Raw genomic sequence first — 56,410 nt, 5'->3', positions numbered from 1 at the left:
GTCCGGCCGCGCGTCGGTGGCTGGTGCCGCTTGTGCTCGGCGCCATTCGGCGCGGGCGTCGCGGAGGGCGCCAAGGGTGGTGGAGTAGCGGCGGGACTTGGTGGAGAAGTGGCCGCGGAAGCCGAGCATGTGGGCCCAGGCGCGCAGGCGTAGGTGTTCGAGGTCCTTGCGGGCGCCGAGGGTCCAGGCGGTTCGGATGAGTTGGCGGGCGTGGTCGCTGATGTCGAGCTGGGCGAGTTCGGCGGCGAACTTCAGCGGGCGGTCGAGGGCCCCCGTTGCTGTCTCGGCGCCCTTGGTGGCGTACTTGGCGATGTAGGCGGCGACGGCTCGTTCGGTCAGCTCCTGGCCGTCGTTGAAGTCAGCGGAGCGAATCGTGCGGACGTCGAGTTGGCGGCCGAAGGTGAAGATGTGGGTGCGGCCGTCGAGGGTTGGGCCATCTACGCGGGCCTTGGTGGCAGCGGCGCGGATGGCGTCGGTGAGGAGTTCGGCGGTGGCCCAGGCCGGGGGCAGGGTGTCGCCGCCGTGCGGGCCGTCGAGGCGGATGACCGCGTGGAAGTGGACGGCGCCGCGCTTTTGGTATTCGGCGACCTTGGCGAAGGAGACGCGGGCGTGGTCGCGGAGGCGGCGCTGGGAGAGGCCCGCGCGCTTGGCGACCTCCCGGCGGAGATAGATCGAGAAGCGCCGCCAGAGGGCGCCAGCGTGGGCGTTCCAGAGCACGGCCGCGTCGTAGTCGTAGGTGTCGGGATCGAGCGGGGTGCCAAGGGCGTCGTCGTCCTGGTCGTGGTGGGTGCCGCAGCGGCAGGGGCGGTTGTCGGTGCGGCGGTTGTGGACGGGGCCGAAGCCGGGGGCGGTGAAGGTGGCGAAGACGCGGGGGTGGGCGGCGACCTCTTCCGGGGTGCCCTTGCCGCCACGGAGTCCGGCGGTGATCAGGTGGAAGGTGTCGCGGCGGTAGACCTCGGCGCAGGCCGCACAGCGGGTGGTGCGGCGGTTGTTGCAACGGACGAGGAGTTGGCCGGCGGGCAGGTCGGTCGAGTCGAGGTGCTGGAGAACACGGCCGATCTCGCCGGTCGTGGTGTCGACGTCGTACTCGGTGCGGTGGCCGTCGAGGCGGATCGGGTTGGTGCAGCCGCCGAGGCCGGAGAGCTGTTGGACGATGCCCGGCAGGGTGCCGTGCTGGGCCAGCTTGACGAGGTCCGGGAGCGGGGGCGCGGTGGTGCGGGTGAAGATGGCTGTCTCCTTCTGACTGGATCGGTCAGGAGCGATGGGCCCCGGGGCGGCCGGATGCTTGGCGGTGTCGTGGCCGCCCCAGGGGTCGGGCAGGTTCAGCGGCGGTTGTGTTCGCGCAGCAGGGAGCGCAGGACCACGGCGGCGATGGCCACGGAGATGGCCGACACGGCGACGGCGGCCAGGAGCGCGGTGAGGACCACACCGCCGGTGAGCACGGCGACGACGACGCCGGTACTGACGGAGACGGCCGGGAGCGCGGAGCGCCGGGCGGGGGCCAGGTCGGTCGGGGTGTGAGTGTGCGCGGGTGGCGGGGTGGGGCTGTCCGGGTACTTGGGCAGGAACACGGCGAGCTTCTCCTTATCTACTCGTCTAGTCATGTGAGCCGCTTATGACGTCCACGCCGGAACGCGTACCGGACTCGATGGCGGGGGCCATGAAGGTGTGGGAGAGCCAGAAGCCGAAGAGGGCGATCAGGACGACGATCCAGGTGCGGACGCCGAGGAACTTGACGGCACCCCAGGCGAAGAAGCCGAGTACGACAACGAGCGGCAGACTGACGGTCACGGTTTTCGGGGTCCCTTCAGCGGACGGGGCAGCGGTGGGTGCGGGCGGCGAGTTCGGCGGCGGCGCGGCTGTCGTAGTCGGCGGAGAAACCGCAGCGCGGGGCGGTGCAGGCGGCGGTGTGCTTCTCGCGGCCCCGATCGTCGTAGGCGGTGCCGACCTGTACGGGGCCGATGCGGGTGACGCTGCGGAAGCGGCGGTTGGCGGTCATGTGGATCTCCTTTCGTTGTTCGCTCGCCTGAGGAGCGCGAGGGCGTGTAGACAAGCGGCATGTCACGAGGAACACGGGGGCTGATCGCCTTCGGCGGGATCGCATTGATACTTGGGCTCGCGTCCGCTGCGGGACGGTGGTGGGTGGGCGAATCCTGGGCCACTGTGAGCACCATGTGCTGCTTTTCGGTGCTGCTCCTGTTGGCCACCGCGGGAATTCAGCGAGTGCGGCGGAAGCGATAACGCCTCCCGCTGAAATCCGCCTTCACAGCTGCGCGGCGACGGCTTCCGCCATCGGCGCCGGCACACCGAGCCGTGCGCGGAGGGTTGGGGTGTCGATCGGGGTTCCGGTGCGGGTGTGGTGTTCGGCGGCGACCTTGCGGGCGTGGTCGACCAGGGCGGCCGGGACGGGGACGGTGGGGCGGACAGGTGTGGCCTCGGTGGCCGGGGCGGGTGGCTCGGGGGCAGGTTTGGGTGCGTCCTCCTGGTCCTTGATGACCTCGACGTCGGCGTCTGTCGCCGTCGAGGCCGAGTGGGCGAGGAGCGTTCCGCCGAGAAAGGCGACCGCGGGCCAGCCCGCGACGAGGATGCGCAGCCAGGCCGGCACGTGGTGCATGTCGAGCAGTCCGGCAGTGGCGACGTTGGCGCCGAGGGATGCGGCGAGGGCGATGACGAACCAGCACCATGCGGCACCCTTCGCGTTGCCGGAGCGCAGTCGACGCCAGGAGGCGACGAGCAGCAGGTCGACGCTGATCGGGTAGGCCCACGCTTTCCACCCGCCTTGTCCGGCCGCCGAGGCGATGTCGTGCAGGTGGGCGAAGGACAGCGCGGCGGCGATGAGCGCCTGGACGAGCACCGCGTCGACGCGGGCCAGGTGGGCGCGCATGTTGCGGCTCCTTCCGGGTTCAGGCATGGGAGGGGTAGGGACGTGGCGCGAGGCGGTCACGCCAACCGGGGTGTGGGGTACGTCAGTTGGTCACCGGGCGCGGCTTGATGTGCGGAGCCGGGGCCTCGACCGGTCGTACGGCGACGTCGGGGCGGAAGGGCTTGGACGCGGGCAGGTCGGGGACCAGGTGCGCGGAGTCGCGGCAGATTTCGGCAGCGTCGCCGAGGGAGAGGTACGGGGTGCGGATACGGGACCAGCCGCCCGAGGTGTCGCCCGCGACGGCGAGACCCGGCATCTCAGGAGCGATGGAGCATGCGGCGAGGACCGCTTCGGGAGCGATGTCGCCGAGGGCCATCTTGGCGGAGGCTTCGTCGTTGACTCGGTGGCACACGCGGCCGGTCAGCTGGGCGCGGAGCATGGTGGCACCCTTGCCGAGTTCGGCGCCGAAGCGCTGGCCGCAGACTTCCAGGTAGATGCCGGCGGCGCGGCCGAGCTGGGCGAGGCGGATGAGCTGGGTGACCATCTCGTCCCGGCGTTCCTCGTCCTTGCGGGTGGCGGTGAGGAAGAGTTCGGCCACCTCGTCTACGAACAGCACGACGGGTACGGGACGTTGGTGGTCGGGCAGGCCCCAGATGTCGGAGGTGATCTCCTCGTCCGGGGTGCCGGGCGCGATGCCCTGCCTTTCCTTGATCAGGTCGTAGCGGTCCTCCATTTCCCTGACGAGGACGGGCAGGAGTTCGGCGGCTTCGTCCGGGTCGGTGGCGAGTGCCGAGAGCCGGGCTGCGAACGGCGCCAGTTCCACGCCCCGCTTGCAGTCGATACCGACGAGGGCGACGGGCTGAGAGGCGAGTCCGGCAATGAGGTGCCGGAGATACATGGACTTACCCGACAGCGTGGCGCCGAGGGTGAGTTGGTGAGGAACGGTTCGGTAGTCGCGTACGAATGGAGTGGCGTCCTCCCGCAGGGCGACCGGGACCTTGAGTAACCCGGTGTCGACCTTGCGAGGCATGCGTACCCGTCGCAGGACGTCGTAGCCAACGAGCCGCAGTTCGACTACGCCGGGCTTGACTGTGGTGACGTAGACGGCGTGCACTCCCCAGGCATGCCGCAGCCGTTCGGCCGAGGCGGCGACGTCAGCGGGTTCCTGCCCTGGTGCGAGCCGGAGGCGAAGCCGCAGACCGGTCGAGGTGGGACGGATGATGCCCCGGCGGGGCGGGACCGCCCGGACCTCCCGCCGGGTGGTGGCCTTGACGGCGAGAATGCGCAGCCGGGAGGGCGCGACGGTCAGGCCGCAGGCTTCCATGACGGAGCCGTACGAGCTGAGCAGGCGGACCGTGGATATCGGGCCGCCGACTGCGGACCAGTAGGCCGCCGGATGCTTGGCCCGGGTGTAGGCGGCCCCGCCGCCGAGCGCGGCTACAGGACCACCCACCTCCAGGAGCGTTGTCAGGTCGGTCATCAGGCGGTGGCCCCCATGGCGGCCGGGAACGCAGCCGGAGTGACGGCGGCGGCCCGGTAGGCGATGCCGTGGCGCTGCTGCCCGTTGAACACGGACTCCCACGGCCGGGCGACGAGCCCGGGGAGCGAGACCGGCGCACCGAGGTTCAGCCCCTCGGAGACACCGCCCTCCGGCACGGTGACCTTGATCAGGGAGGACTCCCCGTCCTCGATGTAGACGACGCCGATGGTCATCAGCGCCTCACCGCTCGTGGCGTCCTTGGCGATCTCGCCGGTCTGGCGGTCGCGGACCTTGGGCTCAGGAGCCTCGGTGAGGAGGATCGTGGCGGCGGAGGTCTCAACACGGATGGTGCGCAAGGCACACACTCCTATCTACTCGTCTATACATGTAGCGATCTGCGAACCCGATCTCTCGGGCTCACGACGATCACCCTGCCACACAACTTGCCCACTCGTCTATACGAGTATGTGTGTCGGGGTGTACGAGTTCGGAGAGCTGTGCCCGCGGACCACCGCAAACTGTGACGATCAGGTCGCCGGAAGCTGGTACGACAGGACGTAGGCGTCCGCCGCCATGACCGTGTCGCAGACTTCGACGGGCCGCCCCTCCGTGTCGAAGGCGGTACGGATCAGGTGAATGACCGGCACACCGGAAGCCAGCCGGAGCGTCTTCACCTCGTCGGGCGAGGGCATCCGGGCGCGGATCTCCTCCTCGAAGTGGTCGAGGCGGTGGCCCAGCTCTTCGAGCCGGGCGTAGATGCCACCAGGCCCGGGGTTGGGTTCGGCGATCTGGGTGCCGCGGGCGATGTCGAGAGGGAGGTAGGAGGTGGCGAACTCGACCGGCCGGCCGTCGAGGAGATATCGGCGCCGCCGGGCGAGCACGCGCCGCACCGACCCGAGCCGCGTGGAGATGTCCTGACTGGCTTTCTCTTCCTTGACCTCAAGGCTGTCGACCTGGGGGTGACTGCCGGCCGCGTCCGCCTCCACGATGAACGCGGACTTGCCCTGCTCGCGATGCCGCCGGGCGAACCGGTCGGAGGCGAGCCGCCGCACGGGAGGCCGGGGCCGGACGAACACACCCTTGCCGTGCTCGGCATGGACGAGACCTTCCCCCTGGAGGATGGAGAAGGAGTTCCGGACCGTCATCCGGGACACTCCGTAGTGCTCGACCAGCTCAGCCTCTGAGGGCAGCTTCTCGCCCTCTCTGAACCGCCCACGGTCGATGGCTTCGCGCAGCTGGTCGGCGATCTGCCGGAAGACCGCACGATCGCTCGTGGGGTCGAGATCACCGAGGAGGCCCGAAGGAAGAGCAGGGCTCACGTGTGTACTCCTTTAGGTATCTAGACGAGTGGGTGAGTGTTGTTGCTACGGTGGAGAGCCTAGCCAGCCGAGAGGGCCGAGGAACGTGAGCACAGAACGCCCGCACTCCGTGAGCGTCGCCGGGGTCGTCATAGACACCCGCGGCCGGGCCCTCCTGATCCAGCGCCGGGACAACGGCAAGTGGGAGCCGCCGGGCGGTGTCCTCGAACGCGAGGAGACCATCCCCGAGGCCCTGCAACGCGAAGTCCTCGAAGAGACCGGCATCAAGATCGCCCTTCCGGCGACTCTGACGGGCGTCTACAAGAACATGACGGGCCTGATCGTCTCCCTGGTCTTCCGCTGCCAGGCCGCCGACGGCACGCCCACGACCGGCGACGAGACCCGCGCTCTGCGCTGGGCCACCCGCGAGGAAGTCTCCGAGCTTGCCGACGAGGCGTACGCCATCCGCGTCCTGGACGCGATGGACGCGGCGTCTCCACCGGCGATCCGCGCCCACGACGGCGTGAAACTCATCTAGCCCGAACCCGCTGCACATGGCGGCCTACCAGCATGAAGGAACTTGTATGCACGAGTATACGAGTACAACCCGGGTCTGGGGGCTCAGTTGCCCAGGTTTCCCGGAAGAGGTCAGCCGGGCCCGCCGCTGGACCCGCGACATCCTGCGAGGCTCCCCTTTAGCCGAAGACGCCGAGCTGATCGTGAGCGAGCTGAGCGCGAACGCGATCCTCCACACGGCCAGCGGTAAGGAGTCGGGCAGCTTCCATCTGGCCCTTGCGGTGTCAGCGCAGGTCATCGCGTTGTCGGTCACGGACGACGGGGCCGTCGGCACAGCACCGAAGATCGAGTGCCAGGACCAGGAGGCCGAGCACGGCCGGGGGCTGGGCATGGTCAGCGCCATCGCTCATCGTGTCGTCGTCCACGAGAGCGATGGCGGCTACACGGTCACCGCCGAGTTGTTCGCCGGCCCACGGACCGGAGGTCACCCGTGCTGATGGACAAGCCGCAGCGGGGCTACTGGTGCGAGTGCTGGACCGAGGACATCACCGAGGGGTCGGGGTGGCCGGCGCTCCGGGCATCCTTCGACGCCTACTCCGCGCCCCAGGCCGACAGATGGGTAGCCATCGCACTCCGCACAATCTCACCGGCACTCGACCCCGACGCGTCTCAGGAAGCGTGGGAGTGGCTGTACGACGGCCGCATTGCCACGAGGAGAGCCCTCCTGCGCGCCGAGCCCTGCACAGTGACAGTCACACAGGCCAGCACCCGCATCACATGGACGATCCGGCCCGTCATCTTCCTGCCACTGGCACACCGCCAAGGCGCCGAACTCCCGCCCTGCACACACGACTTCAAACCACACACAGCGCCCCAGACGCCCCACACACCCGACTGAGTTACAACCTTCTTTACAGGTTCAAGGCGGCTCGCTCCGCTCACCGCGCGCGGCCCGGCCCCCGGCCGGGCCTGCGCTCCTGCCTTCGTCCCGCTCCAGCCCGGCCGGCGCCCGTGCCGCGCTCACGGCAATCAGTCGCCTGATGCCAGAGAAGGGGTGCGCCGTGGCTGGGGCGGTCGGCTCCACGGCTTTACGGAGCCACTTTGGCGCGAGCCTCGAAGATCATGGCCCCAACGTCGTGCTTTACCGGGCAGGTCCACAGACTGCCCGACGCGCCGCAAGCTTACGGGGCCATGATCACTCACGCCAAAGCAGCGCCACCCCAAAGCCGCTCCGCCGACCTCACACTGCGATTAGCGGAATCGTAGGCCGAACAAGCCCCCATCGTCATACTTGTCCGTAAGGCGTACCGGCAATATAACGGCGTCAAGATTCACGCCCTCGACATCTGGCAAGTTGTCACTGTTCAGGGTAATTAGATGTTGATATCCATGCTCATCGCACTCTTCCTTACCGGTCCTAATGGCAGCTGCGATTTGCCTACTGTCAACCCCATCAAAGATGTGGCTATCATGAGCCACAAATGAAGGAGCCCTACCCTGAGACAATGCGATACGGATCAGAGTGAGGTCAAAGCAGTAGGTGAGCATATTTGTAATTCCCTTGCTTCGCTCACCATCGATACTCACATTGAACTTTGGCCCGTTGTCCGTGTTGGAAATTGCCAGCAGCCCTCCTCTATCGCCATAAATGGAGTGTGACAAATCTTGGAACACTACCGCAGCTCGGTCTACGCTATCTGATCGCTCGCGAAAATCGCGCTGCAAACGCTCTTGAAGTTGCTGCCGCTCTAGTCCCAAAGTCACCTGCTGCGACTCGAGCGCCTCGGCAGCTTGATACTGCTTGGTCAAGCGCTCGACTTCGTTTTCCCGCCGGCCAAGCTCCTTCTGCATTTCCAAGAATGTCTCAAGAGCACCGCCCGCACTCAGCAAAGCCATGATTTCGGCACGCCGACGATCGAGGGAGCCAATCTCCTTCTCACGTGCTGCGATCCGGGCCTCAGTAGCCACTATCTCTTCACGCAGGTACGTGCGCCGATTCGCAACGACGGATTCATGAAAGCGCTGAACATCTGCGTAGGCAGCCAGAGCAACGCCGGGAAGCTCAACCCCAGCAAGCTCATACAAGAGCCTTAGGTTCTCTGGGTCGGGAACTGGTTCTGTTTTCGAATCATTGCTCAGCCGATCCAGATAGCGGCGATCCAAGGTATTCTCGTCGTTGAACTCAGCGATTTTTCTACTGAGTTGAGTGGCTTCACTTTGCAACTCTGAGTACTCTTCGACTACACGGAAGCTCTTCAGCTGCTCACTCAGCCGCGTAACACCTGCTTGAGCGATGGCAAGCGAGGCTCGAAGTTCGGCTGTTTTACCAACAGGGTCACCTAGAGCTCCATCTTTCGCCGCTTTTTTCAGCTCTCGCAGAGATTTCTCACGCTGCCGAACTTTTTCCCAGTCTCGGGGAATTGACCAGTCTAGCCCTAGCAGGTAGGAGATGCTCACTTGTTGATCAACAGTTGACTGCTGACTTGTATGCTTTGCCGTCTCCTGAAACCCGCCACTTGCCTGACGCCTAATCAGGTATGACAGCAGAGACCGTGCAGATGGTCCAGAGTTTCCAGCGTTCTCTAGATCGGAAATGCCGAAGAAGTGTTTCGCAATCAGGGACTTCCAAATGGAATTGGAGACGGTCATGCTGGAGCTACCCAGCACGCTTTCCCAACCATCAATGTGAATCTTCGACGGCTGAATTCCAGAGCGGCGTACGGTGATATAAGAGGGCCCTGCTGAGGGGTCGCGCTGTGGAGCGAGCATTTCTAGGCCGAACTCGAAGTTCACAAGGGCTTCGTTGCGGAACAGACTACTCGGATCTGCGTTGCCACCCATGAGGAAGTGAAGCAACTCAATCAAACTGCTCTTGCCAACGCCGTTCCTAGTGTCAACTTCCTTCGATTCCGGCCTAACATCTGCGAGAAGAATATTCAGCCCGGCATGAAGGTGAATTTCTTTGAAGGAAGGCATCGTGCTGAAGATTCGCTTAATCACGTTGCCCGCCTAAGTGTGTTTGCTGGCCCCGTTCGAATTGCTCCCATCGCGAACAGGAGATCGAGTGCCAACACAAACCAGTCAAACGTGAGGGGAGTAGCATTTTCATCTTTGGCCCGCTTGACTCGCACCAAGTGCCACAGTCCGCTCACAGTGCTCGGCTCGTCCAATTCACGTATGATTTGAGCACCCACGGTCAACAGGGCCCTATCGGCAGAAACTCCCTTAGTCGGCAAGATCATTCTTCCTGGCCTTCCTCTGGCCGCAAGAATATATCGCACTCCTCGAAGAAGTACGTGAGCACGCCGTAAACGGCCACTTCGCGAGCAGGACTCGATGGGCCGATACCGCCCACCCACTTGCGGAGCTCCCAGTAGATCTCATCCGGGCTCTGACCAGTACTGCGCAGTTCCTGATACTTCTCGGAGAAGGCTTGAGCCGTTTGGTCCCTGAGAAGCTCATCACTCACGCGCCTGTAGTAATTTCTTACTAGATGCGCTGGCTGCATGCCCATAGTAATGAGGAAGCGTGTCGCTTCTGACAGAAGGTTGTACTCGATCTTATCCTCAGGCACCGGACGCCTATCAGGACGACCAGGTACGCGAGCTCGCTCCAAATGATCGAGGACGGGCTGAATTTGCTCCATTCCCGTCTCAACGAAGTCTGCCATCGAAGGAACACTGGGGAAGAGCGCCCGCAAATCGATTATGCCGAGGTCCATCACACGCTTGCATAGGGCTTCCCGCCCCCACGGGGCGGCCACCTTGTCGCCATGCGCTCTATTCAGCTCGAGGATTGTCTTTAGCGCATCCGGCCCGAGTCCCTCACGATCATTGTGAACGAATACCCACTGGTCAAGATACTCGTCCCAAAAAGGGAGGCATCCACTGAAGTCGCTCTCAATTTTCGCTCGAATGCCTGAAGCCGTGGGTTTCCGTGGGGCGTATACGGCGAAAACTGTACGCTGAGATATCAGGTATCCATCATTCTTTTCGTCTCCGGAGTTTCCCCAGGGCCGGACACGAACAAAGTCCCCGTCGGGATAGGCCCGCTCCATTATCTCGGAGAAGAACTCCTGGAACTCATCTTCGAAAGATTCCTGGTAGCGGTCCCGAAACGCCATTTCGTATAATGCCAGGATGCGCTCATTCATACGTCCCCCCTGCAGGTGCTCAAAGACTTTAGAGTTGCATAGCTTCCCGTGTACCTCAATACCCCGAAGGTGTCAAAGTGATGTCAGCCTAAGCCAAGCGGCAGGATGCCCGCGGTCGAGGGGGGTGAACCAGGCAACCGGCGAGCGACGGAGTCAGCGCCAGATCGGACCACGAGTCAGGCGCACTGAACGAGCCAGACGCCGATAGCCGCAGGTAAGCGCCCCAGCTCTCATCAACACAGTTGGAAAGCGTGTCGGCATCGGAGTTGGGCAACGACCCGCGGAGGACGGCGATGCATGATCAGCTTGGTATGTGGAGACCATCATCGCCAGCGGCATAGCCGTCCTGGGGACGCTGCTTGGTTCGGGGATCACCCTGGCGTTCCAGCAGCGCACCGCCAACAGGAGCCACCAGTTCACGCGCCGCGAGAAGCTCCGGCAGGAGCGACTCGATGCCTACTCCGCCTACGCCGGCGCGTTAGTCAACTACCGGCGCTGCCTGGTTCACCTCTGGTTCTGCGAGCACGAACAGCCCCCACCGGAGGACCCCGACATGGTGCGGATCCGCGCCTACGACCTACGCTCCAGCGCCCAAGAGGCACTGTTCCGGGTACAGATGCTCACCGATGACGAGACGCTGAGCCGGGCCGCGGAGGACGTGCTCGCAGACGTTACTGCACTGTCCAAGACAGACAGCAGAACCGAACTCAACGATGCCAGGGTACGGACCCGTGACGACATCAGCCAACTGGTCCGAGCAGCCAAGCAACACCTCTGAGGCACTTGCAGACGCGCCGGCTCGTAGAAACCCACGCCGACAGTGACTGCACCACAAGCGCACCGGATCGAGCGAGAACAGCGGAGAATCACGGTGAAAACAGCCGCGCCCTCAGAGGCCGCGAACCGGCCGTTCGAGCAGGCCAGCGCCTACAAGGAGCCCTCGATGTCCGCAGCTTTCCAGGTGATGTCATGTGGCTCCGCAGACCAGGGACCTTCTGTCAGCGTCGACCAGTAGCCTGCGACGATCAGCCATGGCATGTGGGGAGGGTTCGTGCAAGCTACCGCTCTGGTCAGTCCCGATCGGTTGTGGTCGTCGCAGGAAGTCTTGGTGCGTGCGAGCCCTGTCCCGGCGGCGGCGGGAGTCTACGGGTGGCACTTCAAGCAGCCGCCCCACCAGGACCTGGACGCCGGGCGCTTGCTCTACGTCGGGATAGCCTCGCGGTACATGGCGAACCGAACCAGCACGCAGGACCTGCGCAAGCGGGTGCGCTACCACTACCGGGGCAACGCGGCCGGCTCGACGCTGCGGCTCACCCTCGGGTGTCTGCTCGGACTTGAGCTGCGCCGCGTGGGCAGCGGTAAGCGGATGACCTTCGGCAAGTCCGGCGAAGCCAGCCTAAGCCAGTGGATGGCGGACAACGCGCGAGTGTGCTGGAGCGAGCAGAGCGAACCATGGGACCTGGAGTCGCAGCTCATCTCTCAGCTCGACCTGCCGTTGAACCTCGACCAGAACCGCCACAACGCATTTCACAGTCACCTGAAGGAGCTACGGGCCCAAGCACGCCATCGAGCCCGAGAGTTGCCAATCAGCGCGTAGGCCGCCGAACGGGCCGCCGCGCCCTTGTCTGGGCCGTCTCTGGGCCGTCCGAGGTCGCTCAACAGTGGCCAACGACGACGAACGACGACCACCAGGCGCACGAGCCCACTGCCCCTGACCAGCAAAAATCCAGCTCACCAAGATCCCCGGCAAGACCCAGGCCAAGAAGACAGGTCTTAACTCGTCCCATTAAGAGTCCCCGACCTCTCCGACCAGCTCCATCGGGATTCGTTTGCTGGGAGGCAAGCAATGAACACTCCCATGATGCCGAGGAGTCGTGAACAAGCAGGCTCTTCTGAGCATCTCACTACGTGACGCCGCCGACGTCATCGGCGAGCAAGCGCGGACGCCTGCGCACGATCCAGAGAACGGACGCCTTAGCTTGGCGTTTAAGGTCGCCGGGTCACCCGACTTGCTGATCTTGTCCTCTTCAGGGGACAGCAGGACGGCCGTTCTTCACGCTTCGAGGTGTCGAGCAACGTCGCGTGAAGGAACGGCCGCTGGTGAAGAGTCTCGCCCCTGAAGAGTCCGCTGATGCCGCGCTGGGCATCCTGTCCCACTTTCGTGTCCAGTTCTACGACTGCCTTTACAGCCGGGCTGATGCGCTCTTCGAGCTCACCGACGCGGTGCTGTGCTCGGACGGTCCGGTGACGTCGCTGGTCGAGCTGACGCTCACGGCCGAGCACCGGCGGGGGCACGGGGCGATGTACGACGCGGTCAACCACGGCTGGCTGGAGCCGCGCCGCCTGCGCAGGCTGCTGGCCTCCACGCCGCTGCCGCGGGCGGCCGACGGGCGGATCGTGCTCGCGGTCGATGTGAGCAACTGGTTGCGGCCCGACGCCCCCACCAGCCCGGAGCTGCTGTTCTGCCACGTCTACGGCCGGGGCCGCAGCGCGGATCAGTTCATCCCCGGCTGGCCCTACTCCTTCGTCGCCGCCCTGGAGACGGGACGCACGTCGTGGACGGCCGTGCTGGACGCGATCCGGCTGGGCCCGGCCGACGACGCCACCGCGGTGACCGCCGCCCAGCTCCGCGATGTCGTCACCCGGCTCGTGCACGCCGGGCAGTGGCGGCCGGGCGACGCGGACATCCTCATCGTCATGGACTCCGGCTACGACGTTACCCGCCTCGCCCACGTCCTGGCCGATCTGCCCGTCGAGCTGGTCGGACGGCTGCGCTCGGACCGGGTCATGCTCCGGGACGCCGGCCCGCGCCGCTCCACCCCGCGCGGCGGGCAGCCCCGCAAGCACGGCGGCGTCCTCGCCTTCTCCAAACCGGACTCCTGGCACACCCCCGACCAGGCCACCACCTGTGACACCACCCGCTACGGCCGGGCCGAAGCCCTCGCCTGGGACCGGATGCACCCCCGCCTGACCGCCCGTGGCCCCTGGCTCGACCACTGCGGTGAACTCCCTTTAATCCACGGCACGTTGATCCGGCTGAAGGTGGACCATCTGCCTGGCGACCGCGACCCGAAGCCGGTGTGGCTGTGGTCCTCGCGCACCGGCTTGACCACCGCCGACGTCGATGTGCGCTGGCAGGCGTTCCTCCGCAGATTCGATCTTGAACACACCTTCCGGCTGTTCAAACAGACCCTGGGCTGGACCGTGCCGAAGGTCCGTGACCCCGCGACCGCCGACCTGTGGACGTGGCTGATCATCGCCGCGCACACCCAACTCCGCCTGGCCCGCCCCCTCGCCGAGGACCTCCGCCGGCCCTGGGAGCCGCCCAGCGAGCCCCGCCGGCTCACCCCTGCCCGGGTCCGCCGCGGGTTCCGGCACCTCCGCGCGAAGACCACCCGTCCCGCAGGTGTGCCGAAACCCTCCCGACCAGGTCCCGGACGTCCCACGGGCTCACAAAACCGCAGGCCAGCCCCACGCTATGAGCCTGGGAAGACCGTGAAACGAGCCGAAACCCTCACCGAACACGTCCGCCTGAAACAGCAGCGAGGATAAACGCCAAGCTTAGAGCCCGTTGCTCAACCGAACATAGCCGTTGGCCTGGTCTCGTTCGGGTGGTGTGATGTCAATGCGCGCATGAAGACAGGGCCTTCTGTGTAGCTCGTGGGTGTCTAGTCCGTGAGCGCCAGGAGGCCTTGTACCTCTATGGGCAGTACATCTAGCTCGACATCTAGTGTTCTGAGTCGGGAATTCTGTTCAGATAACTGGCGAGGCGTTCGAGGATCTCGTCCGCGGTCTTCGTCCAGACGTAGGGCTTCGGGTCGGTGTTCCAGGCGGCGATCCAGCTGCGGATGTCCTTCTCCAGGGCTTGGACGGACCTGTGGACGCCTCGCCGTATCTGCTTGTTGGTCAGTTCGGCGAACCATCGCTCGACGAGGTTCAGCCAGGACGAGCCGGTCGGTGTGAAGTGCAGATGGAACCGGGGGTGGGCCAGCAGCCACTTCTTGATGGCGGGGGTCTTGTGGGTGGCGTAATTGTCGCAGATGAGGTGAACATCCAGCGTGGCAGGCACCTCTTTGTCGAGCTTGATCAGGAACTTCTTGAACTCCTCAGCTCGATGTCTGCGGTGCAGGGAGCCGATCACTTTGCCGGTGGCGACCTCGAGCGCGGCGAACAGGGTGGTGGTGCCGGCGCGGACGTAGTCGTGGGTCGCCCGCTCGGGAACCCCGGGCATCATCGGCAGCACGGGCTGGGACCGGTCCAGAGCCTGGATCTGCGACTTCTCATCCACGCAGAACACCAGGGCCCGCTCGGGCGGATCGAGATAGAGGCCGACGACGTCGTGGACCTTGTCGACGAAGTACGGATCGGTCGACAGCTTGAAGGTCTCCGCCCGGTGCGGCTGCAGGCCGAACGCCCGCCAGATCCGTGACACCGACGACTGCGAGAGGCCCATCTCCTTCGCCATCGACCGCGTCGACCAGTGCGTCGCGTTCTTCGGAGTGGATTCCAGCGTCTTGGTGACCACCGCGGCGACCTGTTCGTCCGTCACGGTCCTGGGGCCGCCCGAACGTGGCATGTCACCCAGACCGGCGATCCGGTACTGCACGAACCGGGCCCGCCAGCGGCCCACCGCATGAGGTGTCGAACCCACCTGCTCCGCAACGTCCTTGTTCGACGCGCCGGTTGCGCAGGCCAGGATGATCCGACACCGCAAGGCCCACGCCTGCGGCGTGGAACGACGCCGCACCCATTCCTCGAGTCCGGCTCGTTCCTCGTCCGACAGTGTCAACTCGGCCTTCGGCCGCCCCGTCCGCACCATAGAGCAAGCCTATACATCTGAACAGAATTCCCGACTCAGAACACTAGCTCGCGACCGCCCCGGCCGCGATGAAGCTCACGTCGTGCGGTGGCAGGGCCGCCCCGTCGCCGTCGACGAACGCGACCTGGACGGGGCTGCCCGAGTGGGACCGGCGCAGCATTGAGGGACCCGTGCTGGGCGGGTCGTGCAGGTCGCCCCACTGCTGCAGGGCCGCAAGAGGGACCGCAAGGTCGCGGCCCGCGGGCGTGAGGTGGTAGCTGCGCCGGGTGCGCGACCCGGGCTCCTGGTAAGAGCGCTTGGTCAGCACGCCCGCCTTGACCAGGTGTTCGAGCCGGTCCGTGAGCACGTTGGGGGCGATGCCGAGCGCGCGCTGGAAGTCGGCGAACCGCTCGACGCCGGCCATCAGCGCCTCGCGGATGATGAGGAACGACCACCGATCGGCGAGGACGCCGAGGCAGCGCTCAATCGAGCACACCGGCTCAGGCCGGCGAATCTCCGTTGCAGGCGACATCCGTACAGCATACCTCAGTTATCAGCGGCAAGTCAGATCCACCAAGAGGACCGCATGGGAAGGACGTCTAGAGCAGTTGAACTGGGGCACTGCGGCTGAACGCTAACTTGCTTGTAGCAATTCAGCCTGGTACGGTTTTCACATGGCGACCCAAGACCCGTTTACACCTTCGCGTTTTCGTCTGACCCGCCACTCGGATACGTTCTGGCGAGTCACCTTCGACAACGGCCCGCTCAACCTCATCGACGGCGTGATGAACCTCGAGCTGCACCAGCTCCTCGACCAGGTTGAGCAGGACGGACACGTCGCCGTTGTGCTGTTCGACAGCGCGAACCCCGATTACTTCCTCGCCCACTACGCCGTGCCTACGGACATGAGCCCGCTCGAGGTGCTGCAGCCGCCCGCCGCGCAGCCGTTTCTGCACTGGGCCAGCCTGCTCATCCGGCTGAGCAAGGCGCCGGCCGTCACGATCAGCGCGCTCCGCGGTCGCGCACGCGGGGCCGGCAGCGAGTTCGCCCTCGCGACCGACATCCGCTTCGCCAGCCGCGAACGGGCCGTGCTCGGACAGTTCGAGGTCGCGCTCGCGGCGATCCCCGGCGGCGCCCCCACGACCCGCCTGCCCGGCATCGTCGGCCGGGGCCGGACGTTCGAAATCCTCCTCGGCGGCGAGGACTTCGACGGCGAGCTGGCGGAACGCTACGGATACGTCAACCGAGCCGTCCCCGACGATGGGTTTGTCTCGTTCGTCGATGCCTATGCCGAGCGCGTCTCCCGCTTCGACCGCCGCACGCTGATCGACATCAAGGACTCCATCAACGCCGCATCGCTGCCCGACGACGTGCAGCTGTCGGCGGCAATGCGCGCATTCGGCGATGCGGTCGCCAGGGAGCCCGCGACCTCGCTCATTCCCGCGGCCATCGCGGCGGGCTGGGGACAACCGGGCGAGTTCGAACGGAACATGGGTGCCCGCATCGCCGAACTGACGGCAGACAAGTCCAACTAACCGCAGGATCGTGGGCCGGATCGCCGGCCCGTGAATGAAAGGAACCGAAGATCATGGGAACCGCATTTGTCACCGGAGCATCCTCCGGTATCGGCGCTGTGTACGCCGACCGGTTGGCGCGCCGCGGCTTCGACCTCGTGCTGGTCGCGCGCAACCGTGCTCGGCTGGAAGCGCTGGCCTCGACGCTGCGCGCCGAGACTGACCGGACCGTCGAGGTACTGCAGGCCGATCTGGGCCAGTCTGCTGACCTGGCGACCGTGGAGCACGCTCTCCGCACCCGGGAGGACATCACGCTGCTGGTCAACAACGCCGGCGTCGGTGCCGCGAGTGTGCTGTTGGATTCCGACGTCGACGCCGTGCAGCGCATGATCGAGCTGAACGTCACGGCATTGACACGACTTACCTACGCCTACGTACCCGGAGCTGTCCGGCGCGGCAACGGTGCTTTGATCAACATCGGCTCCGTGGTCGGCGTGGCGCCGGAGTACCTCAACGGCGTCTACGCAGCGACGAAGGCTTACGTGCTCGCGCTGACTCAGTCGCTGCACCACGAGCTGTCCGGTCAGGGCATCCAGGTGCAAGCCGTATTGCCCAACACTACGGCGACTGAATTCTGGGATGCCGCGGGCAGCCCGCTGCCGGACCCGTCGGGTGTGATGTCGGCCGCGGACGTGGTGGATGCGGCACTGATCGACCTGGATCGGGGCGAGCTCGTCAGCATCCCAGCGCTGCACGATCTAAGCCACTGGCAAGCCTACGAGTCCGCGCGCCAGGTGCTCATGGCGAACTTCGGCGCTGGTACACCGGCGCCCCGCTATATCCACGCCCGCTCATAGCGGGCACAACAGCGGGGCCTTGCTGCATCATCTCTCGGGAGCTAAGAGCCCGCTGCTCAATCGAACATAGCCGTTGGCCTGGTCTCGTTCGGGTGATGTGAGAAGCCGTATTCATACCGATCATCGAGCTTGCGACTCGAACAAGAGTCCTGATCGGATGATGTCGGGATGGTTCGTGCATGAAGACAGGGCCTCGTGGCGATTCGGAAGGTGTTGATTCTCACCGAGTGCCAGGAGGCCCTGCTTGTCGCAGTTGTACGCGGTTGGGGGGCCTTCCCCCGTGAAGGTGGGCACGCGGTCATTGATCACGCGGCAAGCGTGAGCTTAGCGGTGTGGTGTCGGTGTTCGTATTCGTTGGGGCTGAGCTGGCCGTTGGCGGAGTGCCGGCGGCGCGTGTTGTAGCGGGTCAGCCAGGCGAAGACGGTCCTGCGGCAGGTGTCGGCGTCGCCGTAGTCGTGGGCGCCCTGGAGGGTCTCGCGTTTCAGGGAGGCGTGGAAGCTTTCGCAGGCCGCATTGTCCGCGCTGGTGCCGACCGCGCCCATCGACCGGGTGACCTCGAGTTGGTCGCAGAGGTCGGCGAAGGCCCGGGAGCCGTATTGCGCTCCGTGGTCGGAGTGGAACACGGCGCCGTCCAGGCGGCCGCGGGTCGCGGCTGCCATCCGCAGTGCGTCGGCGACCAGGCTGGTGCGCATGTGGTCGGCGATGGACCAGCCGACGGCCTTGCGGCTGAAGCAGTCCAGCACGGTCGCGAGATAGAGGAACTCCCCGTTTTCCAGGGGAAGATACGTGATGTCGCCCATGTATTTGCGTCCGGGATCGGTGGCGGTGAAGTCCCGCAGGAACAGGTCCGGGACCGGTGAGGCTGCCGGGTCCGGGACGGTGGTGCGCACGCGTCTGCGCAGGCGGATGCCGGTGATGGAGAACGTCCGCATGATCCGGGCGACCCGTTTTTCGTTGACCCGTCGCCCTTTGTCGCGGAGCTCGGCCGTTACTCGCGGGGAGCCGTAAGCGCCGCCGGACTCGCCGTGAACTCCGCGGATCTCCTCGGCCAGGATCCGGTCCTCCCGCTGCCGGGTGGCCCGGGCCTCGGCGCCGGCGAGCCACTTGTAGTAGCTGGACCGGTTCACGTCCAGGACCTCGCAGAGCCGCTTCACCTCGTAGGTGTCCCGGTGGTCGTCAACGAACTGGAAGCGGCTCCTCACCAGTTCGTCTCTCCGGCGAAATACTTGGCCGCCTTGCGGAGGATGTCCCGCTCGGTGGCGAGCTTGCGCTCACTTGCCTCAAGCTCGGCCACCCGGGCCTCCAGCTGCCGTACCCGCTCGTCCGGATCAGCGGACGGCACCGCCTCCCGAGGCCGGGCGCCCGGCTTCGCAGCCGCGGCGGTGGTCCCACGGCGTTCGCGGTCCCGCAGCACCCACTCACGCAGGGTCGCCCGGTTGACGCCCAGGTCAGCGGCGATGCTCTTGTAGATCGCCCCGGGCGTGGACTCGTACAGGGCCACGGCATCGGCCTTGAACTCGTCCGAATAGTCCTTCATCGCCATCGGCGGTCTTCTCGCTTCCTCCGGATCAAGCAGATCCAGTATCAGCGTGTCCACCCCTCAGGGGGAGGCCCCGGGGTCCCGGAGTCCAACTCGGCTGACCTGGCGTGTGATTGCCTCGCGCACGTGTACGGCAACGCCGCGGACCAGCCGGACAGGGTGCGGCACTATCCATCTGACATGACCGACGCGGAGTGGAGGCAGGTCCGGCCGCTGCTGCCGGTGCCGGCCTGGCTGGAGGGCCGGGGTGGCAAGCCGGAAGGTTATTGCCACCGGCAGATACTCGACGCGGTCCGCTACCTCGTTGACAACGGCATCAAGTGGCGCTCGATGCCTGCCGACTTCCCGGCTTGGGACCGTGTCTACGCTTTCTTCCGGCGCTGGCACCGCCAGGGCCTGTCCGTGGAATTCCACGACCGGCTGCGGGGCCGGGTCCGTGAGATCGAGGGCCGGCGGGCCGAGCCGACCGCAGGGATCATCGACTCCCAGTCCGTGCGGGCCGCAGCCACGGTGCCGGCCGCCACGCGGGGCTACGACGGGGGGAAGAAGGTCCCGGGCCGCAAGCGGCACATGGTCACCGACTGCCTCGGCCTGCTCCTGGTCGTCGCGGTCACCGCCGCGAACACCGGCGACCGCGAAGCCGCCGTGCCCCTGCTGGAACGGCTGCGGGCCGCGCACCGCACGATCAGCCTGGTCTGGGCCGACGGCGGATACACCGGCATCCTTACCGACTGGGCCCGCGACGCACTCCGCCTCACTGTGGAGATCGTCAAACGCAGCGACGAACCCCGCTTCGTGGTCCTACCCCGCCGGTGGGTCGTGGAGCGGAGCTGGGCCTGGCTGATGCGCTCACGCCGCCTGGTCCGCGACTACGAAACCCTGCCCGCCACCAGCGAAACCATGATCCTGTGGTCCATGACCATGCTCATGAGCCGCCGCCTCGCCCGCGCTCGAACCCGCGCAACCACGCCGACAACGGTCCTCGCAGCGGCGTGAACCACACCGTCACAACGTCACGGTGCTGAACACCCCGGGCTGGTGCTGAGCGATCCACCCCCGCTCGGCCAGGCGCCTCGCCTTCGACCGCACCCCTTCGATCTTCGCCGGCACTGTCTCCAGACCGAGCACCGCCGTCAAGGCCCTGGCACGGATGCCGCCCCGCCCAGCCGCTGCCTCGTCGTCCAGGACAGACATGATCCGCCGGTAGTCAGGCGCGAGCACCGTGCTGGTCAGCTTCACGCCAGTGCGGAACCGTCGAACGCGGCACCGCACCGACCACTGACACGTCCGGTTCCGCACCGTCCCCCACCAAGACGCCAGCCCGCGCGGCCGGTTCGGACAGCACCTCCACCACCGCTTCGCGGGCGATGACCAGCCGTTCGACCACCTGCTCGGCCTCGGCCAGGACCGCTTTGACCCGCGCGACCTCCTCACGCGCCCGGTCCACACGCTCCCGAGCTGCCGTTTCCTTCGCTTCGAGCAGACCCAGCACTGACGGCACCGGCAACCTCCACCGATCAAGGACTGACACAACGCCCCATCACTGCCTCGCCGAAGCCGAACTCACTCCCCACCAGCAGAAACTCAACACCCGTGATCAGTAAGACAACGGCTTCTTAGGCTTCGGCGTGTTACTGCCATACTGACGAGACGCTGGACTGAGCCCAGCACTGCTGGGTTCCGGACTGTGTGCACTCATGGCACTTGTATGCCGTCGCGCCACTCGCTCCAACCGTGAGGCAACGTCTCAGACTGTGTGCGAGAGGATGATGGCTATGGTGACTTCCTTGCTAGTTGCTGGCCGTCAGATGGTGGCTGGCGTCTGCGAAGGCATCGTTGGCGGAGCCTGCTTCGCCTTGATGACGGGTGCAGCAGTGCCGGGCTGAGTCCAGCGTTTTCATGTCGTCCTCTGACATCCACCGCTGACATCAACGAGGACGGACATAGAGGCACTCGCGTGACCTTGGACGTACGCCGCATCGGCTCGGGTCCATGGCTGAGTCGAAGACGGATCGAACTCCTAAAGCGGGTGTCGCAGGTTCGAATCCTGCCGGGGGCACCAGGCAAAAGGCCCCGGACCGATCATGGATGCTGTTGGTTAATCCGGGGCCTTGATCACTTTGCCCCGTCGATCGTTTGGTCGGCGGGGCGAAGTGCTGCGAAGTGGCTGGTGCGGGTGCGGGTGCGGGCCCGTGGTGTGCCGGTGAGGTGGGCGTCGATGCGGGCCAGGTTGATCGCGGCGCCGGTGAGCTGGTGCTGGAGACTGGTCTTCGCCAGGCCGCGGTAGCGGGATCTGCGCAGGCCGCAGCGCCCGACGGCCTGGGAGATGGTGCCCTCGACGCCTGCCCGGATCTTGTATCGCTCTTTCCAGGCGTCGGTTTGCTGCTCGGCCCGGGCCGTCCGGACGGTCTCGTGTTCGTCGCGGTCCTGACGGAGGTTGAGCTCGCGGCGCTGGGCCGTGGGCGAGTTGACACAGGCACGCAGGTGGGGGCAGGGGCGGCAGCCGGCGGGGCTGAAGCGGACCCGGATGACGGCCAGGTTCTGCTGCGAGCGGCGATGGTGCCGACCTAGAGTCTCGATCAAACCCGGAACGGTTCACGGCGAGGTGACGATCCGGACGGCCACCCCACAGAACATCACGGCCCGCACGACCAGCGGCAGCCTCACGATCACGGCCCCGCCCGCCAAGTACCAGATCTCAGCGAACGACTCCCATGGCGACAAGAATGTAGCGTTCAAGAACGACCCGTCGGGCAAGTACCGCTTGGATCTGTCGACAACGAATGGTGACTTGACCGTGGAGTCGGCGGGCTAGTGGCCTTCTTCAGAGCGGCCACTGATCACGCCCTTCAAAAGACAAGTCATCCGTGAAGGTAAGTTGAGCTACGGATCAGAAGGTGCCCGTGCCCCATCCGTGCCCGACCGCGCCTGAGACATGCGCGCAGGGCAGCTCCGACAAGCAGCACAACCAGTCGACCAGCTGAAGAGTCGTACGCGGCGTGATCAACATGCGCGCACGGCACGCCCTCGGCACCTCCACGCTCGTCGTGACCCTGGCGTCATCCTTGCTCTCCTGCTCCGGCAACCCCGGCACTTCGAGCGATGGGGAGTCGCCCGCCCGCGTCCGCAACGCGGTATCGGCCCCCGCGACTGAGGAGCCGCCCGCCCCGAGCACGGCTGAGCCAGCACCGAGAGCCGAGAAGGTCCGCGATGTGTTCGCTCGGCTTCAGGCAACCTACAACGACGGGTGCACGACCCCGGGGAACTGCGAGTACTTCCTGGGGCGGGTGCTCGATGAGCTCAGCAGCCTCAACGTGGCGATGAAGGCAGACCCCCAGGGTCCTGATCACTTCAAGGAACCCCTCGCATGGATCGCGGAACTGCGAGCCGAACTGGGCGAGGACAGCTCCTTCGCGAACCTCAAGAAGCACCAGGACCTGCTCACCGGAACGCGCGACAAGATCAATACATGGATGCAGAGCCATCCAGAGGACTACCGGTGAGACCAAGGCGGAGCACAGGCGTCACGAGCTCACCGGTCAGACTCCGGCTCGACGAGTGGCGAACGGCATACGGCTGACTACGGTGGTCCCGTGTTGGAAGACGATGGTGGTCTGGCCGCTTGGCTGGAGTCGAAGCGGCTACTCACCAGCCCTGAGCGCCACATCGACACTTTGCGATGCCTGCTTGCCGAGGACGACGACGCGCTCCTGATGCACGACTACGACCTAATCAGTGATCCGCAGACAGTCGCCATCGTGAAAGCTCAGCAGCGCGCAGCGGGACAGCGCCGCCGTAGGCTGCGGCGACTGGCAAGGCGCCGGCGCTCCGCGAAGTGACATCAGCAGATGACATCAACGTCGCCGGACAGCAGCGGACCGGAACAGCCACAGCAGCACCGGCAACTGTCAACGTCATGAGTACGGAGCAGGCCGCACGGCCCGATGATCGAACTCCTAAAGCGGGTGTCGCAGGTTCGAATCCTGCCGGGGGCACAACGCACCACCGCTCTGACCTGGGGTTTCTCTCCCAGGGAGGGGTCCTACTCGGCCTCGGACGCCTCGTCCGGGGCCGTTTGCGTGAGCGGTGCGTGAGCGGTGCGTGAGCGGACGGGTCGCCAGACTCCGATATTTCTCCCGACGGACCAGCACCATCCGGCACGGACTCCGCCTGCGCCTCATCGGCCTCGTCGGGCTCGGGCTCCGCTTCGGGGGCGGTGTTCTCGGAGGTGACACGGGCGCGCGGGACGAGCCGGGCAGCGGCCTCGGCGATGGCGAGGTCGGCCTCGGGGAGCAGGCTCGTGTACGTGTCGGCCGTGATGGTGATCGAGGAGTGGCCGAGCATCTCCTGGATGTTCTTCAGGTCGGCCCCGGCCGCGTGGGCCAGAGTCGCCGCGCCGTGGCGCAGATCGTGGAGCCGGACCGGTGGGAGGCCGGTCTCCTCGTACAGTTCAATGAACCGCCGTGTGACGTTGGCGGGGTGGAGCAGTTCGCCGTTCTCGCGCGTGAAGACCCGTCCTGTCTCTACCCAGGCGCTCTCCCACTCCTCGCGGTCCTTGTCCTGCTGGGCGCGGTGCCGCTTGAGGGCCTGGACCGTGTCGGAGTCCAGCGCGATGGTGCGCGCGCCGGCGTCCGTCTCGGGGTCGTCCTCGTACACCTCCCAGCCATCCACGACGAGTTGCTTGGCAACCGTGATGAGACCGGCGTCCAGATTGGTGTCGGTCCACTTCTGCCCGCACGCCTCGCCCCGTCGCAGTCCGCGGAACGCGATCAGGTGGAACAGCGCGTACAGGCGGTCCTCCGCGACGTGGTCGAGGAAGAGGCCGGTGTGCTCCGGCGTCCAGACCATCACCGGAGAGGGCTTCTCGCCGGTGCGCTTCCAGTGGAGGATGCGTTCCTCGGTCCACACGAGGGCCTTCGGCCGCCTGCCGGCCTCCAACTCGACGTGGGCGGCCGGGTTGAAGGTGATCAGCTGCTGCGCGATCGCGGCGTTCAGCGCGGCCCGCAGGGTGGAGCGGACACGCTGCCGCGTGCGATGGCCGCGCACCCCCACTGACTGTCGATGCTCACCATGTCCAGCCGTGACCACCGCTGTTGTGGGACAGGGCGAGGACGGCGGTGGTCACGGTGAGGTACGGGGTGAAGCGGTCCTGGCGGATCAGGGCCGCCAGGGCGCAGGCCAGTCCCGTGTACCAGGGCATCGACCATGGAGCCGTGAGGACCCAGGCGAAGGCCAGTGCGAACGGGACGGCGACGACGGCTGGGGTGTCCTGCGGGACGCGGCGGCGAAGTACCCATGCCAGCGAGAGCATCAGGACGGGCCACAGGACGCTCATGGTCGCGGCGGCCGCCCGAGGGCCCAGCAAGGTGGTGCCGACGTGGTCGAACACCGCCCAGAGCGAAGGCTTGGACACCAGCTGTGAGGCGGCGGAGAGCGGGGCGAGAGCGTGCGCGCCGTGGACACCGTAGAGGACCGCGAGCACCAGCGCGGCCGTGCCTGTCTGGTGGACAGCCGAGCGCCACCTGCCCGAGCGCAGGAGCGGCCAGGCCAGTCCCACGCAGAGCAGCGCTGCGCTGATCTTGACTCCGCAGGCCAGGCCGACGAGCCCTCCGACGGCGACGTCGTGGTGCCACCTGGTGGATCTGCGAGCGAGGTGGACCGCGCAGACGGCCAGGCAGGCGATGAAGGTGTCCAGGTGCCCGCCCGCGACGAGCACGCCGATCAGGAGCGGGTTGGCGATCCACAGCAGGCCGGCGCGGACCGGGTCTTCGGCGGTGCGTATCAACAGGCTGCCGGTGGCCACGAAGGCGGCCGCGTTCGCGAGCATCAGCGCCCATACCGTCACCCACGGCCGCTCCCCGCCGACGAACGCTGCGCCGGCCTGCCACCACGTAGCCACCGGCCCGTACACGGACGGCGTGTTCCGCCACGACTCGCTCACCAGACGGGCGTAGGCACCGCCGAGGTGGGCGGGTGTCGTCACATACGGGTCACCGCCGAGCGCGGCGATCCGGCCGTACGCGGCGTAACTGGCCGTGTCCGATGAACCGACCGGAGTGAGGTTCGCGACGACGAGTACGGCGATCACGCCGACCCGGAACACGACGCGGACGTCCGGTCTCCAGCCCCGACTGTGGGCGTGGAACATGCCGAGTGTGCCGAGGCAGGACAGCACGATGGCTCCCCAGGTGACCACCTCGGAGAGGGTCCCGGGCATGGCCGGCAGCCGGAACCACGGGATCGGTGCCCGTAGGGTGTTGTGATTGGGTGCGCTCGCTCCGACCAGCGCGAACAGGGCGACGCCCACCGCCGACATCGCTACGGCCAGGTGCGGCCGGGGCCGGGTGCCGGCGCTCAGTGCAGCCGAGAGAGCTGTCTGGATCCAGTGCGCTGAACGCCCGGCATACTCATCGTTGCTGATCGTCAAGGTCGCTCTCTGACCGCTCGTTACTCGTTGCTTCACCTCACGGCGTGGACAGCCGTGACGATCTTGCCCGCAAACGTAGTCCGCCCTGCCGACAAGCACCAAGGCCACCGCCACAACACTGCCGCGATGGGCGATGAACCAACTGTTGGGCTTCTTGCCGCCGTCCACCTTCGCGGTACGGGTCTTCGCACCGGTGCCACCGCTCAGACCACCCGTGGTCGGCGCCGCCGTGTGCCGGCGCGCAGTCCGTGTCATCAGATCGCGCGCAGGGACTCGTCGGCGGCCGAGGCACTCGTCCGCCGACGCCTGGGTGATCTGCCGGCAGGGCGGGAAGCAGCGACACCGCGGCCTGGCGTCTCAAGACGACTCCGGCCGCCGCCCACGCAGCAGCCGCGCGCCCCGACGACGAGGCGGCCCGTTGGAGTGCCGGAGTCGGCAGGAGTGGGCATTGCGGTCGGCGTCGGACTGGCCCTGAACGCGCACCGCCGCCGCGCCTGAGTGAATACGGTCTGACGGATGAGGCCGGTATCGCGCACTTCGGCGCGATACCGGCCTTGAGCGTCGGGCCCGTCAAGGCCGGCGACTGCGATCCCGGCGCCGATCAGATCCGTCAGCGCATATCTGTGAGGAGGGTGTTGAGTTCAGCCTCCTGCCGGGCCGGCGACATAGGCGGGTTCGGGTGGTCGATGCCGAAGGTCTTCAGGACGCTGTCCATCTGGGCGTCGATGAACGTCCAGCCGGTGTTGTCCAGCGGCTGCAACGAGGCCTGGTCGGCGTCCCAGAGATCACGCAGCGACTGGGCGGCGGCGTGGGCCCCGGTCGCGTTCCCCGACCGTGCGTCCTTGAGCGAGGCCGATGCGAGTGCCTTCAGCGCGTCGACCTTGGCGGGCGGGAACTTCTTCACGGCCTGGCCAGGGGCGAGTTGAACGGTGGAGGTGGCGTCGGTCTCCGGGGCCGGGCCGACGTGCGGCTGGCTGTGCGCCCAGACCAGCAGGCCCCCGGTGGCAACGGCGAGGAGGCCGAAGGCCGCCAGTCCGATGCGCTCCCTGCGCGGGTCGGTGACGATCTGCGGGGCGTGCGCCGCCTCGTAGGTCTCGGTCACGTCGGAGCGCGTCACCGTCAGGTAGATGACAGTCGCCAGGATCAGGCCGAGGAAGATCAGGCTGGTGGTGAAGGTGCCCAGCGCGAGGCCAGTCGGATCGCCCGGGCTCTGCGCGACCTTCGGGGAGGCGAGCCAGTCGCCGATGTTGGCGCCCAGCGGGCGGGTCAGGATGTAGGCGAGCCAGAAGGACAGCACCGGGTTCGCGCCGAACTTCCACAGCAGCGTGATCGCCGCGATAAGGCCGAGCGGCAGCAGGACCGAGACTCCCGGGCTCCACCCGGTGAGCTCGAGGGTCCAGTCGCCGGTCGCGGTGCCGAGCGCGAAGGTGACGAGAACGGCGAGCCAGTAGAACGACTCACGCGGCAGCGTCGTGACCGAGTGGATCGAGAGGGTGCGCTCGCGCAGCCACCACACACCGAAGACCACGGCGAGCAGGACCGAGAACACGGCGGAGCTGATCCACAGCGGCACGTTGAGCTGGTCGGTGAGGATGTCGGTGTACAGCGTGCCCGTGACACTGACAACGACCACGGTCAGCCAGTACGGGAACGGGACGTACCGCTTCAGCCGCAACTGGACGCCCAGAACCACCACGAACACCGCGGTGAAGATCCAGGCCGTGTTCACCAGCCCGACGCCCAGCTTCATGTTGATCCAGTCAGCGAAACTCTCACCGACGGTCGTGCAAAGGATCTTGATCACCCAGAACCAGATGGTGACCTCGGGAACCTTGTTGAGCATGAGTCGCCCGCTGCGTGTGGGTACCTCGCTTGTCGTTGTCATGCAACGAGGCTGGCGCGACCAACCTGAACACATCCTGACCAGGTGGCGCCTTGAGGCGTGGGAAATGTCACCTCGACATGAGCTGTCCCGAGTTTCGTGGCCGCGGTTGTTCACCCAGGCTCACGAATCAGATCAGCGATCCGTGGCAACCTTGCGCCCTACTGCCACGCGCAGGCGCGGCGCCCAGGCAACGCAGGGCACCCCCCTCGGCCCCATAGCTGTGCAGGCTGGGCCGACAACGTCCGGAGGACGCGCCACGCGGGCCGACCTGACGCGGAGGCCTGCGGACTCGGCGACGCGCGTGAAGGAGCGATAGAGGTTGCGCGGCTCGACCGGGCGGCCGGTGCGGGTGGCGAAGACATAGTCCGAGTCCTGCCACCTCTCCCCCGCCTTGGCCCGAGCTGCTGCCTGCCGCATGCGGTGCCAGCGCAGGGGCGCGATGCAGAGGGCGGGCAGCGGGACGGCACGGCGACGGCGGCTCTTGGGATCATCGTCGTACAGGACACCACGGCGGCGCTGGACCTGGTGGCGGACGTAGAGAACGCGGTTGTCGAGATCGACGTCAGACCAGCGAAGGCCGACAATCTCTCCCCGGCGGAGACCCATGGCGATGGCCAGCACGAAGGCCGCGTAGAGCGGGTCTCTGCGCGAGGCAGCGAGGAAGTCGAGCGTCTCGTCCAGGGTCCAGGAGTGCAGCTCGGGCGTGTCCGTGCGGGGCGGCTCGACGAGCTTGGCAACGCTGCGGGTGATGAGTTCTTCACGGCATGCGGAAGACAGAGCCGAGCGCAGAACTCGGTGCGATTCCTTGGCGGTTGCGGCGGTGGCCCGGTCTCTTTCTCAGGAGACCGAGCCTGATGCGTTCTTGCGAGGCGTCGAAGAGTGAGCGGGGAGTGGGTCATGGAAATCTCGCCTCTTCCTTCATTTAGGTCAAAATCTGACCTCTACGGCCCCTAGGGTCCTCCTTGCCCGGCGGAACACAAACCACGGAAGGCAGCGACCATGAGCGAGACCGTGACCGTCAACGAACTGGCCACCCACGATCCGGCCCATGAGCCGACCGCCACCGGCGAGCGCGCCGACTTGTTGGAGGCGCTGGCCAAGCATCGGCACTTCCTGCGTTTCACCACTCGCGACCTCACCGACGAGCAGGCCGGGCGCCGGACCACCGCCAGCCAACTGTGCCTGGGCGGCCTGATCAAGCATGTCGCTGCGGTCGAGCGAACCTGGGTGCAGTTCATCTTGGACGGCCCGTCGGCGATGCCCGACTTCACCACCATGACCGAGGCCGACTGGGCCCGGCGGGCCGACGATTTCCGGATGCTGCCCGGCGAGACGCTGGCCCGCGTGCTCGCCGACTACGCCGAGGTAGCCCGTCGGACCGACGAACTGGTCGTCACCCTGCCCGACCTGGACGCCACACAACCGCTGCCGAAGGCCCCGTGGTCCGAGCCGGGCGCGCGATGGTCGGCCCGCCGGGTGCTGATGCACATCATCGCCGAGACCGCCCAGCACGCCGGCCACGCCGACATCATCCGCGAGTCCCTGGACGGCGCCAAGACCATGGGTTAGCAAGCGGCGCGGCAGGGCGTATCGCCCCCACACGGCCGGGGGCGCTATGCCCTGTGACCCCGCAAACGCCTTGGGCTCGATCGTGGACGCCGTGGAGCCGGCGATCCGCGAACTGCTGGCGCAGTACCCGCGGATCCCCGCCACGGTGATCGCCGAGCGGATCGGGTGGGAACGATCGTTGTCGGTGCTGAAGCGGCGGGTGCGGGAACTGCGGCCGGTCTATGTGCCGGCGGACCCCATCTCGCGGACGGCATATCAGCCACGAAGAGGTCGTGGGTTCAAGCCGATGCGCCGCGATCGAGGTCAAGGCAACCCGGCCAACCGCCTCCAGGAGACGAACCTCAAGACAACGTCTCCCTGCGCAAGGTGGTCCTGGGCGGTAGGCCCGCAGGCCGTACGGTGACAGTTCCGCCTTACGACCTGATCAACGCGCCGTAGGGCGCGGAAACGGAAGGGGGGCGAGCCGCGGGCTCGCCCCCCTCACCGCTGTCAGACGGACGGGTTGACGACCACCTTGGCCGAGTTGTTCTTGCTGTTCGGGTCGAAGGTGGCGGACGTGTCGGAGTGGGGGTGGACGACGACCTGGCCCGTCGCGTCGGGGACGACCCGGTCGATGTGGAGCTGGAACGGGAAGCTGACCTTCAGGTCCGGCTTGGCCCACAGCGGCAGGGTGCAGGCGTAGTGGCCGATCGTCGGGTCGTCGCCGGATGTCCAGGCGGTGTGGCAGGTGTCGGGCACGGAGGTGGCGGTCGTGCCCTCCGGGAGGTAGAAGTCGATCACGGCGACCGGGTCGCCCGAGCTGACGTTGCCGACCCAGGCCGGGCCTCGATTGACGAAGCGGAACGCGGCGGTCACGGAGTCACCCGCCGCGCCGCTCACCTCGGTGCCGTGCACGGCGAAGTCGGCGGTGTTGTCGGCGTTGATGTGCCAGGAGCGGCCGTTGTCCGAGCCGTTGAGGTCGGTGGCGTCGCCGCCGGGCTGGACCTCGTAGTCGAACCGCTCGTACAGCGCGTGGTCGGTGACGGCGAGCCGCAGCGGCTCCGGCAGCTCCACGCTCTCGCCAGGCGCGACATCGGTGTCAAAGGAGCAGGTCACGTACGTCATGGGCGTGTACTCGCCGCCGTCGTCCGGCCCGGTGTAGGTGCACTGCGGGTAGCGGGTGACGACGTCGAGGCCGTACGTTGCCCACATCTTCACGCTGAAGCCGTGGGCGGTCTCGTTGCCGGTGTTGGCGACGGAGAACGGCACGGTGAGGCTGGTGCCGGGCGCGACGTCGGTGACGTCCTGCGGGGCACTGATGCCGAGGTCCGGGCCGGAGCCGACGGTGACGAAGGTCTCCGCGGAACCCTCCGGGGCAACGAGCGTGCCGTCGGGTCCGCCGGTGGCCTCCGCGGAGTACTCGATCGCACCCTGCGCTCCCACGGCGGCGCCAGCCACGGCCCGCACCTTCAGCTGCACCTGCGCGCTCCAGCGGGTCGGAACGTCCCCGGTGTCGCAGATGGCGGCGGTGCCGGCGTCGTTCGGCGTGCAGTTGTCGGGCCAGGCCACCTCTGCGACCCCGGAGAGCCCGGAGACGTCGACGGTCAGCCGCCCGTCGGTCACGGTGAAGTTGTCGTTGTCGTGGTACAGACCGAGCGTCAGCGACCGGTACTGCGCCGCACCGCCGTCCGGAGCGACGGTGACCGTCTGCTCGTACGGCGCCTGGATCGACAAGTTATCGGTCTGCGGCTGGTCGTCGGCGAAGGCGACCCCACTCCCGAGACCGGCGACGACCAACGCCCCCACGGCTCCGGCACAGGCCCCGCGACGCAGCACACGCCCGACGGAGACAGAACTCATTGACATCCCCCAGATGGGACAGAAGAGACCCCGGCACAGTGACCAGCACCGGGCGCTAATCAGACGACCTGCCGAGACGGAAGGTTGTAGGGGAGGCAAAGGGCGCGTGATCTGACGGCGGTTGAAGCGGTATACCTCGTAGGTGAGAAGCACGCAGGCTTCGGGTGGAGCGCCCGCTCAAGTTGCTTCGGGGCGAAGAAGCGGTCGCGCCAGAATCGTGCCAGGTCGTGCGGGGAACCCCGGGGAGTGGTGGGGAACGGTCGCTGGTCATGTGCTGATAGATCAGCGCGGCGCGCGAGCTGCTGTGGCCCATGCGGGTCATCAGCTCTGCCAGGCCGAACTGAAGAAGCGTGCGAGCAGGCGTCGCAAGTGATCCGTGCGCGGTCCGGGACCCTTCCCACAAGGGTGGGTTGATCCTGCTGACGGCTACCAGACCCCGGCCGGACAAGGTCGCCGCCGACACCGACACCGTCGACAAGCCCTGGTCGACCAGGGCTTCAAGAACGTCGTCGTCGCGCACGGGACGACGGTGGGCATCGAGGTGGAGGTCGTGGAGCGCAATCCGGCGCAGACCGGGTTCGTTCCGATCCCCAAGCGGTGGATCTTGGAGCGCGCCTGCGGGATCTTGATGCTGCACCGCAGGCTGGTGCGCGACTACGAGCACCTGCCCCGCACCTCCGAGTCGCGGGTGTACTGGGCGATGGCCGCGGTGACACCGTGCCGGCTGTCCGGCGCGACCGCGCCGTCCTGGAGCACCGCATGACCGGCGATCAGATCACCCTCGGCGCGGTGCCGGCACGGCTGGAGGAGCGGGAACGGGAGATCGCCGCGCAGGCCGAGGCGGCCAAGTAGCGGATCGCGGAGCTTTCCGCGGAGCTGGAGGAGTCTCACCGGGCCGCCGAGGAGATCCGGATCACCCGCAAGACGCTGCTGGAGCTGCCCGAGCCGGCCCCGCCCGCGCCGCCGCCCCCGAAGCTGCCGGACCATCCGGCCTACCAGCAGATCATGGCGGCGTTCGCCGCGACCGACGCCCCCGCTGCGCGCCCGGCAGGTGCGCGAGGCGGTGGACCTGGAGATCGCGCCCAACAACGTCAACAACACCCGCCTGAAACTCAAGAGACTCGCCGAACGCGGGATCCTGGCCGAGACGGAACAGGGCTTGTTCACCCATCCGCGGCCGTAAGCCGCCCAGCGTCGCCGCGACCTGCCCGCTCACCCTCAACAAGGCGACAAATCAGGCATCAATCCTCATATTGCCCTTCTGGAGGGCATTTTCGGAGCTTCCATCCCATTTACTGCAGTTGGTGCACATGGAGGTGCGGTCGACCTGCAGGTATCGCCGGCAAGGCCGCAAGCGGCGCCCTGGGCATCAGGAGTCCGGACTCGGCAGCCCCTTGGTGTCCGAAATGACGATTCTTGCGGGCGGTCACAACGTATTGAAACGGTGCTAAGTCTCTTAAAACGCCTCCTGACTCTTCGGCACCAACGTGACGAAGCAACGTGGTGACGACCATCACAAAACACTTGCCATCGCTACCAATGGGATGAAATATCCGAGCAAGTCGTCGCCGGGCCGGAGCCCACGACGCCGCACGACACCGCCCGTCGAATGCCGACAGCGTCACCGGTCCTGTGGACGAACGGCTACGGCCGCGCGACGAGCCAAGTGGCTCGTCGGCAACTCGCCGCCCCTGCGGCGTGTTCGTGTCACATAGGTCGGCAGCACGACGTCTTCCGGGACGGCACTGCCACCACCAGTCCCCGCAGACCGTCCGCACGGACGGTCCTCTCTCACCCGACTTCAGTTCCACACTCGCAAGGAGACCGGTCATCGTTATGCGAATAGGCAGCGCAGGCACTACACGGCGCACCCCGGCCGCATTCGCGGCAGCAGGGCTGGTTCTCGCCGCGACAGCTCTTTCCCCGGCGGCCTCCGCAGCCACCGCGATGCCGACTGTGCGGTTCGACCCCACGGCCCAGCACCAGTCAGGCGACTCGAACTGGGGCGGCTACGTGACCCAGGGCAGTTTCACCAGAATCACCGGCTCGTGGACCGAGCCGCATGTCGTCTGCCGTTCCAACAACGACATGTTCGCCCCTTGGGTCGGGCTGGACGGCTGGGGCTCACGCACGGTGGAGCAGACTGGGGTGCAGACCGACTGCTCCAGCGGTTCCCCGGTGAGGACCGCTTGGTACGAGATTTATCCGGCCGCACCGACGTACTGGCAGGATCCGGTCTCCGAGGGGGACAGCATGACCGCGTCGGTCACCTCCGATGGCGCGGGGGGCTACTCGCTGGCCCTGACCGACAACACCAAGGGCTGGACCGAGCACGTCAAAAAGACGTTTCAAGCAAAAAATGTCAGCGCGGAGGCGGTCATCGAGTCGCCCAACGAGGCCTATCCGGACCTCGATAGCGTGCGTTTCACCCAAGTCGCCGTGGACGGAGGGTCAATGGATGCCATGGCGCCGCAGGCGCTGACCAGTGGCGGCTATACGCCGGGGTCGCTGCACAACGGCTCGTTCACCATACTGCCGGGCAACCCGTACCCCCAGCCGGGCAACCCGTACCCCCAGCCGGCCAACCCCTACCCCCAGCCAGCCAACCCCTACCCCCAGCCAGCCAACCCCTACCCCCAGCCAGCCAACCCCTACCCCCAGCCAGCCAACCCCTACCCCCAGCCGGCCAACCCGTACCCCCAGCCGGCCAACCCGTACCCCCAGCCGGGCAACCCGTACCCACCTCGGTACTGACCTTGCCCAGCCCGCTCTCACCTGAGGATGCTCATCTACCGAACGCGGTCGGCGCCATGGACTCCGACGCGTACACGAGGGAGTGGGCGCGTACGGCAGGTTACCGGGCGATGCGGTTCACGGCGGCCGTGGAAACGAACGTCCGTGCGGTGAAGCTGCACCGGTCGCTCGGCTTCGAGGTACTGGGCACACTGCCGAAGGGCTTCCGGCACCGGCTGGTGCGACGGCACGGAGCGGTCGGATGCCAGCACCCGGTCCGCGATCGACTCCGTCGACCCGAGGCCCTTCTTCGACAAGTACGGCGCGCAGGGAAACTCCTGGGCGATCTTCAAGACCTTCCTAGACGCGGTCGTGGACGCCGCCGCTGCCCCGTGACCACCAAGTACACCGGCGTCCTCGCCGCCGCCGACGTCTTCACGCGGGACAACGCGTGGACGCTGCTGGAGTCCCTGCGGATCGACGCGGGTGTCCTCGGGCCGTTCGGCGTCCGTCCCTGAACCACTGGGGTGTCTCCCCGGTGCGAGAGCACCGGGGTTCCAGGTTTCGTGTGCACGTGCCGGCTCGGAAACCCAGACAAGAGAGGCCCCCCATGACCGTCCCGCTTCCCGTGGTCTTCGTCCACGGACTCTGGCTGCACCGCACCTCCTGGCAGCCGTGGACCGATCTGTTCCGCGACGAGGGTTACGACCCGTCCGCGCCCGGGTGGCCCGGCGACCCCGACACCGTCGAGGAGGCGCGCCAGAACCCCGAGAGCATAGCCGGCCACGGCATCGACGACGTCGTCGAGCACTACGCGGCCCTGATCGCGGCCCTGCCCGTGCGGCCCATCGTGATCGGTCACTCCTTCGGCGGGATGATCGCGCAGAAGCTGCTCGGCCAGGACCGCGCCGCCGCGGCGGTCGCGATCGACGCCGCACAGATCAAGGGCGTTCTGCCCCTGCCGCTGTCCGCACTGAAGGCGACGCTCCCGGTCTTCAAGAACCCGGCCAACAAGCACCGGTCGGTCTCCCTGACTGCAGAGCAGTTCCGGTTCGCGTTCGGCAACGCCCTCGCGGAGGAAGAATCGGCAGCCCTGTACGAGCGCTGGACCATTCCCGCGCCGGGCAAGCCGCTGTACGAGGCCGCCTCCGCCAACTTCAACCCCCACTCGCCGGCGAAGGTCGACACGAACAACAGCGGACGCGGCCCGCTGCTGCTCATCTCCGGCGGCAAGGATCACACGGTGCCCGAGGTCGTCACCCGGGCCACCCTCAAGCAGTACCGGCACTCCGAGGCCGTCACCGACATCATCAACTTCCCCGACCGGGGGCACTCCCTGACGATCGACGGCGGCTGGCGCGAGGTCGCGGACACCGTTCTCACCTGGCTGCGGCAGCAGAGCCTGGAAGTCGGGCGATGAACTCCCGTCCCCGGACCGCCGGAACGTCCGGTGCCGACGCGGGCCTGGCCGGACGGACCGTCGTGGTCACCGGCGCCGGGCGGGGCATCGGGCTGGCCATCGTCGAGGCCTTCCTCGCGGCCGGCTCCCGCGTCGTCGCGGGATCGAGGGAACGCACCGAAGCCCTCGACAGGCGTGTGAAGGAGGGTGCTGAGCTCACCGTCGTGGAGGTCGACCTCGCGACGCCCGACGGTCCGGCGGCGCTGGTCGCCGAGGCCGTCGCGGTCCACGGCGGTGTCGACGTCCTGGTGAACAACGTCGGGGCGGTGCGGCCGCGCCCGGACGGTTTCCTGGGCGTGACGGACGAGGACTGGGACTGGACGTTCACGGTCAACTTCATGGCCGCCGTCCGCACCACCCGGGCCGCCCTGCCGCACCTGTTCGCCACCGACGCGGGACGTATCGTCACCGTCTCCTCGGTCAACGCCCGGCTGCCGGACCCGCTGGTCATTGACTACGGCGCGGCGAAGGCAGCACTCACCAACTTCTGCAAGGCCCTGTCCAAGGAGGTGGGGCCACGTGGCGTGCGGGTGAACACCATCGGTCCCGGCCCGGTGGAGACGGCGCTGTGGCAGGGTGCCGACGGTGTCGCCGCCACGGTCGGCCTGTCCCGGGGCGTCGATCCCCGGGAGGTGGCGCGCGGCGCGGCGGCCCAGTCGGTGACCGGCCGGTTCACCCGGCCGTCCGAGGTCGCCGATCTCGTGCTCTACCTCGCCGGTCCTCGGGCGGCGAACATCACCGGCGCCGACTTCGTCATCGACGGCGGCCTCGTCGAGTCCCTCTGACCGGTCGTCACGACGCGGTGGCCGCCCGGCCCGCCGCGCCCCGCTTCCCCTCGCGTCCCTTGGAGAGATCAGTGAGATTCCGCCTGCCCAGATCCCGCCGCCTGGTGGCCGCGGTCTTCGCCCTGGCCGTCGGCCTCGGCTCGATCACCGTCACGGCCGCGGCCTCCGCCAAGCCCGCGTCGCCGCCCGGCGAGCGGATGCCCGCCGGCTTCAGCGAACACAAGACCCGGGTCGCCGGGATCGGCATCGACTACGTGATCGGCGGCCACGGCCCGACCCTCGTCCTGATCCACGGCTACCCCCAGACCTGGTACGAGTGGCACGGCATCATGCCCGCGCTCGCCGAGCACTACACCGTCATCGCCCCGGACCTGCCCGGCGCGGGCCACAGCGACGCCCCGGCGTCCGGCTACGACAAGAAGACCATGGCCGCCGAGCTGCACGCGCTCCTGGTGTCGCTCGGCAAGGACCACGACGTGAATGTCGTCGGCCACGACATCGGCACGATGGTCGCCTACTCCTACGCCGCGCAGTACCCGCACAGCGTCAGGAAGCTCGTGCTCAGCGAGGCTCCGATCCCGGACCCGGGCATCTACAAGTTCCCGGCGCTGACGGCCCAGGGCCCCGGGGTGTGGAACTTCGGCTTCTTCTCCTTGCAGACCGGCCTCCCGGAGAGCCTGATCCGGGGCCGCGAGCTGGCCTGGACGTCGGGCTTCATGCGGGGCATCGCGGTGCACAAGGACGCCCTGACCCCGGACGACCTCGCGGTCTTCGCCTCCTACCTGCACGACTACGCACACCTGGAAGCGAGCTTCGCGTGGTTCCGGGCATTCCCGCAGGACATCGCTGACAACGCACGGTTCCACAAGAGGCCCCTGACCATGCCGGTGCTCGCGATCGGCGCCTCCGGCAGCCTCGGTTCGTCGGTCGCGAAGCAGGTGCGCCACTACGCCACCCACGTCACCCCGGCCGTCGTCCCCGACTCCGGCCACTGGATCTACGAAGAGCACCCGAAAGAGATGACCGACATGCTGCTGCACTTCCTGGGCGGCCGACGATGACGTCATGGCCGGTGGCGCCGGCCGCGTTCGCGGAACCCAGCAGCACGCCGGCGTGGAAGACCATTCCCTCCTGGTTCCTGCTCGCAGGCGCCGACCGCGCCATCCCACCGGCTGCCGAGCGGGCCATGGCGCTCCGTGCGGGTTCCCACACCGAGGTGGTCCGCGGCGCCTCGCACGCGATCCTCGTCTCGCATCCCGACGCCACCGCGCCCGTCATCGAAGCCGCCGCCCGCGCCACTTCCTGACCCGCATCATCCGCGATGCGTGTCGCTTCAGTTGAGCGATGCCCCTTGTCCAGGGCGAACAGGGGCGGCTACGGCCCACGACAGCCTGAGTCGATCAAAGACCCACCGGTAGAACGCTCGAGCGCCACTCATCTCGAGCCACACCCATCCGCGATGCCCCGGCGGGGCCCGCCACCTGCGTGGTCCCGCCGATCCGCGAAAGCGGATGAGACGTGCCTGCGGCTCACCGAACGCCCCGAGCGCGCGTTCACCGACCGGTTCGCCGCGCTGACAGCAAGGTTCCCCGGCACGCAACTCACCGACGATCCCGGCGCACCGATCCCCACCGTACCTACCTCGCCCGCGTCCCGTACGCCGCCCGTGCAGGCAGCGTCGACGGACAGAACCCGGCCCGAACGGGATCGACATGACTCGCGCAACTGCTCCGGGCGAGCCTCTGACCGCACGTTGCGGACACCTCCTGCAAGCGTTGGCGGCCGACCACACCAAGCCACTCCTCGCCTACGTCGAACGCATGCTGGGCGATCACATGGCAGCGGACATCGTGCAGGAGACCTTGATACGCGCCTGGCACCACTCCGGCCGGCTGTGCGCCAACGAGGGATCGATGCGCGGCTGGCTGCTCACCGTGGCCCGCAACCTGGCCATCGACCCGGTACGCAGCGCCTACTTCCGCCGTGAGTCCCCGGGCGCGGAACACCGGGGCATGCTGCAGAGCGACCACGCCGACCCCGTGGCGGTCTCGGTCGATACCGGGGCCCTGCTACGGCCCCTGTCACAGGAGCATCAAGAGGTCCTCGTGCACATCTGCCTGCACGACAGGACCGTGCAGGAGACCGCCCAGCTCCCGGGCATCCCCGCCGGTACCGTCAGATCCCGGCAGTACTACGCGTTGCGCCGGCTCCGCAACCTGGTCCGTGCACACATGAGGACCGAGACGGCGACCGGGGCGGCAGCCGCCTGAGCCGGCTGTCCAGCTCCGGGGCACGCTTCCCGAAGCTCACCCTGGCCGTATGACATGCGAACGCGTGTCCACCGTCACGGGGGCAGTACGACCATCCCGTCACCCCTCCGAGCCGGCTCTCCACTCGCTCGGCGAGGTGCCGTAAGCCGCCCGAAACGCCCGGCTGAAATGGGCGGCGTTCGTGAAGCCCCAGCGGCGTGCCACCGCGGCGACGGTGGGGGTGACCGGGGAGCGGCGGGACAGTTCGCTACGGCATGCGTCCAGGCGGCGGTGCTGGATCCAGCGGGCGGCGGTGGTGGACTCGTTCTCGAAGAGCTTGTGGAGGTAGCGGACCGAGATGCGGTGTTCGCGGGCGATGGAGGCGAGGGACAGATCGGGGTCCGCGAGGTGACGGTCGATGAATGCCTTGATACGGAGCAGGAGGGCGAGGCTGCCGCCGGGGGTGTCCCGGGTATCGCGGCCGAGTCGCTCGGCGAGGAGCGTTCCGATGAGGTCCACGGCATTGGCCGCCAGCCGTTCGCCTGCCGTGGGGGTGATATCGGGGGTGTGGTCGGCCAGGCCTTGCAGGAAGGGCAGGACCACCTGGCCCAGCCCGTCGTCGTAGTGCAGCGCTGTCGCCGTGACACGCTGGAGGTCTCCCTCGGACTGCGGAAGCAGTGGACGGGGCACCAGCAGCACCTGCATCCGGAATCGCTGCGGGAAGCGCAAGGTGTAGGGCCGGGTCGTGTCGTACAACGCGACGTCGTCCCGGCGTAGTTCGGCGCTCCGGGCGTCCTGGTCCACGTGGGCGTGGCCGCTGCGTTGCAGGCCGACGTACACGTAGTCGGCGCTGTCCCGGGCGATCAGCCGCGGCGTGCGGTCGACCCGGCCACGATCGCAGTCGACGGTGGTCGCCTGGATCGGACCGATCCGGTCGGTGCTGATCGTCCCGCTGAAGGGCTCGTCCTCGGGGAGGGTGATCCGCAGCGGGACGAAGGTGCGGAAGACCTCTTCCTGCCAGTGCTCCAGGCGCTCACTGCCGGGCTCCGACTGTACCGAGAACACCACGCTCATGCCCACCTCCCCAGGGCTTCACGGCGCAGGCATCGACAAGCGACGCCCAACACCAGGACGTCCGGAGACCCCGACACCCTGGCATGAAGTATCGATTTTCCTGAAGTGCGGATGCTGAGATTCCGGGCCGGTCGCCCGGGGCGAATACATGATGCGCACAGTACCGGTGCACGCTGGGCAAAGGCGGCCGCCGTCCGGCTTCCTACTATGCGATGCGTCTCAGCCCGACGAGCGGGCCCCGATCCGGGAGGGTCACGCATGTCGTCGTACACCGCATCCCAAGGGCTCGTTCTTGAGCCGGTGGTCCAGGCGTTCGCCCACACCACCTCTCCCGTCGAACAGGAAGTGCTCGGTGGCCGCAGGGCCCTCGATCGGGCACAGTCCGGCCGGGCCGTCCTACCGGAGACCGACGAGGAGTGGGTGACGGTCCCGGGCGGCCCGACCGGTGGCGTGCCGGTGCGGATCGTCCGCCCGCGCGGCACCACCGCCGTACTGCCCGTCGTCCTGTATCTGCACGGGCCCGGCTGGGTGTTCGGCAGCGCCGGCACGCACGACCGGCTGGTGCGTGAACTGGCGGTGGGTGCCGACGCCGCCGTGGTGTTCCCCGAGTACACGCGCCCGCCCGAGGCCCGCTACCCGGTCGCCATCGAGCAGATCCACACTGTCGCCCGGTGGCTGGCCGGCGAGGACGGACCGCGCGGGCTCGACGGTTCCCGGATGGCCGTCGCGGGGGACTCCGCCGGGGGAAACCTGGCCGCGGCGCTGACTCTGCTGGCCAAGGAACGCGGCGATGTCCACTTCGCCCACCAGGTGCTCTTCTGCCCGGTCACCGACGCGGGCTGCGACAGCGGTTCGTACGACCAGTTCGCCTCCGGCTACCACCTGCGCCGCGACACCATGCGGTGGTGCTGGGAGCAGTACGTGCCCGACGCGGTCGAGCGTGCGCACAGCACGGTCTCACCGCTGCGCGCCCGACTCGACCAGCTGGCCGGGTTGCCGCCGGGCCTCGTCATCACCGCCGAGGCGGACGTGGTGCGCGACGAGGGCGAGGCGTACGCGGCCAGACTCCGGGCGGCCGGTGTGCTGGTCACCGCCGTCCGCTACCTCGGAGTCATCCACGACTTCGTCATGCTCGACGCCCTGCGTGGCTCCCAGGCCGCCGCGTCGGCCATCGCCCTGGCCTCCGACACCCTCCACAGCGCCCTGCACGACGCACTACCGACGGCTTTCCCTTCATAGGGGGCTGCACAGGGCCTTGCCCTGATGGACCACACCTCGCCGTAGGAGCCAGACGTGCCCACCCCATCCACCCCCGTCGTCCTCATCCACGGTCCATGGATACATCCGTCCAGTCGGCAGAGCTGGACCGAGCTGCTCGAAGAGTCCGGTTACGACCCCGTCGCGACCGCCTGGCCCGGCGTCGCCTACACGGTCGAGGCCACCCGCGCTCCCGGCCATCCGACCTCGACCGCGGACGAAGCCGTCGCCCAGGCACTGGAAGACACCGCCCTCAGCGGCGATCCCGCCCGCCGCACCGAACGCCTGCTGCGCGCCGCCGGCCATGCCGTCCAGCTCGGGCGGCCGGAGCCCGTGAACCGCTTGCTCGGCCGAGCGCAGACCGCGACGTTGTCACCGCGGCAGCACGCTACCGTGGTCTGGCTCCGCGGCATCTTGGACGAGGGGCTGGGCGGCCATCCCGGCTCCGTGGTCTCGCCGGCGGCGCTCGCCGAGATCGTCGCGGCGGATGACCCGGACCGCGCGGACCCGAGCGGCCGGTCGAAGGGATGAACATGGATCTCGTCGGCCGGGAAGCGCAGCTCGCATTGCTGCGTGGCGTCCTGTCCGAAGCGGGCAACCGCGGGGCGGCGGTCCTGGTCCGCGGTGCACCGGGCATCGGCAAGACCTCGTTGCTCGCCGCGACCGGGGCACTGGCCGAGTCCCTGGGATTCCGAGTGCTACGCGCGGTGGGTGTCGACGCCGAGGCCGACATCCCCTTCGCCGGCCTCCAACAGCTGTTGCGACCGCTCGGTCCCGCGCAGATGGAAGGCAGCTCGCCGCACCGGCTCGTACTGGCGGCTGCGCTCGGCCATGCCGAGGCCGAGGTGCCCGACGTCTTCGTAGTGGGCCTCGCCGTGCTCGACCTCATAGCCGACGTCGCCGCGACCGCGCCGGTCCTGATCCTCACCGACGACATGCAGTGGCTCGATGACGCCACGGTCAGCGTCCTGGCCTTCATGGCACGCCGGGTCGGCTCGGAGCCGGTCGTCATGGTCGGCGCCGCGCGGGACGGCTACCGGTCGCGGCTGAACCCCGACGAACTCACCACCGTTCCGCTCGAACCGCTGTCCGACGACGACGCCGCGGTGCTGCTGGCCAACCGGGCTCCCGGCCTGCGGCCGGCCGCGCGCCGCAGACTGCTCGCGGCGGCGGCCGGGAACCCCCTGGCCCTGACCGAGTTGTCCCGCACCCTCGGCAAGGCAGCCGACCCGGACGAGACGCGCCTGCCGCTCACCGAACGCCTGGAGCGCGCGTTCACCGACCGGCTGGCGACACTGCCGGCGGCCACGCGGACCATCCTGCGGGTCGCAGCCCTCGACGACGGTTCGTCGCTCACCGAGATCTTCGCCGCGGCGCGGGTCCTGGCCGGTGATGCCGTGGGGATAGCCGAACTCGAACCGGCGCTGCGTGCTCGGCTGGTCTCGGTCGCCGGGATCGAACTGCGCTTCGGGCATCCGCTGATGCGCTCGGCGATCCAGCAGACGATGCCCACGGCCGAGTGGCAGGCCGCGCACGTCGCCCTCGCCTCGGTGCTCGACGCCCACCCCGACCGTCAGGTGCGGCACCGGGCCGCGGCAACCTCGACCGCGGACGAGAACGTCGCCCAGGCACTGGAAGACGCCGCGCTCCGTGCCGCACGCCGCGGCGGCATCGCGGAGGCCGTCACAGCCCTCGAACACGCGGCGGTACTCAGCGGCGATCCCGCCCGCCGCACCGAACGCCTGCTGCGCGCCGCCGACTATGCCGTCGAACTCGGGCGGCCGGAGTCCGTGAACCGCTTGCTCGACCAGGCGCAGACCACGACGTTGTCACCGCGGCAGCACGCCACCGTGGTCTGGCTCCGCGGCAGCTTCGACGAGGGGCTGGGCGGCCATCCCGGCTCCGTGGTCTCGCTGACGGCGCTCGCCGAGAGCGTCGCGGCGGATGACCCGGCCCTGGCGCTGCGGATCCTGTGGAGTGCCGCGCAGTTGTGCTTCTGGTCCGAGCCCGGCCCGGAGGCGCGACGCCGGGTTCTGGACGCGGTCGAGCGCATGGTGCCGGACGACCTCGATCCCTGGCGGCTGGCCATCTGTGCCTACGCGGCGCCGGTCGAGCGGGGCGCGTTCGTCCTGAACGGGATCCGGGACCTGACTCCGAACGACGGCGACGGCGACGGCGACGGCGACGACGGCCGCGCCTACCGGATGCTGAGCACCGCCACGCTGCTGGCCGGCGGCTTCGACGCCGCGCGCGCCTTCGCGGCGTCCGGAAGCATCGGTCTGCGGGCTCAAGGCCGCCTGGGCCTGCTGGCCCGCACGGCCGGCGCACAAGCCTGGTCCGACATCGTCGTCGGCGACCTCGGCGCGGCCATCTCGGCCACGGAGGAGTCACGCCGTCTGGCCCGCGAGACGACCCAGACGATGATGTACGCCCTGATGACCGCCATCGGTGCGAAGCTCGCGGCGCTGCGCGGGGAGGTCGACGACGCTCTGCGGCTCGCCGAGGAGGCCGAGGAGATCGGCCTGCCCGCGGGAGCGCGCCCCGTGCTGGCGATCGCGCTGATCGCCCGCGGGACAGCCGCCCTGGCCGCGGGACGGTTCGAGGAGGCGCTGGGCCACTTCCGGCGGGTGCACGATCCCGCGGACCCGGCATTCCAGGTCGCCCTGCGCCTCACGGCGGTCGGTGATCTTGTCGACGCGGCGACGCACTGCGGGCGTGCGCAAAGCGTCGTGCCGATCGTGGCGGAACTCGAAGACATCGCTGCCGTGACCCCGGCGCCGGTGCTGCACGCCGAGCTGCGCCTGGCTCGCGCGCTCCTGGCCGACGACGATGACACGGCCGAGGCGTTGTTCGACGCGGCGTTGCGGGCCGACCTTGCCGCCTGGCCCCTGATCCGGGCCCGAACCCACCTGGCCTTCGGGGAGTGGCTCCGACGTCGGCGCCGGTCCGTGGAATCGCGGGACCACCTTCGAGCCGCACGGGACATGCTCGACGCGCTGGGCGCGATCCCGTGGGGCGAGAAGGCCCGACGCGAACTGCGCGCGGCCGGCGAGACCAGTCGCCGCCGCGATCCGGACGCTCGCGACCAGCTGACTGCGCACGAGCTGCAGATAGTGCAACTGGCCGCCGAGGGACTGACCAACCGAGAGATCGGCCAGCGGCTCTATCTTTCGCACCGGACTGTCAGCTCCCACCTGCACCGGATCTTCCCCAGACTCGGCGTCGTCTCCCGTGCCGAGCTGCGGACGGTGGTCGGCGATCTGCGCTGACCACCGTCATGTGACGCTCGCTCGGCCTGTTGCCGCGCGCCTAGCGTCTGAACTGGGCGGAGCATCGCGAAGGGGGATCTCATGGAGTGGTCCGGGGTTCACCATGCGGCGAGGGCGCCGATGGTCGGTCGGTACGCGGAGCGTGAGGCGATCGGCAGGCTGCTCGAATCGGTCCGTGACGGCTTCAGCGGAGTCCTGGTGCTCACCGGCGACGCGGGAGTAGGCAAATCCCGGCTTCTGGAGTACGCCGCCGAGTCCGCCCAGGACCTGACAGTCGTCAGGCTGGTCGGCGTGGAGGCCGAGACACGACTGGGCTACGGTGCCCTGCACCGGCTCCTGCGGCCCTACCTCGGCCGGCTGTCGGCTCTGCCGGGGCGGCAGCGTGACGCCCTGAACGCCGCGTTCGGGCTGACCGATGCTTCGCCGTCCGACCGCCATCTGGTCGGCTTGGCCGCGTTGACGCTGCTCTCGGACGCGGCCGCGGCGGCGCCGATGCTCTGCCTGGTCGACGACGTGCACTGGCTGGACCGCGAGTCGGCGGAGACCCTGGCGTTCGTGGGTCGACGCCTGTACGCGGACTGCCTCGGGCTGCTGTTCGCCGGGCGTGACGGGACCGGTGACCACGACGTCTTCGGCGCGCTGCCCGCACTCCGGCTGGAGGGACTCGCGGACGTGGACGCCAGGGCCCTGCTGACCTACGGCGTGACCGGACACCTGGACCAGGCGGTCACCGAGCAGCTCATCGCCGGCACCGGAGGCAACCCGCTCGCGCTCCTGGAACTCGCGGTGAACCTGGGCTCGGAACAACTGGCCGGGGTCACACCACTGCCCGAGCCGCTGCCGGTGAACCGGCAGTTGGAAGAACACTTCCGGCAGGCGGCGGCGCTGCTGCCCGCCGATACCCAGGCCCTGCTGCTGCTCATGGCCACGACGCCGACGGACGACCAGGCGACGCTGTGGCGCGCCGCGGGCGCCCTGGGGCTGTCCATCCGGTCTGCCACGCCCGCGGTCGCCGCGGGGATACTGAAGCGCGGGACCACCGCCGAATTCCGCCACCCGCTGATCCGGTCGGCGGTCCACTCGGCCGCGTCCGCCCAGGAGCGACGCGATGTCCAGGCGGCACTCGCCGCCACGAGCGCCCCCGAGCGCCGGGCCTGGCATCTGGCCGAGGCGACCGACGGTCCGGACGACAGCGTGGCCGCGGAGCTCGAAGCCGCCTCCGAACGAGCCCAGGCGCGTGGCGGATACTCCGAACAGGCCCTGGTCCTCACCCGGGCGGCGGAGATGACCGCGCGTCCGGGCAAGCGGGCCGAGCGGTATCTCGACGCGGCTGCGGCACACCTCAACTCCGGCAACCTGCCGGCGGTCCGAACACTGCTCGAACTCGCCACTCCCGACCTGACCGGGCCGGTCGCCCGGGTCCACGCGACACGGCTGCGGGCATCCGTCGAGATGTTCTACGCCCGCCCCCGCGAGGTGCCCGCGATGCTCCTGGCCGCGGTGGCCGACCTCGGCACCTCCGATCCCATGGAGGCCTGGGACCTTCTGCGTGAGGCGACCCACGCCTCGATCATCGGCGGCCGGATGATCACGGGGACGACACCCCGCGAGGTCGCCAAGGCCACCGCCGACGCCTGGCGCGAAACGGCGTTGCCGGCCTGGAACCCCGACCCACTGACGGCGGCACTGGCGCGCTCGATCGCCTACGGCTACGCCTCGGGAGCCCCGGCCCTGGCCGCGGCCCTGGCCCGATTGCGCAGCGCCGACGAACTCCAGGAGCAGAACGCGTTCAGTGTCATGGTCGGCATCGCGGGCGACGAGTTGTGGGACATCGAGGCCAAGCGGGAGATCCTCGAGAAACTGGTGACGGCCGGCCGCGCTCGCGGAGCACTCTACGGGCTCAGTCTGACCTTGCTCGCCCTCGCCAAGGTGGAGATCTGGAACGGCCGGTTCGCCGCCGCCGCGAGCTACTACCTCGAAGCGGACGAGTACATGGCCGCGACGGGATACATCAGGTCGGGAGGCTTCCACAAAGCTCTCCTGTACGCCTGGACCGGTCAAGAAGCCGAGTTGCGGGCCACGATCGCGGAACTGCGCGCCATGTCCGAGAGCCAGGGGACCGGGGTGACCTACCGGTGGGCCGGCCAGGCCCTGAGCATCTTCGAGATCGGTCGCGGGCGGTATCGGGAGGCTCTCGACACCCTGCTCCCGATGTTCACCGACCACCCGGTGGTCCTCGGCGACATCAATCTCGCAGGAATGGTCGAGGCCGGGCTGCGGGCCGGCGACCGGAAGGCAGCCGCCATGGCCATGGAGCGCATGGAGGAGCGCGCTCCGCTTGCCGGAACCCCCTGGGCGTTGGGGCTGCTCGCGCGGTGCCGGGCACTGATGACCGACGATGACGGAGCCGAGCAGTTGTACGAGGAATCGATCGCGCAGCTCGGGAAGGTCCCGGTGGCCGTGGAGCTGGCATGGTCGCGCCTGCTGTTCGGCGAGTGGCTCCGCCGACGCAAGCGTCGCGCCGACGCCAGGATCCAGCTGCGGGCCGCGTACAACTCCTTCGAGTCCTGGGGAGCCGCGCCTTTCGCCGAGCGGGCGAGAGTGGAGCTGCTGGCCACCGGGGAGACGGCACGCAAACGCACGGCCGACACCCAGTTCGCCCTCACCCCGCAGGAACGTCATGTGGCGACACTGGCCGCGTCGGGGTTGACCAACGCGGAGATCGCCACGCGGTTGTTCGTCACCACCTCGACCATCGAGTTTCACTTGAGCAGGGTGTTCCGCAAGCTCGGTATCACGTCGCGCAAGCAGATCGAGCGCACGTTGGGTCAAACGGATTCCGGCGATTGACAGCGGGCCGTCGGCCGGCGTGCTGTGCCCGGCCCAGCCGGGTTGCCCGGCTCGGCCGGCGCCCGCCGCGCGGTCGCGACCGGTTCGCCACCGCTGGGCCCCCACTCAGCGCAGACTGGGCCTGACGCGAGGGTCGGCGGCCTCGTAGAGAGGAGCCGCGCCCAACGCGCCCACCTGACCTGCCGGTCAACGCAGAGCGCCGCCGGTCAGGGCGCGGGGTCGGTCTTGGCGGTGTCGTTGACGTTGGTCAGGCAGGTCTTCATGAAGTCGTCGCGGTGGACGGTACCGCCGGTGGGCTCCTGGGAGATCTGGGCGTACTCCTGCGAGCAGGTGCTGTCGCTCGCGGTGTAGGTCATGCTGCCGTCGTCGGCGTACACGCCCCCCGATATCACGCCGGACGCGTAGGCGCCGAGGAGCGTTGAGCGGCCGAAGACGGGCTTGTCCACAGTCTTGGTGACCGTATGGGTGACGACCTTGGGCGGGCGGGACTCGGCCTGAACGGCGCGGTGGTCGGCCACAGCCTTCTGGCGGCGGGCGGCGGCGAGCGCGGAGTGGGCGCTGACGTCATCCACCGTGGCCGCGATGACGGACAGGGCGGTCAACCCCCAGGCGGTGATGGCGAGGACCTTGGGTCTGTTCACTGTTGTCCTTCGGGTAAGGGATGGGAGGGTGAAAACCACGCAGCAGGTCGTGGCCGGGGGCGGCGCGGAGGCGGCGGAGCATCGGCTCGCCGCCCCACTCGAAGCCGTACTGACCCGCTCGGACAGCCGGTCAGCCGGCGCTGGCGTCGGTCCACTTGCCGCTGAAGAATGAGCTGCCGCCGCGCCACCGTCACGGCCTTGGTCGAAGAGATCAGTAGTTGGCGTTGGCGATGAGGTCGCCATCCTGGCCGTAGACGCTGACGAGCCCGTTCTTGGACTCGTAGCAGGACGTGAACGCAGAGGCGATGAGCTTCGCGTCACCCTGGTTGTCGCTCATAAGCCCGCCAGTGAAGTCGGTGTAGACCTCAGCCGAGTCCAGGATGTCGTTCCGCTTGTCCGCGCCGGTCACCTTCGTCACGTGCTGGACGGCCTTCTTCTCCGTGGCCGTACCGGACTTGGCGACGCAGGCCTTGAACTGCTCCGCCTGCGGCCTCGTCTTCTGCGCGGGCGTCGCCTCGGCCTTGTCGGACTCCGGCGTGCGGCCGGCGGCGACGGCCTTGTCCTTGGCGCCGTTGTCGGCGGAGTCGCCGTTTCCGCCGCCGGCCGCGGCGACGACGCCGATCAGAACGAAGAGGGCGACGACGCCGAGGCAGCCGAAGCCGACGATCTTCCCGGCCTTCGACTTCTTCGGCGGCTGCGGCTGGAACGGCGGAGTGCCGTAGCCCTGCTGCTGCGGGCCGCTCCAACCGGGCTGGGGCTGCTGCGGGTACTGCTGCTGGCTCATGGTCCCCCCAGGGGATGTAGATGCACCTTGCGGGTGCGCGGGACTTGTGAAGCTGAATGTGCGTCAGGCGGCCCGGGAGCGCCGGTAGTCGGCGAGGGCGCCGGAGGCCCACAACGGGACCAGCCGCGGGAGTTCGGTGCGCGGCACGGCGCCGCGCGCGCAGCGCAGGCCGAGCTTGGCGAGGGAGTCGGCGGCCTCGTTGAGTGGGTGACCGGCGTGGGCCTTCTCGTGGACGAAGGTCAAGTGAGGGGTGTACTCGGCGAGCAACTGCAGCTTGACCAGGCTGGGCCGGCGGCCCTGGGAGCGCAGGTGGGTGTCGTAGCCCCCGGGCATGTCCGTCCCGCCCTGCTGCCAGCTGTGCAGGTGCCGCAGCGCCTGCAGGTTGTCCACGCGGACCTCAATGGGCTGGCCGGGGTGCGTGTGCAGGACCGCCTTGAGACCCCAATACACGGCGCGCAGTTCGGTGACGACCACGCGGGAGTGGGGGCGCGCCAGGTACTTCGGGTAAAGGTGAGCGCGCAGACCGGTGTGGCCGGTGGTGGCGAGGTAGCCGGAGGCCACCCGGTCGGGGCCTACCGAGGCGTCCGTGGCCAGCACGATCGGTCCGGCAACGGCCTTGACCTTGTCGTTCACGAGCACCTGGCGGTGAGTGGAGGTGGTGGGGCGGGGTGCGTGGGCGAGGGGAGAACGACGACCCATGGCGGTTGTTGCCTCCTTGTCTTCGTGACGGGGCAGCGGGAGAGGGCGGCGCGCGTAACGCCCGCCGAACTTGGTCGTGTGGTCAGGGGCCATCACGGTGTTGCAATGACCCCTGGAATCCGCCAGATGTGGAGGGGCTCCGGTATTGCTGGTGGGTCAGATGGCAGCGGGGGCCTTCTTGTACCAGTCCGTGATCACCTTGGTCAGGTGCACGACGTTCTGCTGACGCATGATCGGGGCGGAGGCGTCCGGCTCGAAGTCCTTGTTCGCATCCGTGGTACGCCAGATGCTGTCCTCGGTGACCGGGGCACTCATGTGCCGGTCGAGCCCCTTGAAGAACTCCTGGATGTCACCGTCCTCGGCCCCGTCGTCCCGAAGGTTGCGGTAGACACCGCCCAGGACACGGAGCATGCCCACCGACCCCAGGAGCGAGGACTCGCGCAGCCTCATGGCCTTGGTGGGGGGCGCCGGCGGCTCGTTCTTCTTCTTCTCGGAGAGCGAGGGGTCGTAGTTGTCCACATCCTCCTCGGTGATCTCCGCGAGCGCGGTGAAAGCGACGGAGATGACATCCAGGAAGCCGCGGACGCTCTCGACGACCTCGTTGTCGGTCAGCGACTCGACCTTCTTGCTGACGCGGCCACCGGGGCCGGCGATGACGGCCCGCGTGATGTCGGCGACGTGCTTGGCACCCATCAGGTTGCGGTTGGCCAGGGTCATCCGGTCCCGCTCGATGTCGATCTTGCCCAGGAAGAGGGGGTGGGTGACGATGTCGCTGAGCGTCCGGTTGGCGATGCGCGAGGTGTCGAAGCGGGCCCGGACGGCACCGGAGATGCCCTTGGCGTTGTCCGCGACATCGACGAACATCTGCTGGCCCTTGACGCCGTCGGGCTCCACGTAGATGTCGATGCCGACGAACTCGTCCTTGAGTCGCCGCATGCGGCCGATCAAAGCCTCGCGGTCCTGCTCCAGCTTCGTCTTCTTGGCCTCGTTGGCGCGGTGGATCTCCCGGTCGATGCGGGAGACCTCGTCCGTGATGCGCTTCTTCTCCAGGTGGACCCCGAGGATGCGGTGCTGGCCGTCGATCGTGATCAGGCGTCCGATGCCGCCGATGGACCACGGGACGGTGAGGTAGCCGACCGAGCCGTCTTCGCTGATCGGCTCGAAGCGGCAGCCGCCGGTGTCGCGGATGAGGAGAGCCGGAGCCACCCAGCCGGGGTTGTCGGCGAGGTACTGGCCGAAGCCCTTGGCGTGGGTGATGTCCACCTTGCGGTTGTCCGGGTCCGGCTTGGCCGGGTCAGGGATGGTGAGGATGACCGAGAGGTCGGAGAGCGGGATGCGCGTCGTGTACACGGTCCGGCCGCCCTGGCTGGTGCAGATCGCCAGGTAAGTGGACTCCTCACGCACGAGGGAGAGACGCGACGAGTCGACAGTGATGGTCATGGGTGACTTCCTTTCCGAGCAGGTAGCCCTCGGAGGGCAGCGGGAGAGAGGGCGGGCGGCGCGTGACGCCCGCGGGGTGGGGCATGGGGGTCATGCGCCGGCGGTGGTCGGCTGGTGGACCTGGCCGTAGACGGTGAGGAACAGCTCCAGGTCGGCGCGTTCGTCGGGCATGGCGTGACCGGAGGCGAGACGGGTGCGGGCGTCGCGGTGGGCGTTGCGCAGATGGCCGCTGCGCTCCAGGTGGCGCCACAGGAGGCGGAAGGCCTGCTGGTGGTCGTAGAGGGTGGTCTCGTAGGACGTGCCGGTGATGTGGCGGGCCTGGACCAGCAGGGCCCGGAAGTTCTCCCCGGCGTCGCGCTTCAGCACTTGCGCCAAGTGGCGGTGATACACGGTCAGTTCGGGCTCACCCGTCTCGGTCAAACAGGTCTCTCCACTCTTGAGGCTTCGTCGGCTTCGTCTGTCGTCCCCGGTGCGGGCCGCAGCGGCCGCTGCCCGGGGATGCTTCCGGCGACCACTGCCAGCCGGAAGCATCTACAGATAAGCACGACGATGAAAGCACTGTCAAACCTGTTTACGTGCTTAGTCGATGGTGTAGTGTCTTCGCTGTACCCGACGAGAGGTGAGAACACGTCATGCCCCAGCCGTCAGCCCAGGTGACAGCCGCGGAGATCTCCCGTATCGCGGGAGTCACACGCGCCACCGTCAGCAACTGGCGCCGCCGGCACGACGACTTCCCGGCACCGGCCGGCGGCAACGAGTCCAGCCCGCTCTACGACCTGGAAACCGTGCGTGCCTGGCTGCGCTCCCGCGGCCAGACCTCCGCCGCCGCCCCGGCGGAGGAGCTACGCACCCTGCTGCGACTGCACCCCGCGGGCACCGGCCCGGCCACGCCGCTGCTCCCCCTGGTCCTCGCCACCTCCCGCCGCTCCCCGCGCGAGCTGACCGAGCTGGCCGACCTGCCGGACACCGACCTCGCCGCACGCGCGGACGCCGCCGTCGCCGACCTCAGCGGCACGGTTCCGCAGACCGAGGCCGCCCCCTTCACGGCAGCCGACGCGGCCATCGTGCGGGCGCTGCTCCACTGCGTACGGGAGGAGGGCGCCCAGGCCGCCCTCGACGTACTCGCCGAGCGGGAACTGGAGGACAGCGCCTCTACCGGCACCTACCAGACCCCCGACCGTTTGGCCGACCTGATGGCACGCCTGCTGCCCGCGGACGCGGCCCGTGTCCTGGACCCCGCGTGCGGCAGCGGCACCCTGCTCGCGGCCGCCGCACGCCACGGCGCCCGCGAGCTGTACGGCCAGGACGCCCTGCCGGTGCAGGCCCAACGCAGCGCGGTACGCCTGCTGCTGGCGACGCCCGAGGCGGCGGTGGCCGTACAGGCCGGCGACAGTCTGCGCCACGACGCCTTCCCGCAGCCCCCGGTCGACGCGGTGCTGTGCAACCCGCCCTACGGCGACCGCGACTGGGGCCACGACGAGCTGGCCTACGACCCCCGCTGGGCCTACGGCGTCCCACCGCGCTCCGAGCCCGAACTCGCCTGGATCCAGCACGCCCTGGCCCACCTGCACCCCGGCGGATACGCGGTACTGCTGCTGCCCCCCGCCACCGCCGCCCGCGCCTCGGGCCGCCGCGTACGCGCCGAACTGGTACGCGGCGGCGCCCTGCGCGCCGTCGTGGCCCTGCCATCCGGCGCGGCCGCGCCCCTGCACATCGGGCTCCAGCTGTGGATCCTGCAGACCCCGCAGCCGGACGGCCCGGACCGCGCCTCCGTGCTGTTCGTGGACGCCGCCGGCGAGCGGCAACAGGACAGGCCACGCAACCGGTCCGACAGCACGCTCGGCTCATCGGGAACGCGCCGGCGCCGCGACACCCTCGACTGGGACGAGCTGACCGACACCGCGCTGGACCACTGGACGGCCTTCCGCACCGACCCGGAGTCCTTCTCCGACGAGCCCGGCATCGCCCGGGTCGTCCCCGTACTGGACCTCCTCGACGAGGTCGTCGACCTCACCCCGGCCCGCCAGGTCCGCGCCCTGCCCGCCGACATCGACCCGGCCCAGGTGGCACGGCAAGCCGACGACCACCGCAAGCAGCTGACCGAGCACGCCGGCCTCCTCGCCGAGGCCGCTCAGGGCACATGGCAGCCCACCGGCGACTCCCCACGGCAGTGGCGCACGGCCACCCTCTCCGACCTCGCCCGCGGCGGCGCCCTGGAGATCCTGCGGGCGGCGACCGACACCCGGGAGAAGACCGAGGGCGCGCAGTGGAGGGCCGAGAACACCGGACGGCTGGTCGTCCACGGAACCGACATCGCGGACGGCGTACCCGCCTCCGCCACGTTCCTCGACAGCATGCCCCTGAAGTCGTCACCGGTCATCGCCGAAGGGGACATCCTGGTACGCGTGTTCACAGGGGACGGCGGAAACATGGCCCGACTGGCCGACGAACAGGACATCGGCGTACTGCTCGGCCACGACCTCTACCTTCTGCGCCCCGACCCGACACGACTGGACCCCTGGTTCCTCGCGGGCTTCGTCGGCGCGCACGACAACATCACCGGGGCATCCACCGGCAGCACCACCGTCCACCTCCAACCCGGCCGACTGCGCGTCCCGTTGCTGCCCCTGCAGGAGCAGCGCCGCTACGGCGAGGCCTTCCGCCGCGTCCGCGAACTGCACACCGCCGCCCGCCAGGCCACCGACCTCGCCCGCGAGTACGCGGACCTCCTGACCACCGGCCTGACAGCGGGGGCGCTGCTTCCACCCGAGACCGCGTCGACCTGACGCACTGGCGCACTTCTTCACTCATCCACCACACTCGGCCGTACCCGCCCCCTCGCCGGCGGGACGGCTCGGAAGGAACTCGGGGAACCTTGAACAGCAGCAAGCACACGGAGTTGGCGAACCATGCCTGGTCCGTCGCCGACCTCCTGCGCGGCGACTACAAGCAGTCCGACTACGGCAAGGTGATCCTTCCGTTCACCGTGCTGCGCCGCCTGGAATGCGTCCTGGAGCCCACACGGGACAAGGTCGTCGAGACGGTCGCCCGATTCGCCGGCCAGGACATCGACACCGACCGCTTCCTGCGGAAGGCCTCGGGCCACGCCTTCTACAACAAGAGCGAGCTCACGCTGCGGAAGATCGCGGCCGACCCGCAGAACGCGGCGAAGAACCTGCAGATCTACGTCGGCGCCTTCTCCGACAACGCCCGCGAGGTCCTCGACAAGTACGAGTTCAACCAGCAGGTCAGGAAGCTCGACAGCGCGAACCTGCTCTACCAGGTCATCGGCAGGTTCACCGACCTCGACCTGCACCCGGATGTCGTGCCCAACCACAACATGGGCTACATCTTCGAGGAGTTGATCCGCCGCTTCGCCGAGCAGTCGAACGAGACCGCGGGTGAGCACTTCACCCCGCGCGAGGTCATCAAGCTGATGGTCAACCTGCTGGTGGCGCCCGACGCGGACGCTCTCAGCCTGCCGGGTGTCGTCCGCACGGTCATGGACCCGGCCTGCGGCACGGGCGGCATGCTCAGCGCCGCCGACGACCGCATCAAAGCCCTCAACCCGGACGCCACGGTCGAGGTGTACGGGCAGGAACTCAACCCCGAGTCCTGGGCGATCTGCCGCTCCGACCTCATGATCAAGGGCCAGGACCCGGAGAACATCCGCTTCGGCAACTCCTTCTCCGACGATGGCCACGCCCGCCGCAGGTTCGACTACATCCTCGCGAACCCGCCGTTCGGCGTGGAGTGGAAGAAGGTCAAGGACGAGGTCGAGTACGAGCACAAGTCACTCGGCGACGCCGGCCGCTTCGGCGCGGGCCTGCCGCGCATCAACGACGGCTCGCTGCTCTTCCTCCAGCACATGATCTCGAAGATGAAGCCGGTGGACGTCAACGGCGGGGGCGGCTCCCGCATCGCCATCGTCTTCAACGGCTCCCCGCTCTTCACGGGCGCTGCCGAGTCCGGCGAGTCCAACATCCGCCGCTGGATCCTGGAGAACGACTGGCTGGAGGCCATCGTCGCCCTCCCGGACCAGCTCTTCTACAACACCGGCATCTCCACGTACTTCTGGATCCTCACCAACCGCAAGGACGCCGACCACAAGGGCAAGGTCGTCCTGCTCGACGCGCGCGACCAGTGGCAGAAGATGCGCAAGTCGCTCGGCGACAAGCGCAAGGAACTCGGCGACGGGACGAACGGCCGCCCCGACCACATCGCCGACATCACCCGGCTGTACGCGGAGGCGCTGCAGGTCGCGGGCGACCCGGAGCACGCTCTGCACGGCAAGGTCAAGGTCTTCTGGAACGAGGACTTCGGCTACCAGCGCATCACCGTCGAACGCCCGCTGAAGCTGCGCTTCGAGGTGACGGAGGAGACGCTGGCGGCGCTGGCGGAGGCCAAGCCGGTGGCGAAGCTGGAGCGGAGCGAGGAGTTCGTCGCGGCGGTACGTACGCTGCTCGGCTCGACCTGGACGACGAAGTCGGAGGCGTTCATCGCGCTCAAGGACGCGGTGGTCGCGGCCGGCCTGACCTGGCCGTCGGGAGCGCCGTTCGCGAAGACGGTACGGGAGACGATCGGCGTCCGGGACCCGGAGGGGGAGGTCCAGAAGGTCAAGGGCGCGGCGGAGCCGGACGCAGACCTGCGGGATTACGAGAACGTTCCGCTGGGCGAGGACGTCGAGGACTACCTCAAGCGCGAGGTGCTGCCGCACGTGCCGGACGCGTGGATCGACCACACGAAGACAAAGATCGGCTACGAAATCCCATTCACGCGGCACTTCTACGTGTATCAGCCGCCGAGGCCACTGGCGGAGATCGACGCGGAGTTGAAGTCACTGGAGGCGGAGATTCAGGTGCTGCTGGGTGAGGTGACGGAATGACGGCCATCCCCGGACTGGGCGTAATCCCTGATCACTGGGCGTCAGAGCGTGCCCGTTGGCTACTGCATCGGCAGCGGCGGGACGTGCGCCCTGAGGATGGAATCGTGACCGCATTTCGCGACGGGCAGGTTACCCTCCGAGAGCGGAGGCGCACTGAGGGCTTCACCAATGCCATCCAGGAGATCGGCTATCAAGGAATTCGCATTGGTGACCTTGTGGTACATGGCATGGACGGGTTCGCTGGGGCCATCGGCGTATCGGACTCCGACGGCAAGTCATCACCAGTTGTTCACGCGTACCGTGCCAACGAAAAGGCAGAAGCTCGCTACTTTGCATACGCATTGCGCACTTTGGCCGTCAATGGATACGTAAGTACGCTCGCAAAAGGAATTCGTGAGCGTTCGACAGCATTTGACGCATCTACGTTGGCCAACGTGCTTCTCCCCGTCCCGCCGCTGGAGGAGCAGCGCCGCATCGCCGACTTCCTCGACGCCGAGACCGCCCGCATCGACGCATTGACAAACGCTCGTGACGCCCAGCTGTCCATCCTGGGCGAGCGAGAGCTGTCCATCATCGGGCACATGCTCTCTGGCGGTGCTACGAGTCAAGAGGGCCGGGCCACTGGTTGGCCATGGCTCCCGTATGTCCCGGCAGGCTGGTCCATCGGTCCAGTGTATGCCTACTATTCCGCAGAACTCGGAAAGATGCTAAACCCGGAGCGGGCGTCCGGAGAAAGTCTGCGCCCATATCTTCGGAATGCCAATATTCACTGGTATGAAATCGACACGCTGGATATGGCTTCCATGCATTTCGAGGCAGGCGAGGTGAGGCGATACTCAGTCGCCGCCGGCGATCTACTAGTCTGCGAAGGAGGTGCGGGCATCGCTGAGGCGGCCGTTTGGGATGGCCGAATCGAAGAATGTTACTTTCAGAAGTCGCTCCATCGGGTACGGCAAGTAGGCGCAGTCCCTGTTGAATGGCTCATGTATTGGCTTCGATTCGCCAAGGCGTCCGGGGTATTTGATGCGGGCGGCAACCTCGCGACCATCCCTCATCTGACCGGGGAGCAACTCCGGCAGTACAGAATTCCGATCCCTCTCGATGGTAAGGCGCTGGTCCGTGAAACAGGCCGGAGCATCGATGACATGGCCAAGGCGCGTGCACTCCTCAACAGGGCGAAGACAAAGCTGTCCGAGCGCCGCCAAGCCCTCATTACCGCCGCCGTAACCGGCCAGTTCGACGTCTCCACCGCCAGCGGGCGCAACGTAACGGACGGAGTGAGCGCGTAGCCATGAGCCCCATCCACACGGAGTCTGCCTTCGGTGATGCCATCGTCGCCGCCATGGTCGAGCGCGGCTGGCGCGAGGCGCGTTCGCATGACTACCGGGCCGATCTTGGCCTGGACACCAACGAGTTGTTCACCTTCATCGGGGCGACACAGCCCGACGAGTGGAGCGAGCTACTCACCGTCTACGGTGGCGACCCGAACGAGGCGCAGCGCGGGTTCGCCAGCCGCCTCGACCAGGCCATCGCTACCAACGGGCTC

General features: G+C 68.0%; 53 protein-coding genes and 6 pseudogenes (2 of these 59 running past the window's edge). 31 read left to right on the top strand and 28 right to left on the bottom strand.

Annotation, left to right across the window (positions count from 1 at the left end; all coding sequences use genetic code 11):
• The 8 genes from ABZ396_RS08265 to ABZ396_RS08230 form a co-directional block, all read right to left on the bottom strand.
• Positions 1 to 1,182 carry the 5' portion of a replication initiator gene (locus tag ABZ396_RS08265; RefSeq protein ID WP_358920751.1) on the bottom strand. 120 nt of this gene lie to the left of the window's left edge, so only the first 1,182 of its 1,302 coding nucleotides appear in the window; it begins with the start codon at positions 1,180 to 1,182; the stop codon falls past the left edge of the window.
• Positions 1,183 to 1,322: 140 nt separating this feature from the next.
• Positions 1,323 to 1,571: a SpdD protein gene (locus ABZ396_RS08260; RefSeq protein WP_358920753.1), complete on the bottom strand. Its 249-nt coding sequence runs from the start codon at positions 1,569 to 1,571 to the stop codon at positions 1,323 to 1,325.
• Positions 1,572 to 1,596: 25 nt separating this feature from the next.
• Positions 1,597 to 1,791, bottom strand: a complete 195-nt coding sequence (locus tag ABZ396_RS08255; RefSeq protein WP_358920627.1) for a hypothetical protein — start codon at positions 1,789 to 1,791, stop codon at positions 1,597 to 1,599.
• A gap of 16 nt (positions 1,792 to 1,807) precedes the next feature.
• Entirely contained in the window at positions 1,808 to 1,999 is a 192-nt protein-coding gene (locus ABZ396_RS08250) for a mobile element transfer protein (RefSeq protein ID WP_351644781.1), read from the bottom strand.
• A gap of 264 nt (positions 2,000 to 2,263) precedes the next feature.
• Positions 2,264 to 2,884, bottom strand: a complete 621-nt coding sequence (locus tag ABZ396_RS08245) for a DUF2637 domain-containing protein (RefSeq protein ID WP_358920629.1) — start codon at positions 2,882 to 2,884, stop codon at positions 2,264 to 2,266.
• 82 nt (positions 2,885 to 2,966) lie between these two features.
• On the bottom strand, positions 2,967 to 4,343 hold the full coding sequence (locus ABZ396_RS08240; protein ID WP_358920631.1) for an FtsK/SpoIIIE domain-containing protein: 1,377 nt from the start codon (positions 4,341 to 4,343) through the stop codon (positions 2,967 to 2,969).
• Complete coding sequence (locus tag ABZ396_RS08235; protein ID WP_358920633.1) at positions 4,343 to 4,699, bottom strand: hypothetical protein; 357 nt, start codon at positions 4,697 to 4,699, stop codon at positions 4,343 to 4,345. The genes ABZ396_RS08240 and ABZ396_RS08235 overlap by 1 nt, the downstream gene beginning before the upstream one ends.
• 171 nt (positions 4,700 to 4,870) lie before the next feature.
• Positions 4,871 to 5,662, bottom strand: a complete 792-nt coding sequence (locus ABZ396_RS08230) for a GntR family transcriptional regulator (protein ID WP_358920635.1) — start codon at positions 5,660 to 5,662, stop codon at positions 4,871 to 4,873.
• Between the two features lie 109 nt (positions 5,663 to 5,771).
• On the opposite strand from ABZ396_RS08230, the gene ABZ396_RS08225 reads away from it, so the two are divergent.
• The 3 genes from ABZ396_RS08225 to ABZ396_RS08215 are packed head-to-tail and all read left to right on the top strand — an operon-like array spanning position 5,772 to position 7,055.
• Positions 5,772 to 6,179 carry an NUDIX domain-containing protein gene (locus ABZ396_RS08225; protein ID WP_358920755.1) on the top strand — a complete coding sequence of 136 codons (408 nt, stop codon included), beginning with the start codon at positions 5,772 to 5,774 and terminating at the stop codon, positions 6,177 to 6,179.
• 46 nt (positions 6,180 to 6,225) lie between these two features.
• Positions 6,226 to 6,654 (top strand): ATP-binding protein, encoded by a 429-nt coding sequence (locus ABZ396_RS08220; protein WP_358920637.1) that lies wholly within the window; start codon positions 6,226 to 6,228, stop codon positions 6,652 to 6,654.
• Positions 6,654 to 7,055, top strand: coding sequence for a hypothetical protein (locus tag ABZ396_RS08215; RefSeq protein WP_358920757.1), 402 nt, complete (start codon positions 6,654 to 6,656; stop codon positions 7,053 to 7,055). Before ABZ396_RS08220 ends, ABZ396_RS08215 begins: the two co-directional genes overlap by 1 nt.
• Positions 7,056 to 7,408: 353 nt before the next feature.
• Here ABZ396_RS08215 and ABZ396_RS08210 read toward each other — a convergent pair whose 3' ends face one another.
• From ABZ396_RS08210 to ABZ396_RS08200, 3 genes are read right to left on the bottom strand one after another with little or no spacing between them, the layout of a single operon-like run.
• A complete protein-coding gene (locus tag ABZ396_RS08210; RefSeq protein WP_358920639.1) occupies positions 7,409 to 9,157 on the bottom strand; it encodes an ABC-three component system protein in 1,749 nt (582 codons plus the stop codon).
• Positions 9,154 to 9,399 carry an ABC-three component system middle component 6 gene (locus ABZ396_RS08205; protein WP_358920641.1) on the bottom strand — a complete coding sequence of 82 codons (246 nt, stop codon included), beginning with the start codon at positions 9,397 to 9,399 and terminating at the stop codon, positions 9,154 to 9,156. Before ABZ396_RS08205 ends, ABZ396_RS08210 begins: the two co-directional genes overlap by 4 nt.
• A complete protein-coding gene (locus ABZ396_RS08200) occupies positions 9,396 to 10,310 on the bottom strand; it encodes an ABC-three component system protein (protein WP_358920642.1) in 915 nt (304 codons plus the stop codon). The genes ABZ396_RS08205 and ABZ396_RS08200 overlap by 4 nt, the downstream gene beginning before the upstream one ends.
• A 313-nt stretch (positions 10,311 to 10,623) precedes the next feature.
• On the opposite strand from ABZ396_RS08200, the gene ABZ396_RS08195 reads away from it, so the two are divergent.
• The 3 genes from ABZ396_RS08195 (at position 10,624) to ABZ396_RS08185 (ending at position 13,862) form a co-directional block, all read left to right on the top strand.
• Entirely contained in the window at positions 10,624 to 11,088 is a 465-nt protein-coding gene (locus ABZ396_RS08195; protein WP_358920643.1) for a hypothetical protein, read from the top strand.
• A gap of 447 nt (positions 11,089 to 11,535) precedes the next feature.
• Entirely contained in the window at positions 11,536 to 11,907 is a 372-nt protein-coding gene (locus tag ABZ396_RS08190) for a GIY-YIG nuclease family protein (RefSeq protein WP_358920645.1), read from the top strand.
• Positions 11,908 to 12,449: 542 nt separating this feature from the next.
• On the top strand, positions 12,450 to 13,862 hold the full coding sequence (locus ABZ396_RS08185) for an NF041680 family putative transposase (RefSeq protein ID WP_358920758.1): 1,413 nt from the start codon (positions 12,450 to 12,452) through the stop codon (positions 13,860 to 13,862).
• A 175-nt stretch (positions 13,863 to 14,037) separates the two neighbouring features.
• Here ABZ396_RS08185 and ABZ396_RS08180 read toward each other — a convergent pair whose 3' ends face one another.
• Positions 14,038 to 15,129, bottom strand: a complete 1,092-nt coding sequence (locus ABZ396_RS08180; protein ID WP_358920647.1) for an IS630 family transposase — start codon at positions 15,127 to 15,129, stop codon at positions 14,038 to 14,040.
• Between the two features lie 43 nt (positions 15,130 to 15,172).
• Positions 15,173 to 15,640, bottom strand: coding sequence for a helix-turn-helix domain-containing protein (locus ABZ396_RS08175; protein ID WP_358920649.1), 468 nt, complete (start codon positions 15,638 to 15,640; stop codon positions 15,173 to 15,175).
• A 142-nt stretch (positions 15,641 to 15,782) separates the two neighbouring features.
• Between ABZ396_RS08175 and ABZ396_RS08170 the strand changes: the two genes are divergently transcribed.
• Complete coding sequence (locus ABZ396_RS08170) at positions 15,783 to 16,643, top strand: enoyl-CoA hydratase/isomerase family protein (protein WP_358920651.1); 861 nt, start codon at positions 15,783 to 15,785, stop codon at positions 16,641 to 16,643.
• A 53-nt stretch (positions 16,644 to 16,696) separates the two neighbouring features.
• Complete coding sequence (locus ABZ396_RS08165) at positions 16,697 to 17,479, top strand: SDR family oxidoreductase (RefSeq protein ID WP_358920653.1); 783 nt, start codon at positions 16,697 to 16,699, stop codon at positions 17,477 to 17,479.
• A gap of 305 nt (positions 17,480 to 17,784) precedes the next feature.
• On the opposite strand, the gene ABZ396_RS08160 is transcribed toward ABZ396_RS08165, so the two are convergent.
• Positions 17,785 to 19,022, bottom strand: a protein-coding gene (locus ABZ396_RS08160; RefSeq protein ID WP_358920655.1) for an IS3 family transposase whose coding sequence is annotated in 2 segments (ribosomal slippage) — positions 17,785 to 18,696 and positions 18,699 to 19,022 — 1,236 coding nt in all. Because the reading frame shifts where the segments join, the coding sequence is not laid out codon by codon here.
• Positions 19,023 to 19,199: 177 nt separating this feature from the next.
• On the opposite strand from ABZ396_RS08160, the gene ABZ396_RS08155 reads away from it, so the two are divergent.
• A complete protein-coding gene (locus tag ABZ396_RS08155; protein ID WP_358920657.1) occupies positions 19,200 to 20,015 on the top strand; it encodes an IS5 family transposase in 816 nt (271 codons plus the stop codon).
• Positions 20,016 to 20,024: 9 nt separating this feature from the next.
• Here the strand turns inward: ABZ396_RS08155 and ABZ396_RS08150 are convergent, their stop codons facing one another.
• The 3 genes and pseudogenes from ABZ396_RS08150 to ABZ396_RS08140 form a co-directional block, all read right to left on the bottom strand.
• Positions 20,025 to 20,213, bottom strand: coding sequence for a hypothetical protein (locus ABZ396_RS08150; RefSeq protein ID WP_358920659.1), 189 nt, complete (start codon positions 20,211 to 20,213; stop codon positions 20,025 to 20,027).
• Positions 20,214 to 20,226: 13 nt separating this feature from the next.
• Positions 20,227 to 20,520 (bottom strand): hypothetical protein, encoded by a 294-nt coding sequence (locus ABZ396_RS08145; RefSeq protein WP_358920661.1) that lies wholly within the window; start codon positions 20,518 to 20,520, stop codon positions 20,227 to 20,229.
• Positions 20,521 to 21,134: 614 nt separating this feature from the next.
• A pseudogene (locus ABZ396_RS08140) lies at positions 21,135 to 21,563 on the bottom strand (transposase); the annotation flags it as partial.
• Between ABZ396_RS08140 and ABZ396_RS08135 the strand changes: the two are divergent.
• The 3 genes from ABZ396_RS08135 (at position 21,547) to ABZ396_RS08125 (ending at position 22,858) form a co-directional block, all read left to right on the top strand.
• The gene (locus ABZ396_RS08135) at positions 21,547 to 21,834 is read left to right on the top strand and encodes a DUF4097 family beta strand repeat-containing protein (RefSeq protein WP_358920663.1); all 288 of its coding nucleotides are present in this window, start codon (positions 21,547 to 21,549) and stop codon (positions 21,832 to 21,834) included. The pseudogene ABZ396_RS08140 and the gene ABZ396_RS08135 sit on opposite strands and share 17 nt — an antisense overlap.
• Positions 21,835 to 22,231: 397 nt before the next feature.
• Complete coding sequence (locus ABZ396_RS08130) at positions 22,232 to 22,522, top strand: hypothetical protein (RefSeq protein ID WP_358920664.1); 291 nt, start codon at positions 22,232 to 22,234, stop codon at positions 22,520 to 22,522.
• A gap of 90 nt (positions 22,523 to 22,612) precedes the next feature.
• Positions 22,613 to 22,858, top strand: coding sequence for a hypothetical protein (locus ABZ396_RS08125; RefSeq protein WP_359184119.1), 246 nt, complete (start codon positions 22,613 to 22,615; stop codon positions 22,856 to 22,858).
• A 203-nt stretch (positions 22,859 to 23,061) separates the two neighbouring features.
• On the opposite strand, the pseudogene ABZ396_RS08120 reads toward ABZ396_RS08125, so the two are convergent.
• The 4 genes and pseudogenes from ABZ396_RS08120 to ABZ396_RS08105 all read right to left on the bottom strand — a co-directional run.
• Positions 23,062 to 24,050 (bottom strand): annotated as a pseudogene (locus ABZ396_RS08120) (site-specific integrase); the annotation flags it as partial.
• 34 nt (positions 24,051 to 24,084) lie between these two features.
• Positions 24,085 to 25,446 (bottom strand): hypothetical protein, encoded by a 1,362-nt coding sequence (locus ABZ396_RS08115; protein ID WP_358920666.1) that lies wholly within the window; start codon positions 25,444 to 25,446, stop codon positions 24,085 to 24,087.
• 610 nt (positions 25,447 to 26,056) lie between these two features.
• The gene (locus ABZ396_RS08110) at positions 26,057 to 27,331 is read right to left on the bottom strand and encodes a hypothetical protein (protein ID WP_358920667.1); all 1,275 of its coding nucleotides are present in this window, start codon (positions 27,329 to 27,331) and stop codon (positions 26,057 to 26,059) included.
• A gap of 270 nt (positions 27,332 to 27,601) precedes the next feature.
• A pseudogene (locus tag ABZ396_RS08105) lies at positions 27,602 to 28,153 on the bottom strand (tyrosine-type recombinase/integrase); the annotation flags it as partial.
• 177 nt (positions 28,154 to 28,330) lie between these two features.
• Here ABZ396_RS08105 and ABZ396_RS08100 point away from each other — a divergent pair.
• Positions 28,331 to 28,900 (top strand): DinB family protein, encoded by a 570-nt coding sequence (locus ABZ396_RS08100; protein WP_358920669.1) that lies wholly within the window; start codon positions 28,331 to 28,333, stop codon positions 28,898 to 28,900.
• 73 nt (positions 28,901 to 28,973) lie between these two features.
• A pseudogene (locus ABZ396_RS08095) lies at positions 28,974 to 29,156 on the top strand (IS21 family transposase); the annotation flags it as partial.
• Between the two features lie 233 nt (positions 29,157 to 29,389).
• On the opposite strand, the gene ABZ396_RS08090 reads toward ABZ396_RS08095, so the two are convergent.
• Positions 29,390 to 30,739: a hypothetical protein gene (locus tag ABZ396_RS08090; protein WP_358920671.1), complete on the bottom strand. Its 1,350-nt coding sequence runs from the start codon at positions 30,737 to 30,739 to the stop codon at positions 29,390 to 29,392.
• 475 nt (positions 30,740 to 31,214) lie between these two features.
• Between ABZ396_RS08090 and ABZ396_RS08085 the strand changes: the two are divergent.
• The 9 genes and pseudogenes from ABZ396_RS08085 to ABZ396_RS08045 all read left to right on the top strand — a co-directional run.
• Positions 31,215 to 31,502 (top strand): annotated as a pseudogene (locus ABZ396_RS08085) (IS5/IS1182 family transposase); the annotation flags it as partial.
• Between the two features lie 1,184 nt (positions 31,503 to 32,686).
• Positions 32,687 to 33,493 (top strand): G1 family glutamic endopeptidase, encoded by an 807-nt coding sequence (locus ABZ396_RS08080; RefSeq protein ID WP_358920673.1) that lies wholly within the window; start codon positions 32,687 to 32,689, stop codon positions 33,491 to 33,493.
• 71 nt (positions 33,494 to 33,564) lie between these two features.
• Positions 33,565 to 33,705 (top strand): annotated as a pseudogene (locus ABZ396_RS08075) (GNAT family N-acetyltransferase); the annotation flags it as partial.
• Between the two features lie 159 nt (positions 33,706 to 33,864).
• Entirely contained in the window at positions 33,865 to 33,990 is a 126-nt protein-coding gene (locus tag ABZ396_RS08070; RefSeq protein WP_358920762.1) for a hypothetical protein, read from the top strand.
• A gap of 92 nt (positions 33,991 to 34,082) precedes the next feature.
• Positions 34,083 to 34,892 (top strand): alpha/beta fold hydrolase, encoded by an 810-nt coding sequence (locus ABZ396_RS08065; protein WP_358920675.1) that lies wholly within the window; start codon positions 34,083 to 34,085, stop codon positions 34,890 to 34,892.
• The gene (locus tag ABZ396_RS08060) at positions 34,889 to 35,716 is read left to right on the top strand and encodes an SDR family oxidoreductase (RefSeq protein ID WP_358920677.1); all 828 of its coding nucleotides are present in this window, start codon (positions 34,889 to 34,891) and stop codon (positions 35,714 to 35,716) included. Before ABZ396_RS08065 ends, ABZ396_RS08060 begins: the two co-directional genes overlap by 4 nt.
• 71 nt (positions 35,717 to 35,787) lie before the next feature.
• Positions 35,788 to 36,777 (top strand): alpha/beta hydrolase, encoded by a 990-nt coding sequence (locus ABZ396_RS08055; RefSeq protein WP_358920679.1) that lies wholly within the window; start codon positions 35,788 to 35,790, stop codon positions 36,775 to 36,777.
• Positions 36,708 to 37,022: an alpha/beta fold hydrolase gene (locus tag ABZ396_RS08050; RefSeq protein WP_358920760.1), complete on the top strand. Its 315-nt coding sequence runs from the start codon at positions 36,708 to 36,710 to the stop codon at positions 37,020 to 37,022. Before ABZ396_RS08055 ends, ABZ396_RS08050 begins: the two co-directional genes overlap by 70 nt.
• A gap of 469 nt (positions 37,023 to 37,491) precedes the next feature.
• A complete protein-coding gene (locus ABZ396_RS08045) occupies positions 37,492 to 37,986 on the top strand; it encodes a sigma-70 family RNA polymerase sigma factor (protein WP_358920680.1) in 495 nt (164 codons plus the stop codon).
• A gap of 99 nt (positions 37,987 to 38,085) precedes the next feature.
• Here the strand turns inward: ABZ396_RS08045 and ABZ396_RS08040 are convergent, their stop codons facing one another.
• The gene (locus tag ABZ396_RS08040; RefSeq protein WP_358920682.1) at positions 38,086 to 39,039 is read right to left on the bottom strand and encodes a helix-turn-helix domain-containing protein; all 954 of its coding nucleotides are present in this window, start codon (positions 39,037 to 39,039) and stop codon (positions 38,086 to 38,088) included.
• 258 nt (positions 39,040 to 39,297) lie between these two features.
• On the opposite strand from ABZ396_RS08040, the gene ABZ396_RS08035 reads away from it, so the two are divergent.
• The 4 genes from ABZ396_RS08035 (at position 39,298) to ABZ396_RS08020 (ending at position 46,415) form a co-directional block, all read left to right on the top strand.
• The gene (locus tag ABZ396_RS08035; RefSeq protein ID WP_358920684.1) at positions 39,298 to 40,278 is read left to right on the top strand and encodes an alpha/beta hydrolase; all 981 of its coding nucleotides are present in this window, start codon (positions 39,298 to 39,300) and stop codon (positions 40,276 to 40,278) included.
• A gap of 54 nt (positions 40,279 to 40,332) precedes the next feature.
• A complete protein-coding gene (locus tag ABZ396_RS08030; protein WP_358920686.1) occupies positions 40,333 to 40,827 on the top strand; it encodes a hypothetical protein in 495 nt (164 codons plus the stop codon).
• Between the two features lie 2 nt (positions 40,828 to 40,829).
• Positions 40,830 to 43,565: an AAA family ATPase gene (locus tag ABZ396_RS08025; protein WP_358920688.1), complete on the top strand. Its 2,736-nt coding sequence runs from the start codon at positions 40,830 to 40,832 to the stop codon at positions 43,563 to 43,565.
• A gap of 81 nt (positions 43,566 to 43,646) precedes the next feature.
• Positions 43,647 to 46,415, top strand: a complete 2,769-nt coding sequence (locus tag ABZ396_RS08020; RefSeq protein WP_358920690.1) for an AAA family ATPase — start codon at positions 43,647 to 43,649, stop codon at positions 46,413 to 46,415.
• Between the two features lie 206 nt (positions 46,416 to 46,621).
• Here ABZ396_RS08020 and ABZ396_RS08015 read toward each other — a convergent pair whose 3' ends face one another.
• The 5 genes from ABZ396_RS08015 to ABZ396_RS07995 form a co-directional block, all read right to left on the bottom strand.
• A complete protein-coding gene (locus tag ABZ396_RS08015; RefSeq protein ID WP_358920692.1) occupies positions 46,622 to 47,056 on the bottom strand; it encodes a hypothetical protein in 435 nt (144 codons plus the stop codon).
• A 211-nt stretch (positions 47,057 to 47,267) separates the two neighbouring features.
• The gene (locus ABZ396_RS08010) at positions 47,268 to 47,840 is read right to left on the bottom strand and encodes a hypothetical protein (protein ID WP_358920694.1); all 573 of its coding nucleotides are present in this window, start codon (positions 47,838 to 47,840) and stop codon (positions 47,268 to 47,270) included.
• A 63-nt stretch (positions 47,841 to 47,903) separates the two neighbouring features.
• Positions 47,904 to 48,539 (bottom strand): hypothetical protein, encoded by a 636-nt coding sequence (locus tag ABZ396_RS08005; RefSeq protein WP_358920696.1) that lies wholly within the window; start codon positions 48,537 to 48,539, stop codon positions 47,904 to 47,906.
• A gap of 156 nt (positions 48,540 to 48,695) precedes the next feature.
• Entirely contained in the window at positions 48,696 to 49,979 is a 1,284-nt protein-coding gene (locus ABZ396_RS08000; protein ID WP_358920697.1) for a DNA sulfur modification protein DndB, read from the bottom strand.
• A 90-nt stretch (positions 49,980 to 50,069) separates the two neighbouring features.
• Positions 50,070 to 50,354, bottom strand: a complete 285-nt coding sequence (locus ABZ396_RS07995; RefSeq protein ID WP_358920698.1) for a hypothetical protein — start codon at positions 50,352 to 50,354, stop codon at positions 50,070 to 50,072.
• A gap of 257 nt (positions 50,355 to 50,611) precedes the next feature.
• On the opposite strand from ABZ396_RS07995, the gene ABZ396_RS07990 reads away from it, so the two are divergent.
• The 4 genes from ABZ396_RS07990 to ABZ396_RS07975 all read left to right on the top strand — a co-directional run.
• The gene (locus ABZ396_RS07990) at positions 50,612 to 52,765 is read left to right on the top strand and encodes an N-6 DNA methylase (protein WP_358920699.1); all 2,154 of its coding nucleotides are present in this window, start codon (positions 50,612 to 50,614) and stop codon (positions 52,763 to 52,765) included.
• 89 nt (positions 52,766 to 52,854) lie between these two features.
• Positions 52,855 to 54,864 carry a class I SAM-dependent DNA methyltransferase gene (locus ABZ396_RS07985; protein WP_358920700.1) on the top strand — a complete coding sequence of 670 codons (2,010 nt, stop codon included), beginning with the start codon at positions 52,855 to 52,857 and terminating at the stop codon, positions 54,862 to 54,864.
• A gap of 104 nt (positions 54,865 to 54,968) precedes the next feature.
• Positions 54,969 to 56,153: a restriction endonuclease subunit S gene (locus ABZ396_RS07980; RefSeq protein ID WP_358920701.1), complete on the top strand. Its 1,185-nt coding sequence runs from the start codon at positions 54,969 to 54,971 to the stop codon at positions 56,151 to 56,153.
• Positions 56,154 to 56,155: 2 nt separating this feature from the next.
• Positions 56,156 to 56,410: the beginning of a type I restriction endonuclease gene (locus ABZ396_RS07975; RefSeq protein ID WP_358920702.1), read on the top strand. 2,943 nt of this gene lie beyond the right edge of the window; 255 of the gene's 3,198 nt are visible here — the first part of the coding sequence; it begins with the start codon at positions 56,156 to 56,158; its stop codon lies off the right edge, out of view.

Origin of the sequence: Streptomyces sp. NPDC005866 (assembly GCF_040629895.1) — a bacterium.
In the GTDB taxonomy this organism is placed as follows: Bacteria; Actinomycetota; Actinomycetes; order Streptomycetales; family Streptomycetaceae; genus Streptomyces.
This window is presented reverse-complemented; position numbering and strand designations above follow the sequence as displayed.

Coding starts and splice junctions, on each gene's coding strand:
- ABZ396_RS08110 (WP_358920667.1), bottom strand. CDS start 27,331: ATGACAACGACAAGCGAGGTACCCACACGCAGCGGGCGACTCATGCTC.
- ABZ396_RS08005 (WP_358920696.1), bottom strand. CDS start 48,539: ATGGGTCGTCGTTCTCCCCTCGCCCACGCACCCCGCCCCACCACCTCC.
- ABZ396_RS08180 (WP_358920647.1), bottom strand. CDS start 15,129: ATGGTGCGGACGGGGCGGCCGAAGGCCGAGTTGACACTGTCGGACGAG.
- ABZ396_RS08065 (WP_358920675.1), top strand. CDS start 34,083: ATGACCGTCCCGCTTCCCGTGGTCTTCGTCCACGGACTCTGGCTGCAC.
- ABZ396_RS08020 (WP_358920690.1), top strand. CDS start 43,647: ATGGAGTGGTCCGGGGTTCACCATGCGGCGAGGGCGCCGATGGTCGGT.
- ABZ396_RS08240 (WP_358920631.1), bottom strand. CDS start 4,343: ATGACCGACCTGACAACGCTCCTGGAGGTGGGTGGTCCTGTAGCCGCG.
- ABZ396_RS08165 (WP_358920653.1), top strand. CDS start 16,697: ATGGGAACCGCATTTGTCACCGGAGCATCCTCCGGTATCGGCGCTGTG.
- ABZ396_RS08205 (WP_358920641.1), bottom strand. CDS start 9,399: ATGATCTTGCCGACTAAGGGAGTTTCTGCCGATAGGGCCCTGTTGACC.
- ABZ396_RS08010 (WP_358920694.1), bottom strand. CDS start 47,840: ATGAGCCAGCAGCAGTACCCGCAGCAGCCCCAGCCCGGTTGGAGCGGC.
- ABZ396_RS08035 (WP_358920684.1), top strand. CDS start 39,298: ATGTCGTCGTACACCGCATCCCAAGGGCTCGTTCTTGAGCCGGTGGTC.
- ABZ396_RS08200 (WP_358920642.1), bottom strand. CDS start 10,310: ATGAATGAGCGCATCCTGGCATTATACGAAATGGCGTTTCGGGACCGC.
- ABZ396_RS08250 (WP_351644781.1), bottom strand. CDS start 1,999: ATGACCGCCAACCGCCGCTTCCGCAGCGTCACCCGCATCGGCCCCGTA.
- ABZ396_RS08190 (WP_358920645.1), top strand. CDS start 11,536: ATGGCGAACCGAACCAGCACGCAGGACCTGCGCAAGCGGGTGCGCTAC.
- ABZ396_RS08215 (WP_358920757.1), top strand. CDS start 6,654: ATGGACAAGCCGCAGCGGGGCTACTGGTGCGAGTGCTGGACCGAGGAC.
- ABZ396_RS08080 (WP_358920673.1), top strand. CDS start 32,687: ATGCCGACTGTGCGGTTCGACCCCACGGCCCAGCACCAGTCAGGCGAC.
- ABZ396_RS08245 (WP_358920629.1), bottom strand. CDS start 2,884: ATGCGCGCCCACCTGGCCCGCGTCGACGCGGTGCTCGTCCAGGCGCTC.
- ABZ396_RS08155 (WP_358920657.1), top strand. CDS start 19,200: ATGACCGACGCGGAGTGGAGGCAGGTCCGGCCGCTGCTGCCGGTGCCG.
- ABZ396_RS08135 (WP_358920663.1), top strand. CDS start 21,547: ATGACGGCCAGGTTCTGCTGCGAGCGGCGATGGTGCCGACCTAGAGTC.
- ABZ396_RS08000 (WP_358920697.1), bottom strand. CDS start 49,979: ATGACCATCACTGTCGACTCGTCGCGTCTCTCCCTCGTGCGTGAGGAG.
- ABZ396_RS08220 (WP_358920637.1), top strand. CDS start 6,226: ATGCACGAGTATACGAGTACAACCCGGGTCTGGGGGCTCAGTTGCCCA.
- ABZ396_RS08150 (WP_358920659.1), bottom strand. CDS start 20,213: ATGTCTGTCCTGGACGACGAGGCAGCGGCTGGGCGGGGCGGCATCCGT.
- ABZ396_RS08025 (WP_358920688.1), top strand. CDS start 40,830: ATGGATCTCGTCGGCCGGGAAGCGCAGCTCGCATTGCTGCGTGGCGTC.
- ABZ396_RS08170 (WP_358920651.1), top strand. CDS start 15,783: ATGGCGACCCAAGACCCGTTTACACCTTCGCGTTTTCGTCTGACCCGC.
- ABZ396_RS07990 (WP_358920699.1), top strand. CDS start 50,612: ATGCCCCAGCCGTCAGCCCAGGTGACAGCCGCGGAGATCTCCCGTATC.
- ABZ396_RS08040 (WP_358920682.1), bottom strand. CDS start 39,039: ATGAGCGTGGTGTTCTCGGTACAGTCGGAGCCCGGCAGTGAGCGCCTG.
- ABZ396_RS08060 (WP_358920677.1), top strand. CDS start 34,889: ATGAACTCCCGTCCCCGGACCGCCGGAACGTCCGGTGCCGACGCGGGC.
- ABZ396_RS08175 (WP_358920649.1), bottom strand. CDS start 15,640: ATGTCGCCTGCAACGGAGATTCGCCGGCCTGAGCCGGTGTGCTCGATT.
- ABZ396_RS08100 (WP_358920669.1), top strand. CDS start 28,331: ATGAGCGAGACCGTGACCGTCAACGAACTGGCCACCCACGATCCGGCC.
- ABZ396_RS08090 (WP_358920671.1), bottom strand. CDS start 30,739: ATGAGTTCTGTCTCCGTCGGGCGTGTGCTGCGTCGCGGGGCCTGTGCC.